This is a genomic window from Streptomyces sp. NPDC020875, assembly GCF_040641415.1.
GTDB lineage: Bacteria > Actinomycetota > Actinomycetes > Streptomycetales > Streptomycetaceae > Streptomyces.
The window spans coordinates 54,127-104,974 of the sequence record NZ_JBFADP010000026.1 but is presented as its reverse complement, the minus strand read 5'-3'; the positions used below and the strand labels follow the sequence as shown (position 1 = coordinate 104,974).

50 protein-coding genes, 1 pseudogene and 1 riboswitch (1 of these 52 cut by a window edge) are annotated in these 50,848 nt (G+C 72.5%); of the genes and pseudogenes, 22 read left to right on the top strand and 29 right to left on the bottom strand.

The genetic code is table 11. The annotated features are described in order from the left end of the window. Positions 1-406: 406 nt before the first annotated feature. Positions 407-1,369 (bottom strand): helix-turn-helix domain-containing protein, encoded by a 963-nt coding sequence (locus AB0G74_RS17420; RefSeq protein WP_361146753.1) that lies wholly within the window; start codon positions 1,367-1,369, stop codon positions 407-409. Between the two features lie 235 nt (positions 1,370-1,604). On the opposite strand from AB0G74_RS17420, the gene AB0G74_RS17415 reads away from it, so the two are divergent. Beyond that, positions 1,605-2,153, top strand: coding sequence for a DUF1062 domain-containing protein (locus AB0G74_RS17415; RefSeq protein WP_361146750.1), 549 nt, complete (start codon positions 1,605-1,607; stop codon positions 2,151-2,153). Between the two features lie 97 nt (positions 2,154-2,250). Here the strand turns inward: AB0G74_RS17415 and AB0G74_RS17410 are convergent, their stop codons facing one another. Both AB0G74_RS17410 and AB0G74_RS17405 read right to left on the bottom strand, forming a co-directional pair. Continuing rightward, a complete protein-coding gene (locus tag AB0G74_RS17410) occupies positions 2,251-2,796 on the bottom strand; it encodes an NUDIX domain-containing protein (RefSeq protein ID WP_361146747.1) in 546 nt (181 codons plus the stop codon). 4 nt (positions 2,797-2,800) lie between these two features. Continuing rightward, positions 2,801-3,019: pseudogene (locus AB0G74_RS17405) on the bottom strand (adenosylhomocysteinase); the annotation flags it as partial. Positions 3,020-3,186: 167 nt separating this feature from the next. Between AB0G74_RS17405 and AB0G74_RS17400 the strand changes: the two are divergent. Both AB0G74_RS17400 and AB0G74_RS17395 read left to right on the top strand, forming a co-directional pair. Further along, positions 3,187-3,696 carry a hypothetical protein gene (locus AB0G74_RS17400; RefSeq protein WP_361146745.1) on the top strand — a complete coding sequence of 170 codons (510 nt, stop codon included), beginning with the start codon at positions 3,187-3,189 and terminating at the stop codon, positions 3,694-3,696. A 227-nt stretch (positions 3,697-3,923) separates the two neighbouring features. After that, positions 3,924-5,195: a lipase family protein gene (locus tag AB0G74_RS17395; protein ID WP_361146742.1), complete on the top strand. Its 1,272-nt coding sequence runs from the start codon at positions 3,924-3,926 to the stop codon at positions 5,193-5,195. Positions 5,196-5,249: 54 nt separating this feature from the next. On the opposite strand, the gene AB0G74_RS17390 is transcribed toward AB0G74_RS17395, so the two are convergent. Then, a complete protein-coding gene (locus AB0G74_RS17390; RefSeq protein ID WP_361146739.1) occupies positions 5,250-5,645 on the bottom strand; it encodes a RidA family protein in 396 nt (131 codons plus the stop codon). Positions 5,646-5,649: 4 nt separating this feature from the next. Beyond that, complete coding sequence (locus AB0G74_RS17385) at positions 5,650-7,221, bottom strand: hypothetical protein (RefSeq protein WP_361146736.1); 1,572 nt, start codon at positions 7,219-7,221, stop codon at positions 5,650-5,652. Between the two features lie 409 nt (positions 7,222-7,630). Here AB0G74_RS17385 and AB0G74_RS17380 point away from each other — a divergent pair, with 409 nt between their 5' ends. Continuing rightward, the gene (locus AB0G74_RS17380) at positions 7,631-8,305 is read left to right on the top strand and encodes a hypothetical protein (RefSeq protein ID WP_361146733.1); all 675 of its coding nucleotides are present in this window, start codon (positions 7,631-7,633) and stop codon (positions 8,303-8,305) included. Positions 8,306-8,386: 81 nt separating this feature from the next. On the opposite strand, the gene AB0G74_RS17375 is transcribed toward AB0G74_RS17380, so the two are convergent. Both AB0G74_RS17375 and AB0G74_RS17370 read right to left on the bottom strand, forming a co-directional pair. Further along, the gene (locus AB0G74_RS17375) at positions 8,387-9,022 is read right to left on the bottom strand and encodes a response regulator transcription factor (protein ID WP_361146730.1); all 636 of its coding nucleotides are present in this window, start codon (positions 9,020-9,022) and stop codon (positions 8,387-8,389) included. Further along, the gene (locus AB0G74_RS17370) at positions 9,019-10,170 is read right to left on the bottom strand and encodes a sensor histidine kinase (RefSeq protein ID WP_361146771.1); all 1,152 of its coding nucleotides are present in this window, start codon (positions 10,168-10,170) and stop codon (positions 9,019-9,021) included. The genes AB0G74_RS17375 and AB0G74_RS17370 overlap by 4 nt, the downstream gene beginning before the upstream one ends. Before the next feature lie 432 nt (positions 10,171-10,602). On the opposite strand from AB0G74_RS17370, the gene AB0G74_RS17365 reads away from it, so the two are divergent. From AB0G74_RS17365 to AB0G74_RS17350, 4 genes are all read left to right on the top strand, one after another. Then, a complete protein-coding gene (locus AB0G74_RS17365) occupies positions 10,603-11,160 on the top strand; it encodes a heme-binding protein (RefSeq protein WP_361146727.1) in 558 nt (185 codons plus the stop codon). 125 nt (positions 11,161-11,285) lie between these two features. Further along, positions 11,286-11,507 carry a type II toxin-antitoxin system VapB family antitoxin gene (locus AB0G74_RS17360; RefSeq protein ID WP_361146724.1) on the top strand — a complete coding sequence of 74 codons (222 nt, stop codon included), beginning with the start codon at positions 11,286-11,288 and terminating at the stop codon, positions 11,505-11,507. Further along, the gene (locus AB0G74_RS17355) at positions 11,504-11,914 is read left to right on the top strand and encodes a PIN domain-containing protein (RefSeq protein WP_361146721.1); all 411 of its coding nucleotides are present in this window, start codon (positions 11,504-11,506) and stop codon (positions 11,912-11,914) included. Before AB0G74_RS17360 ends, AB0G74_RS17355 begins: the two co-directional genes overlap by 4 nt. 72 nt (positions 11,915-11,986) lie before the next feature. Next, complete coding sequence (locus AB0G74_RS17350; protein WP_361146769.1) at positions 11,987-13,387, top strand: M1 family metallopeptidase; 1,401 nt, start codon at positions 11,987-11,989, stop codon at positions 13,385-13,387. 287 nt (positions 13,388-13,674) lie between these two features. Here AB0G74_RS17350 and AB0G74_RS17345 read toward each other — a convergent pair whose 3' ends face one another. Further along, positions 13,675-14,250 carry a TerD family protein gene (locus AB0G74_RS17345; RefSeq protein WP_361146718.1) on the bottom strand — a complete coding sequence of 192 codons (576 nt, stop codon included), beginning with the start codon at positions 14,248-14,250 and terminating at the stop codon, positions 13,675-13,677. 264 nt (positions 14,251-14,514) lie between these two features. Here AB0G74_RS17345 and arfB point away from each other — a divergent pair, with 264 nt between their 5' ends. Together arfB and AB0G74_RS17335 are read left to right on the top strand one after the other, a co-directional pair. Further along, positions 14,515-14,946: an alternative ribosome rescue aminoacyl-tRNA hydrolase ArfB gene (gene arfB, locus AB0G74_RS17340; protein WP_358823090.1), complete on the top strand. Its 432-nt coding sequence runs from the start codon at positions 14,515-14,517 to the stop codon at positions 14,944-14,946. A 319-nt stretch (positions 14,947-15,265) separates the two neighbouring features. Then, positions 15,266-15,877: an ankyrin repeat domain-containing protein gene (locus AB0G74_RS17335; RefSeq protein ID WP_361146714.1), complete on the top strand. Its 612-nt coding sequence runs from the start codon at positions 15,266-15,268 to the stop codon at positions 15,875-15,877. Here the strand turns inward: AB0G74_RS17335 and AB0G74_RS17330 are convergent. After that, a complete protein-coding gene (locus AB0G74_RS17330; RefSeq protein ID WP_361146711.1) occupies positions 15,834-16,412 on the bottom strand; it encodes a hypothetical protein in 579 nt (192 codons plus the stop codon). The two genes, AB0G74_RS17335 and AB0G74_RS17330, sit on opposite strands and share 44 nt — an antisense overlap. Before the next feature lie 935 nt (positions 16,413-17,347). Then, positions 17,348-17,920: a flavin reductase family protein gene (locus AB0G74_RS17325; protein ID WP_361146708.1), complete on the bottom strand. Its 573-nt coding sequence runs from the start codon at positions 17,918-17,920 to the stop codon at positions 17,348-17,350. Positions 17,921-18,433: 513 nt separating this feature from the next. Here AB0G74_RS17325 and cdgB point away from each other — a divergent pair. Together cdgB and AB0G74_RS17315 are read left to right on the top strand one after the other, a co-directional pair. After that, positions 18,434-20,110: a diguanylate cyclase CdgB gene (gene cdgB / locus AB0G74_RS17320; protein WP_361146705.1), complete on the top strand. Its 1,677-nt coding sequence runs from the start codon at positions 18,434-18,436 to the stop codon at positions 20,108-20,110. A gap of 289 nt (positions 20,111-20,399) precedes the next feature. After that, positions 20,400-21,452, top strand: a complete 1,053-nt coding sequence (locus AB0G74_RS17315) for a CBM35 domain-containing protein (protein WP_361146702.1) — start codon at positions 20,400-20,402, stop codon at positions 21,450-21,452. Positions 21,453-21,488: 36 nt separating this feature from the next. Here the strand turns inward: AB0G74_RS17315 and AB0G74_RS17310 are convergent, their stop codons facing one another. Together AB0G74_RS17310 and AB0G74_RS17305 are read right to left on the bottom strand one after the other, a co-directional pair. Then, a complete protein-coding gene (locus AB0G74_RS17310) occupies positions 21,489-22,340 on the bottom strand; it encodes a class II fructose-bisphosphate aldolase (RefSeq protein WP_361146699.1) in 852 nt (283 codons plus the stop codon). A gap of 30 nt (positions 22,341-22,370) precedes the next feature. After that, complete coding sequence (locus AB0G74_RS17305) at positions 22,371-23,306, bottom strand: 1-phosphofructokinase family hexose kinase (RefSeq protein ID WP_361146696.1); 936 nt, start codon at positions 23,304-23,306, stop codon at positions 22,371-22,373. A gap of 608 nt (positions 23,307-23,914) precedes the next feature. Here AB0G74_RS17305 and AB0G74_RS17300 point away from each other — a divergent pair. The 3 genes from AB0G74_RS17300 (at position 23,915) to AB0G74_RS17290 (ending at position 25,972) form a co-directional block, all read left to right on the top strand. Beyond that, on the top strand, positions 23,915-24,376 hold the full coding sequence (locus AB0G74_RS17300) for a helix-turn-helix transcriptional regulator (RefSeq protein WP_361146693.1): 462 nt from the start codon (positions 23,915-23,917) through the stop codon (positions 24,374-24,376). A gap of 137 nt (positions 24,377-24,513) precedes the next feature. Further along, positions 24,514-24,987, top strand: coding sequence for a hypothetical protein (locus tag AB0G74_RS17295; protein WP_361146690.1), 474 nt, complete (start codon positions 24,514-24,516; stop codon positions 24,985-24,987). Between the two features lie 82 nt (positions 24,988-25,069). Next, a complete protein-coding gene (locus AB0G74_RS17290; protein ID WP_361146687.1) occupies positions 25,070-25,972 on the top strand; it encodes a hypothetical protein in 903 nt (300 codons plus the stop codon). A 22-nt stretch (positions 25,973-25,994) separates the two neighbouring features. Here the strand turns inward: AB0G74_RS17290 and AB0G74_RS17285 are convergent, their stop codons facing one another. The 4 genes from AB0G74_RS17285 to AB0G74_RS17270 form a co-directional block, all read right to left on the bottom strand. Beyond that, complete coding sequence (locus tag AB0G74_RS17285; protein WP_361146684.1) at positions 25,995-26,744, bottom strand: hypothetical protein; 750 nt, start codon at positions 26,742-26,744, stop codon at positions 25,995-25,997. A 278-nt stretch (positions 26,745-27,022) separates the two neighbouring features. Continuing rightward, positions 27,023-28,219 carry an N-acetylglucosamine-6-phosphate deacetylase gene (nagA, locus tag AB0G74_RS17280; RefSeq protein ID WP_361146681.1) on the bottom strand — a complete coding sequence of 399 codons (1,197 nt, stop codon included), beginning with the start codon at positions 28,217-28,219 and terminating at the stop codon, positions 27,023-27,025. Continuing rightward, the gene (locus AB0G74_RS17275; protein ID WP_361146677.1) at positions 28,219-29,157 is read right to left on the bottom strand and encodes an ROK family protein; all 939 of its coding nucleotides are present in this window, start codon (positions 29,155-29,157) and stop codon (positions 28,219-28,221) included. The genes nagA and AB0G74_RS17275 overlap by 1 nt, the downstream gene beginning before the upstream one ends. A gap of 472 nt (positions 29,158-29,629) precedes the next feature. Further along, on the bottom strand, positions 29,630-30,235 hold the full coding sequence (locus AB0G74_RS17270; RefSeq protein ID WP_361146674.1) for a helix-turn-helix domain-containing protein: 606 nt from the start codon (positions 30,233-30,235) through the stop codon (positions 29,630-29,632). A 123-nt stretch (positions 30,236-30,358) separates the two neighbouring features. On the opposite strand from AB0G74_RS17270, the gene AB0G74_RS17265 reads away from it, so the two are divergent. Next, positions 30,359-31,249, top strand: coding sequence for an SDR family NAD(P)-dependent oxidoreductase (locus AB0G74_RS17265; protein ID WP_361146671.1), 891 nt, complete (start codon positions 30,359-30,361; stop codon positions 31,247-31,249). A 19-nt stretch (positions 31,250-31,268) separates the two neighbouring features. Here AB0G74_RS17265 and AB0G74_RS17260 read toward each other — a convergent pair whose 3' ends face one another. Further along, on the bottom strand, positions 31,269-31,517 hold the full coding sequence (locus tag AB0G74_RS17260; protein WP_361146668.1) for a hypothetical protein: 249 nt from the start codon (positions 31,515-31,517) through the stop codon (positions 31,269-31,271). An 11-nt stretch (positions 31,518-31,528) separates the two neighbouring features. Continuing rightward, positions 31,529-31,867, bottom strand: coding sequence for a hypothetical protein (locus tag AB0G74_RS17255; protein ID WP_361146664.1), 339 nt, complete (start codon positions 31,865-31,867; stop codon positions 31,529-31,531). A 367-nt stretch (positions 31,868-32,234) separates the two neighbouring features. On the opposite strand from AB0G74_RS17255, the gene AB0G74_RS17250 reads away from it, so the two are divergent. After that, positions 32,235-32,924: an N-acetylmuramoyl-L-alanine amidase gene (locus tag AB0G74_RS17250; RefSeq protein ID WP_361146661.1), complete on the top strand. Its 690-nt coding sequence runs from the start codon at positions 32,235-32,237 to the stop codon at positions 32,922-32,924. A gap of 49 nt (positions 32,925-32,973) precedes the next feature. Here the strand turns inward: AB0G74_RS17250 and AB0G74_RS17245 are convergent, their stop codons facing one another. Further along, positions 32,974-33,516 (bottom strand): GNAT family N-acetyltransferase, encoded by a 543-nt coding sequence (locus AB0G74_RS17245; protein WP_361146659.1) that lies wholly within the window; start codon positions 33,514-33,516, stop codon positions 32,974-32,976. A 412-nt stretch (positions 33,517-33,928) separates the two neighbouring features. Here AB0G74_RS17245 and AB0G74_RS17240 point away from each other — a divergent pair, with 412 nt between their 5' ends. Continuing rightward, on the top strand, positions 33,929-35,338 hold the full coding sequence (locus AB0G74_RS17240; protein WP_361146656.1) for a PTS transporter subunit EIIC: 1,410 nt from the start codon (positions 33,929-33,931) through the stop codon (positions 35,336-35,338). A gap of 633 nt (positions 35,339-35,971) precedes the next feature. Here the strand turns inward: AB0G74_RS17240 and aroQ are convergent. From aroQ to AB0G74_RS17210, 6 genes are all read right to left on the bottom strand, one after another. Next, on the bottom strand, positions 35,972-36,640 hold the full coding sequence (gene aroQ / locus AB0G74_RS17235) for a gamma subclass chorismate mutase AroQ (RefSeq protein ID WP_361146653.1): 669 nt from the start codon (positions 36,638-36,640) through the stop codon (positions 35,972-35,974). A gap of 56 nt (positions 36,641-36,696) precedes the next feature. After that, on the bottom strand, positions 36,697-37,764 hold the full coding sequence (locus AB0G74_RS17230; RefSeq protein ID WP_361146649.1) for a Clp protease N-terminal domain-containing protein: 1,068 nt from the start codon (positions 37,762-37,764) through the stop codon (positions 36,697-36,699). A 246-nt stretch (positions 37,765-38,010) separates the two neighbouring features. After that, positions 38,011-38,421, bottom strand: a complete 411-nt coding sequence (locus AB0G74_RS17225; protein WP_361146646.1) for a RidA family protein — start codon at positions 38,419-38,421, stop codon at positions 38,011-38,013. Between the two features lie 145 nt (positions 38,422-38,566). Then, positions 38,567-40,129, bottom strand: a complete 1,563-nt coding sequence (locus AB0G74_RS17220) for an alpha/beta hydrolase (protein WP_361146643.1) — start codon at positions 40,127-40,129, stop codon at positions 38,567-38,569. Positions 40,130-40,204: 75 nt separating this feature from the next. Then, positions 40,205-41,761, bottom strand: a complete 1,557-nt coding sequence (locus AB0G74_RS17215) for an alpha/beta hydrolase (RefSeq protein WP_361146640.1) — start codon at positions 41,759-41,761, stop codon at positions 40,205-40,207. A gap of 350 nt (positions 41,762-42,111) precedes the next feature. Beyond that, on the bottom strand, positions 42,112-43,671 hold the full coding sequence (locus AB0G74_RS17210) for an alpha/beta hydrolase (RefSeq protein ID WP_361146637.1): 1,560 nt from the start codon (positions 43,669-43,671) through the stop codon (positions 42,112-42,114). A gap of 115 nt (positions 43,672-43,786) precedes the next feature. Here AB0G74_RS17210 and AB0G74_RS17205 point away from each other — a divergent pair, with 115 nt between their 5' ends. After that, positions 43,787-43,981, top strand: a complete 195-nt coding sequence (locus tag AB0G74_RS17205; RefSeq protein WP_361146634.1) for a hypothetical protein — start codon at positions 43,787-43,789, stop codon at positions 43,979-43,981. Positions 43,982-44,303: 322 nt separating this feature from the next. Here AB0G74_RS17205 and groL read toward each other — a convergent pair whose 3' ends face one another. The 4 genes from groL to thrC all read right to left on the bottom strand — a co-directional run bounded on the left by groL (position 44,304) and on the right by thrC (position 48,702). Then, positions 44,304-45,926, bottom strand: a complete 1,623-nt coding sequence (gene groL, locus AB0G74_RS17200) for a chaperonin GroEL (RefSeq protein ID WP_006348513.1) — start codon at positions 45,924-45,926, stop codon at positions 44,304-44,306. Between the two features lie 343 nt (positions 45,927-46,269). After that, positions 46,270-46,473, bottom strand: coding sequence for a cold-shock protein (locus AB0G74_RS17195; RefSeq protein ID WP_005315736.1), 204 nt, complete (start codon positions 46,471-46,473; stop codon positions 46,270-46,272). 479 nt (positions 46,474-46,952) lie between these two features. Then, entirely contained in the window at positions 46,953-47,231 is a 279-nt protein-coding gene (locus tag AB0G74_RS17190) for a MoaD/ThiS family protein (RefSeq protein ID WP_361146630.1), read from the bottom strand. Positions 47,232-47,394: 163 nt separating this feature from the next. Next, complete coding sequence (gene thrC, locus AB0G74_RS17185) at positions 47,395-48,702, bottom strand: threonine synthase (RefSeq protein WP_361146627.1); 1,308 nt, start codon at positions 48,700-48,702, stop codon at positions 47,395-47,397. Between the two features lie 17 nt (positions 48,703-48,719). Then, a riboswitch (SAM riboswitch) is annotated at positions 48,720-48,884 on the bottom strand. 212 nt (positions 48,885-49,096) lie between these two features. Between thrC and AB0G74_RS17180 the strand changes: the two genes are divergently transcribed. The 3 genes in view from AB0G74_RS17180 to AB0G74_RS17170 are tightly spaced (at most 39 nt apart) and all read left to right on the top strand, a layout consistent with a single transcriptional unit that may run on beyond the window. Continuing rightward, positions 49,097-50,047, top strand: a complete 951-nt coding sequence (locus AB0G74_RS17180) for a glucosyl-3-phosphoglycerate synthase (RefSeq protein ID WP_361146624.1) — start codon at positions 49,097-49,099, stop codon at positions 50,045-50,047. 39 nt (positions 50,048-50,086) lie between these two features. Beyond that, on the top strand, positions 50,087-50,674 hold the full coding sequence (locus AB0G74_RS17175; RefSeq protein ID WP_361146622.1) for a hypothetical protein: 588 nt from the start codon (positions 50,087-50,089) through the stop codon (positions 50,672-50,674). A gap of 29 nt (positions 50,675-50,703) precedes the next feature. Beyond that, on the top strand, positions 50,704-50,848 hold the beginning of the coding sequence (locus tag AB0G74_RS17170) for a trehalose-6-phosphate synthase (protein ID WP_361146619.1). It continues 1,298 nt past the right edge of the window; only the first 145 of its 1,443 coding nucleotides appear in the window; the start codon lies at positions 50,704-50,706; the stop codon falls past the right edge of the window.

The window sequence follows — 50,848 nt, the reverse complement described above, 5'->3', positions numbered from 1 at the left end:
CACCAGCGCCGCGATCCCGGGCCCGTACTCCTCCGCCCGCTCCCCGTGCGGCCACGCCCGCCCCAACGCCCGCGCGTCCGCCACACACCACCCCAAGGCGGCCCGCGTATACCCGGGAACGGACTCCGCCACCACGGACCCCACAAACGCCTCCCGCACCATCGGCCCCACCCGCCCCGCCAACCGCACCACCCCCGACCACTCCCGCACCCGCCAACACCCCAACACGTCCAACGCCTCACGAACCCCGTCCAACCCCTGTTGGCGAAGTTCATGGTTCAGCGTCAGTTGACTCGTCATCGGACACCCCTTTCGCCGGGCGGCGTCTCCGCCCGGACCGTCGTGGGGTGATCGTCGCGGGAAGGCCCACGGCTCGACAGGGACGTAACGTCCTAGTTTGAGAGCCCTAGTTGGACACTCCCAGGAAGTCGGCGATACGGCGCAGGCCGGGAGGTGTCCTGCCCCCGGCCTGGAGGTCCTTGACGATCGTGACCGCCAGGGTGTGATGACGTATCCAGGCGGGGGCGATTCTGTGGAGCCGTTCCAGTGCCGCGACCGCTCCTTCGGGGCTGCCCAGGTCGGCATGGGCCCGGGCCACGTCGAGGAGGAGCCAGGTGCGCCAGGAACGCGGGGTGTCGGTGCCGAGGCGGATGCCCTTCGCGAGGGTCAGCGCCTCGGCGGGGCGGGCGTGCTGGACGGCTAGGCGGACGCGTTCGATGCGTACCGACGAGCGGCTGAACACGGAGACCATCCGGGCGTCGCCCGGGGCGGGCAGGGCGGCGAGCCGCCGGGTGGCGTGTTCGGCTTCGAGCATCATCAGGTTCGCGGTGTCGTAGTCCCCGCGTCTGGCCGCACTGGTGGCGGCGGACATCACCAGGCCGCCCCACACCCGGACCTGTTCGACGGAGCTTTCCGTGACCTTTTCGACGGCGTCGGCCGCGCGGACCGCCAGGTGTTCGGCGTCGTCCAGCCGGTTCTGCCGCTGGTAGTTCCAGGCGACGGAGTTGCTGATCATCGGTGCCAGCAAGGGGTCGTCCGAGTCCCCGGCGGCGCCTATGGCCCGTTCGAGCGCCGAGAGCGCGAGATCCGTTTTTCCCAGCCGGATCGCCAAGTGCCCGACCAGTTGCGGAGGGTCCGCCTCCCCGGTCGACGGCACCCCCGGCGGATCCCCGAGCAGGCTCGTCAGCTCCATGCCCAAGCCGTGGGAGAGCGCGTGCAAGGTGGGCAGCCGCGCGCTGTGCTTGCGCTGCTGTTCGAGTTTTCTCACGACGTCGACGGAGACGCCCGCTCGCTCGGCGAGGGCTTCCTGAGTGAGACCGGCGATCCGGCGGAGGCGGGCGAGCCGCTCCCCGAGGTGCTCAACAGCCATGTGCCCAAAGGTACGCCCGCGTCGCGCGCACGGGCCGCGCCCTCCGGTGAAGGCCCGAAAACCGGTGGAGCCGGGGGCGCCGGGACCCGTACCGTGCCGACGTTCCGTGATGTCGAGGCAAGGGCGTTCCGTTGTATCTCGTGTGAGACCTCCCAAGCGCTGATCTGTCGCGCGTCGCCGCTGTGCGCCGTGCTGCTTCTTGCTGCGGATTTCTCACGAGAAACGGTGTATCCCCGTGCTCGAAACCTGGGTGGTCACCCCCACCCGTCTGCCACTCGTCCGCCTTCGCTGCCATGACTGCGCGGCCCGACACTTCCGGGCGAACGGCAAGTTCCGTGTCAACGCCCACCACAAACTCCTCGACGCCTGGCTCCTGGTGCTCTGCACCGGCTGCGGGACCACGGCCAAGCTCACGGTCCTGGAGCGGATGAACGTCCGCGCCGTACGCCCCGGGCTGCTGGACCGGCTGCACGCCAACGATCCCGGCCTCGCCGCCGAACTGCTCCAGGATCCGGGCGTACGGCGACGTAACCGGATCGCCCTCGACTGGGACGACGCCTGGCGGCTCGACACCGGAGGGCCGGTCGACCCCGGCCGGACGGTGATCGACGTGGAGGTCCGGTTCGGGGCCCGGATCCCGGTCCGGCCGGTGCGGCTGATCGCCGAGGGGTGCGGACTGCCCCGGGCCGAAGTCGAACGGCTCCTCAAGGAGGGGAACCTCGTCTCCGCCGACCGGCTGGACGGCAGGCTGACCGGGGACTTCGCCTTCACGCTCAAACGCTGAACCGCCCGACCACGACCGGGCCCGTCCGGCACGACTCCACCGGACGGGCCCGCCGCGGTCCGCTGTACCGCGTGGGCGGCACCGTCGGCCCAAGCGGTCAGATCAAGGCGGCGAGCACTCGGGATCGCAGCTTGCGGTCGGCGATCGTCTCGACGTTCCGCCAGGCGTAGTCCGTGACCTCTTCCTGCTGTAGTGATACCGCGTGCCGGTCGTCGAGGGTGCGGAAGACGTACCGGAAGTCCGCGTGCCAGTGCGCGGGTTCGTTCTTCGCCGCGTTGGCCGGGATGTCATGGATGTCGACATGAATCGGTACGGAGCCGACCGGCGCGACTCCGACGCCGATACCCGTCTCCTCGAACAGCTCGCGCAGGGCCGCGTTCATCAGATCCGTGTCATCGGATTCCAGATGGCCGCCCGGGGTCAACCACCGGTCGAGGGCGACATGGTGGATGAGGAGCGCTTCGCGCCACTCGTTGACGAGTACGGCCCCGGCGGTGACGTGCCCGCGTACCTCGGACCGCGCCGTGACGTCCGCGCCTCCGTCGAGGAGTGCGTGCAGAGGGGCGAGTGCGGGCGCGTCCTCGGGGTGGGCGGTGGTGTACCGGGTGAGGGTGGCGCGGATGTGGTCGGCCGTGATGGGCATGGGATCACCTGTTGTAGTAGCGGAGCCAGGTAGCCGCGATGGCGGCCCGGTCCTCTGCGGGAACTTCGTGCATGGCCGCTTTCAGACCTCCTCGGGCCAGCAGGCACACAGCCGCGAGGATCTCGGACTGAACCAGGAAGATGAAAGGACCGACACTGGCGCCGTGCAGGAAGTTGACGGCGTTGCCGCCGTTCAGCAGGTAGAAGTGGTGACCGGTGGTGGTGCGTGAGGTGTACGAGGCGATGCGACGGCCCGCGATAGAGCCGAAGTGATGCTCCGGAGCACGGTCGGGTAGGCGCCCCGCACGCCGGACGGGCCCGGAACTCGATAGCCCTCGGGTCCGTGGACATGCGAGCCTGCCGGTGTCGGTGGACAAGGCAAGGGGGGCCGATGGAGCGGGACGAGGTGCTGCGGCGGCTGAACGAGCTGGCCTGGGAGGGCGTGTTCGGTACCCCCGGGGCCGACCGGCTCATCCGGGCCGGTGTCGACGCGCTGCTCGTGGGGATCGACTCCCCCTCGCTCCCCGCCCTGGCCGGGCTCCTCCGGCACGAGGAGCCCGAGGCGCGGGGCCTCTTCGAGGAGATGCTGGACGAGTTGGGGCTGCGCTGGGAGCCGCCCGCCGACCCCGTCGAGGCGAAGTGGGCGATGGCCGAGCGCGTTGCCGCGCAGATCGCCGACGGGACGCTCGATCCGGTCTTCGGTGCCCGTCTCCTCTACTGGGAGATCGCCGAGGCCCTGCGCTTTCCCGACTCGCTGGGGGAACTGATGGCCTGCGGCATGGAGGTCGTCGGTCTGGACACGGCTCGGGCCGAATCGGACGAGGAACTTTGCCGGGAGACGGTGGCCGCGGCCCGGAGGTTCGTGGAGGCGCGGCGCCGGGTCCGGGTCCCGAGGCCGTAGGCGGCCCGCGCGCGGAGGGGAATTCGCGGCCTTCGGTTGTGCGCCACGAGGACGAGGCATCAAGGGGGCGTCGTCATCGGGGACGACCCCGCGATCGGTCTCCCGGGGCCTTCAGGACCGTGCCGTACGGCGGTTACCGTTCGGTACGTCGCGTGACGATCATGAGCCGGGGGCGCTGTGCACGGCCGCCCCCGGGGTACTCGACCGCATTTCGCGAAGGGACCTCTGTGACCTCTGTACGACCGAAACGGCCCCGCCGGGCCGTCGCCGTCGGCTCCCGGCTGTTGGCCGTCGGCGCGCTCGCCGCCACCGTCGCCGCCTGTACGGGGGAGGGCTCCAAGTCCGCCGACGCGTCCCGGGGCGCGTCCCCGAAGACATCCGCGACGGCTTCCGCGACGGCGGCGCCGAAGCCGCCCGCCGCGGCGGACGGGACGGCGGTACGGGCCGCGCCCGGCAGCGGGCGGCTGCTCAAGGCGGTCGAACTGCCCGCGTCGGCCCGGCCGCACGGCGGGCCCGGTCACGTGGTCACCTACACCTCCACCGGCGCGGACGGCGGGCGCGTCACCGTTTCGGGAATGGTCTTCGCCCCGGCCGGGAAGCCCCCGAAGGGCGGCTGGCCGGTGATATCCCTCGCCCACGGGACCGTCGGGAACGCCGATATCTGCGCCCCCAGCCGGGTCGACGCCCGGGAGTTCGCCGGAAATCCCGAGATCCGGGGCTGGCTCCACCGCGGCGTCGCCGTCGTCGCCACCGACTACGAAGGGCTCGGCACCCCCGGGCCGCACCCCTATCTGCACGCCCGCAGCGCCGCGTACGGCACGATCGACATCGTGCGCGCCGCCCGGCAGGCCGGGATCGGGACCTCGGGGACCTGGGTCGTGACGGGCCAGTCGCAGGGCGGCCACGCGGCGATCAGTACGGCCGTGTACGCGACCCGCTACGCCCCCGAACTCGACTACCGGGGCGCCGTCGCCACCGCGCCGCCGACGACCATGTCCCGTCTCGTCAGCGACCGTTCGCACTCCGCGTCCGAGGAACGGGTCATACGGACGGCGCTGTATCCGCTGGTCACGGACGGACTGCGGGCACTCGGTCCGCGATACGACTACAGCGGCCTGTTCTCGGCCAAGGCCCGCGCACTCGCCCCGGCGGCCCGGGAGAAGTGCCTCTCCGGCCTCTTCGAGGAGGTCGCGCGGGCCGGTCTGAACGACGACAACGTCTGGAAGCAGCGGCCCGAGACGGCCCCCGGGCTGCTGAACGCCCTCCGCCGCCATACCGACGTGCCCGTCGTCCGGTTGGACCGGCCGCTCTTCATCGGGCAGGGCGCGAAGGACGAGATCGTGCAGGCGCCGGTGGTGGCCGCGTACGCCGACGCCCTGCGGAAGGCCGGTTCCCCGGTGACGTACCGGGAGTACCCGGCGGCGACCCATCTGACCGTCATGGAGGCGGCGGAGGCCGAGACCACGGCATGGCTCGCGGCCCGGCTCGGGGTGCGCTGATCCGCGTCGCGCGACGGGTGCCCGGCCGCGCGGCCGGGCACCCGGAGCCGTCCGCTACGCGTCGAGTACCGCGTCGACCTCGATCTCCACCAGCCACTCCGGCTCGATGAACCGGGACACCTCGACAAAGGTGCACGCGGGCCGGATCTCCCCGAACCGCTCGCCGTGCGCGCGGGCCGCGTCCCGCCAGGCCGTGATGTCCGTGAGCATGATCCGGGTCCGTACGACATCCGCCGCCGACGAGCCCGCCGCCTCCAGGGCCGCCTCCGCGATGTCCAGGCACCGCACGGTCTGCGCGTATACGTCGCCGGGCGCGACCGTCGTGCCGTCCTCGCCGATCGGGGCCGTACCGGCGACCACGACATGGGATCCCTTGCGCACGGCGCGGGAGAAGCCGATGGCCGCCTCGAAAGGGGAGCCGGAGGGGACGTTGTGGCGTATCTGTTCCATCCCTTCAAGATCCCCGTACGGCCGGATCAGGCAAACCCGCGATCTCCGCGCGCAGCAGCCCCGCCAACTTCTCCCGGAGGTCGTCCACCCCTTCCTCGGCGTGCGCGGCCCGCAGCACGTCGACCACGGCCGGGGGCCACCGCTCCACCGGCCACGCCTGTAGCGCGCGTACGGCCATCCGGCGGTTGCGGGACGTGTGGTTCCGCAGGGCCGTGACGAGCAGGGCACGGCCCAGGCCGGGATGGCGGTCGAGCCGGCTGACGACCATGTCCAGACACTGGTCCGCTTCGTGGCCCGCCCCGAATCCGAGGCAGTCCGCCGGTGGCGACCGCAGGTCGGCCAGTGGCAGCAGCCGCTCCGCCGTCTCGAAGACCGTCTGCGCCTCGTCGTCGGGGCAGTCGTCGACCAGGAGGTACCAGAGGCCGGATTCGAGCGGTGCCGACGGCATCGCCTTCAGCAGGCCCGCCCGGTAGGGCAGCCCCAGCAGCCGCGCCAGCCAGGCCGCGCGCCGGATCTCCGCCGGATCGGTTCCGTGCCACGCCGCCTCGATCAGGGCGGGTGTCCCGGGGGCGTACAGCGTCTTCGCGTACGCGGCCCGGAGCATCCGGATCCGGCCGCCCCACCGCTCCACCGCGCCCGACGGCCGGGTCAGGAACCGGTTGATCCCGGCCAGGCCCAGCAACCATTCCGTCGACGGCGGTCGGGCGGTGGCGTGGTGCAGATAGCGGATCAGTGCCCGGGGCCCGTCCTCGTACGAGCCGATCGAGGTGCCGGGGCCGTCCACATCGGTCAGCGCCGCCAGCAACCGGCCCGCTCCCCGCAGGAGTTCGTCGTCGATCTCGTCCCGGTCGAGGGCCCCGGCGAGATCACCGGTCTCGGCGGCGATCAGACAGAAGTAGCTGTCGAGTACGCCGCCGGTACACGATTCGCGGATCAGCCACTCCTCGACCCGGGGGTCGGCCGAACCCCGGAGGGCGCGGACGAGCCCCACCCGTGCCCAGCCCTCCGCCTCGGCCGCCATGTGGAGCAGCAGGGATTCCGGGTCCCGGGGCAGCGCGCGGACGGCCACGATCGCCGCGTCGGTGAAGTCGCCGATCACACCGAGCCGACGGAGGACATAGGGGCCGCAGCCACCGTGCCGGGCGGCGAGCAGCAGCCCGAACCGGACCGCGTTGAGGTGCTCCCCGCGCGTGGCGGACCAGCGGGCCAGCGCCGCCAGCCGGTCGCGGGGCAGGGCGCGCCGCCCGATCGCCGTGAGTACCGGATGGTCGGCGCCGATCCGTCCCAGGCGCCTTACCCGCCGGTCGAGATGGGCGAGGACCGTCGGGTCCGGTGGTCCTCCGGTCGCAGTCAGCCGGGCGACGACGGCGGCGATCCGTTCGGGTTCGTCCGGGGCCAGGGCCGCCCGGCGGCTGTGCGCCGGGGCCTCGGGCGGGGGTGTGCGTCGTGGCGGGTACGGGGCCGGGTCCGGGTCCGTACGGCCCAGGAGCCTTACCGCTTCCGCGCGGATGTCGTCGAAGAGGGACGGGCCGCCGCCGAGCGTGCCGACCAGGTCCCAGCCGGGGTCGTGGGTCACCGGACGAGTGCCCGGGAGTCCTTTCCTTCAGTCATACGCCGATTATCCGCGACGGGCCGCAGGTGGGCGGGTTCTTTTTCCGGGCGCCGTCGGCGGGCGGGATCGAAGGCCGGAAAACGCCGGTCGGATCGGTGGGGGCGTGGCGATAATCTGCCCCATGGACTCATCCGACTTATGGTCTTGGATCATGACATTGCTGGCCCCGGGGGTGGGTGGGGCAGCGGGTGCCAGGGGGGCCGGAGGTGACGGGGCGGGAAAGCGCGCGGGGCCCGACCCGGGCGATCCGGAGCATCCGGAGACCGGGGCATCCTCCAGGCCGGAGCAGCCGGACGCGGCGGCACACGGGCAGCCGCCGACAGTGGTCCCGCCCCGGCCGCCGTCCCCGCTCGGGAACGCGGCGCCGGTCACCGTGACGGCGCTGATCCTGGCGGTGGTCCTCGTCTTCGGGTTCGCCGTCTACGGGCTGGTACGGGTCGTCGGCGACGACGGCCGTTCCGGCTCGGCCGGCGCGGCACCCGGGGGGCCGAGCGCCACGGGTACGGCCGTGGACGGCGCCAGGACCGGCCTCGGACTCCGGTCGGCCGAAGCCGTGCTGCCCGGCCCGGAGAGCATGCCGCCCGGCTGGACGCCGGTGGGGGAGGCCGAGACCACGGCCGTGGCCCCGGAGAGGTGCCACAGCGGGTGCTGGGGGCTGCTCAGCGAAGGCCAGGTCGTCTACGCCGAGCCCGGTACCGGCCATCGGGCGTTCGTCCAGGTCGAGGCGTACGAGTCGGCCGTCACCGCCGTCGCGGGCTACCAGAAGCGCGCCGACCAGGCCCGTTCGGCCGACGGCGTCGGACTGACCTATCTGGAGCCGTTCGGCGACGAGAGTCTCGCGTTCGCCCGGGACGACCACGAGGGCGCGGAGCCGGCCTACTCCATGGCGACCCTGATCCGGGCCGGGACCGTGGTCCTCCGGGTCACCTACGGCGGCGGCGACGACCGTGTCGAGACGCCGGTCGTCGCGGGCCTCGCCCACGCCGTGACCGAACGCGCCCGGCAGGCCCAGCACGGGGAGGAACCGTCCGCCGCGTTCACCGGCTGACCCCACGGCGCCCATACCCTCGCGGCCCGTACCTCCGGCTCCGTCCCGCTTCCGGTCCCGCTCCCGACCGCTCCGGAGGGGCTACGGCAGCAGCCGCCGTTCCTTCGCCACCGCCACCGCGCCCGCGCGCGTGTCGACGCCCAGCTTCGCGTAGATCCGGCCCAGATGCGTCTTCACCGTGGCCTCGCTGATGAAGAGCGCGCGGGCGATCTCCCGGTTGCCGAGGCCGCGGGAGAGCTGGCCCAGGATGTCCGTCTCGCGGTCGGTGAGCGTCGGGGTGCCCGTGCCGCGCATCCGGTCCATCACCCGGGACGCGACCGGGGCCGACAGCGCCGTACGGCCCTGGGCCGCCGAGTGGATCGCGGTGAACAGCTCCTCCGGGCGCTCCGCCTTCAGCAGATAGCCCGTGGCGCCCGCCTCGATGGCGCGGGTGATGTCGGCGTCCGTGTCGTACGTCGTCAGGACCAGGACGTGGACGTCGGGGGAGGCGATCCGGCGGGTGGCCTCGACCCCGTCGATCCCGGCGCCGAGCTGGAGGTCCATCAGCACCACGTCGGGGCGGAGCTTCGCGGCCATCGCGACGGCCTCCTCACCGCTGCCCGCCTCGCCGACGACCTCGATGTCGGGGGTGCTGCCGAGGAGGGCCAGCAGCCCGGCCCGTACCACCGCGTGGTCGTCGCAGAGCAGGATCCGTACGGCGGTGTCTCGGGGGGTCACTGGGGCTCCAGGGGGATCGCGGCGGAGACGACCGTGCCTTCTCCGGGCACGGACTCGATGGTGAGGACGCCGCCGAGCTGCCCGGCGCGGGCCCGCATCGCGGCGATGCCGTGGCCGCGGATCCCGGGCGGGGCGTCCGCGGCGGCGGGCGGGAAGCCCCGGCCGTCGTCGGCGACGTCGAGGACGACCTGGTCGTCGAGGTGGGTGAGGGTGATCGTGGCGAGCGACGCGTCCGCGTGCTCCCGGACATTGGCCAGCGCGCCCTGCGCGATCCGCAGCAGCGCCGACTGCGTCCGGTCCGGCAGCGGGACCGCCGGGGCGCCGTCGACCAGCAGCCGGACCCGGAGCGCGCCGGACGACTCCCGGTCGGCGAGTACCCGCAGGGCCTGCGCCAGGCCGCCGCCCGCCGCCAGGTCGGCGGGGGCCAGATCGTGGACGAAGCGGCGCGCCTCGGTGAGGCTGCGTTCCGCGATGGACTCGGCGGTACGGACATGGCCCCGGGCCGCCCCGGGGTCGCTGTCCCAGGTCCGTTCCGCGGCCTGGAGCAGCATCTGCTGGCTGGACAGGCTCTGGGCGAGCGTGTCGTGGATCTCCATCGAGAGCCGCTGCCGCTCGGCGAGGGTGCCCTCGCGGCGTTCGGTGGCGGCCAGTTCACGCCGGGTCCTGATCAGATCGTCGACCAGGGCCTGGAGCCGGTCGGCCTGGCGGCGCATATGGAGGAAGACGCCGGTCGCCAGGGCCGCCACGGTCGGCGGCAGCAGGAACAGGTTGGGGTCGAGACCGTGCCGCAGCTGCCATTCGGCGTAGACGACGAGGGCCGTCAGTACGCCGACGAGCGCGATCGCGGCGGGCGCGGGCAGGGTCCGCAGCCCGGTGTAGATCAGCGGTACGGCACACCACGCGAAGCTCGGAGCCAGCAGCACGATCACCACCCAGCAGCCGACGGTCAGCCCGAATCCGGCCAGCTCCGCCCGGCGCGCCCCGGCCGGGCCGAGGGGCGCGGCGAGCCGGAGCCGGGGTGCCGCGAGCTGGAGTACGGCGAGGGCGGCGGCGAGGCCGGTCACCCAGGGGAGCCGGGGGCTGTCGGGGTGGTTGAGGACGAACCGGAGCAGGGCGCCGCCGAGGAGGGTGAGGAACGCGACGTTCATCAGGGTGTCGAGCCGTCGGTCGTCCCGGCGCGCGCCCCGGTCGGAAACCGCGGGCCGGGGATCGTCGGTCCCGGGGTCGGTCCAGGGTCCGGGCTCGGCCCCGGCCCCGGTTCCGGTTCCGGTTCCGAGTCCGGTTTTGGGTCCGGGGCCGGGTCCGGTCTCACGCCGCATGCTGGTCTTCCTGGTGTGCTCGTAGCGCCGGTTCGGTACGGGGGCGGGGCGCGGGTGCGCGCGACGGCCCCCACTCGCATGGTGACCCGGCCGGGGTCCGGCCGCATCAGCCGATCGGTCGACCCGGCCGTCCTCCATCATGCACGCGGCGACGATCCGGTACGCCGACGGCCGGGGCCCGGTTCCGCCCGGAGGATCGATGGCAGACGGGTCGACCGGCCCGCGAACCGCAGGTACCCACCGCAGCCAGGAGTCAGGTCCATGAAGAAGATGTCGATCCGCGCCCGTGTCGTCGCCGGTACCGTCGCCGCCGCCGCGATCAGCGCCGGAACGTTCGGCGCGGTGTCCGCGAACGCGTCCGCCCCGGCCGCCGAGTCCCGCGCCGCGGTCAAGGCCGACACCCACAACCGCAACCTCCAGCAGACCACCCACCTCACGATCGACGCCGCGACCAAGGCCGCGCAGGCCGCCCTCGACGCCGCCGAGCGCTCCGGCCAGCGGGTCACGGTCGCCGTGGTCGACCGCAACGGCAACACCATCGTCACCCTGCGCGGCGACGGCGCGGGCCCGCAGTCCTACGAGTCCGCCGAGAAGAAGGCGTTCACCGCCGTGTCGTGGAACGCCCCGACGTCCGAGCTGGTCAAGCGGCTGGAGTCGACCCCGAACCTGAAGGACATCCCCGGCACCCTCTTCCTCGGCGGCGGCACCCCCGTCCAGTCGAAGGGCGCCCCGATCGCGGGCATCGGCGTCGCGGGCGCCCCGAGCGGCGCGCAGGACGAGGAGTTCGCCAAGGCGGGCGCGGCGGCCCTGGGCCGCTGACCCGTACGGGCCCGCACCGCAAGCACCGCACGTGCGCGGCGGCCCGGAATCCCACCGGGTCGCCGCGTCATCGTTGGTCATGTGTGTTTCTTTGTATGTGACCAACATCGCTGGGAGTGTGTGGCATGTCAGTGACCCAGATCGATATCGACGACGAAGCCCTGGCGCGCGTGATGGTCCTGGCGAAGGTCAGGACCAAGAAGGAAGCCGTCAATCTGGCTCTCGCCTTCTACGCCGACCAGCACGAGCGAGCGGCCCGGGTGGCGGGCCATTTCGAGCGGGCTCGTGAATGGGGCGCGGTCGAGGACGCCGAGCGTCGGCACGAAGCGGAGAAGCACGACTGGTGATCTTTCTGCTCGACACCTCGGCCCTCGTCCGGCTGCTCCGCTCGGCGGAGTTGCAGCACGCGTGGCGGGCCGCGCTCACCGCGGGCGTCATCGGATCCTGCTACCCGCAGCGCGCCGAATTCCTCCACAGTGCCAGGAACGGCCGCGAGTACGACGAGATCGTGGAGATGTTCGCCGATGTGTACCCCGATGTCACCGTGCCGAAGAGCGCGGGGCGTTGGATCGGTGGAGTGCAGCACCGCCTGGCCCGTGCCGGTGAGCACCGTGGCGCGTCCGCGGTCGATCTGATGATCGCGGCCACCGCGGCGCATCACGGTCTCACCGTCCTCCACGACGACGCCGACTACCGGGCCGTCGCCCGGCACGCGCCCGATCTCGCCGAGCACAACATCCACGACACCACCTGACCGACGGCCGTACCGCCCCTTACGGCGGGTTTCACCAGGCCACGAGGAGCCTAGGATCCCCGCATGCTGCGGATGCCTCGGTCGGTGCGGGTGGTGGGGGCCGTGCTGGGCGCGGTCGTCCTGGGGGTGGGCGGCGGCGGGTGTACGCCCGGTGAGCTGGGCGGGGTGCGGGGCGAGCCCGGGGCCGCCGGGGTGCGCGATCCCCTCTTCCCGAAGCTCGGCAACGGCGGCTACGACGTACGGCACTACCGCCTCGCCCTCGACTACGACCCCGCCTCCGGCCGGCTCGTCGGGACCGCCGAGATCGTGGCCCGCGCGGACCGGGAGCTGAGCGCCTTCAATCTCGATCTGCACCGGCTGACCGTCGACGAGGTCACCGTCGACGGCGAGCCGGCCACCGCCCGCCGGGCCGGGGACGAGCTGACGATCCGGCCCCGGGACGACATCCGGCGCGGCGCCGACTTCCGTACCGTCGTCCGCTACTCCGGGCTGCCGAGGGTCGTCACCGACCCCGACGGCTCCGAGGAGGGCTGGCTGCGGACCGGTACCGGGGCCGTGGCGCTCGGGGAGCCCGCCGGGTCGGCCGCCTGGTTCCCGGGGAACCACCATCCGAGCGACAAGGCCGCCTACGAGCTGGCGGTCACCGTGCCGAAGGGCGTCACCGCCGTCTCCAACGGCGAACTCGTCCGCGAATCCGCCACCGGCCCCGACGACACCACCTACGTCTGGCGGACCGCCGAACCCATGGCCTCCTATCTGGCGACCCTCGTGATCGGGCCGTACGCGATCACCCGGGCCGAGGCCGCCGACGGGCTGCCCGTCGTCAGCGCCGCCGACACCTCCGTCGCCCGCGCCACCGCGGGCGTTGCGAAACGGGTGCCGGAGTTCCTGGAGTGGGCCGTCGGCCGGTTCGGGCCGTATCCGTTCTCGTCCGCCGGGGTGATCGCCGTCCCGGACGGTATCGCCGGATACGCCCTGGAGACCCAGAACCGGCCCGTCGTCCCCGCCGGGATGTTCGACGTACCGACCGTCGTCCACGAACTGGCCCACCAGTGGTACGGCAACTCCGTCTCCCCCGAGACCTGGCAGGACATCTGGCTCAACGAGGGCTTCGCCACCTACGCCGAATGGCTCTGGGCCGAGGACCGCGAAGGCGTCCCGGCCGGGGACTCCTTCGCGGCGGCGTACGACGACGACGCCAACTGGGCCTTCCCGCCCGCGAAGCCGCCGTCCCCGGCACAACTCACGGAGGCACCGGTCTACGGGCGGGGCGCGATGGTGCTCCACCAGGTGCGGCGGGCGATCGGCGACCGGGACTTCTTCGAAATGCTGCGCGGCTGGCCCGCCGCCCACCGGCACGGCAACGCCTCGACCGCCGACTTCACCGCCTACGCGGAGCGGGTGTCGGGGAAGGACCTGGGGAAGGTGTGGGACGTCTGGCTGTACGGCGACGGCCGCCCGGCTCTGTCTTGACCCTCTTGAGGGGCGTCCCGCTGCCGGGTCGCGCCCGGCGCGGCCTGGCCCTCCAGGGCAACGCCCCAGCAACCCGGGCCGCGCCCGGCAGCCTGATGTTGTCGGCGGTCCGCACCACCGTCGTGGCTGGTCGCGCAGTTCCCCGCGCCCCTAAATGCTCTCCCGGGCACCGCCCCTGAAAACTAGGGGGCCGTCTGCGCACAGTCGTAGTGCGAAGGCCCCGCTCCGGCCGATACGGGGGAGCGGGGCCGACTCGGCGCCGAAGGGTCGGCGTCAGAAGGGGCGTGTCAGAGCGCGACGCCGAAGTCGCGTGCGATGCCCTCCAGGCCCGAGGCGTAGCCCTGGCCGACCGCGCGGAACTTCCACTCCGCGCCGTTGCGGTACAGCTCGCCGAAGACCATCGCGGTCTCCACCGCGGCGTCCTCGCTCAGGTCGTAGCGGGCGATCTCGGCGCCACCGGCCTGGTTGACGATCCGGATGTACGCGTTCCGCACCTGGCCGAAGTTCTGGCTGCGGGTCACCGCGTCGTAGATCGAGACCGGGAAGACGATCTTGTCGACATCGGCGGGCAGGCCCGCGAGGTTGACATTGATCTGCTCGTCGTCGCCGCCGCCCTCACCGGTGCGGTTGTCGCCGGTGTGGACGATGGTCTGGTCCGGGGTCGCCCGGTTGTTGAAGAAGACGAAGTGGCTGCCGGAGACGACCGTGCCCGCCGGGTTCACCGCGATCGCGGAGGCGTCGAGGTCGAAGTCCGTGCCCGTGGTCGTACGGACGTCCCAGCCGAGGCCGACGGTGACGGCGGTCAGACCCGGCGCCTCCTTGGTCAGCGATACGTTGCCGCCCTTGGTCAGGCTTACTGCCATGTGGGACATCCCCTTTTGTGAGCTGTGTGCGCGTCGTCGGATCCGGTTCCGGTACTCCGCCCCGAAACGATTCGTCCCGGATCGGGTGGGCCGGTCCAGGTCCGAAGCTACCTCTGACCCCCATCACGCCGACAGGCCGGTACCGGGTTCCACATCCGTCCCTTCCATTCCCGGGCCCCGCTCCGGGTGCCGGGTGCCGGGTGCCGTGCGGGGCGGCGGAAAAGCGGGATGACGGATCCGGGGTCGGCGCGGGATCATGGGGGCATGTCCGGGCCCTATGTCATCCGCGGCTCGGTCTCCCTTCCGGAGGCCGAGCTGATGTGGCGTTTCTCCAGATCGTCGGGGCCGGGCGGACAGCATGTGAACACCAGCGACTCACAGGTCGAGCTGCGGTTCGACCTCGCGGCCACGGACGCGCTGCCCCCGGTCTGGAAGGAACGGGCGCTGGACCGGCTCGCCGGGCGGCTGGTCGGCGGGGTGATCTCCGTCCGGGCCTCCGAGCACCGCTCCCAGTGGCGCAACCGGGAGACGGCGGCGGTCCGGCTGGCCGCGCTCCTCGCCGAGGCGACGGCCCCGCCGCCCAAGCCGCGCCGCCCCACGCGGATTCCGCGCGGGCTGAACGAGCGGCGGCTGCGGGAGAAGAAGCAGCGCTCCGAGACGAAGCGCGGCCGGTCGTCCCGTAACGACTGGTCCTGACCGGGCCGTCCCGGCTGCCGGGAGCCCGTCCGCCGGTCGGCCCCGTCCGCCGAGCCCGTCCGTCCCGCGAGCCCGTCCGTCCCGCCGGGGCGCCCCCGGCCCGTCGCGCATCCGACGATCGGACGACACCGGGGTCCGCCGGGTGGGCCGCGTCCGGTGGCCGGTGCGGCGACCGGGTCCGGGTCCGCCGGGGCGCACAGTGGGGGTACGGGCGGGGACACGGCGCGCGGATCGACCGTACGTACGCCGCCGCCGCACACCCACCCGCACACCCACCCGCCCGTACAACCCCGTACGCCCGGACGACAGGAGTCCGCAGATGACCGCCGACACCGCAGCCGCCGCCGCGCTCCTCGACGCCGCCCGGCGCGGGGACGCCACCGCCGTACGGGCCGCGCTCGCCCGGGGCGCCGATCCGGACGTCAGGGACGCCGAGTTGCGTACCCCGCTGCTGCTCGCGGCCGTCGGCGACCATGTCGAGGCCGCCCGGGTCCTGGTCGCGGCCGGTGCCGATGCCGATGCGCAGGACGCCAGGCACGACAGCCCTTGGCTGGTGACGGGGGTGACCGGCAGTGTGGCGATGATGCGGGCCCTGCTGCCCGCGAATCCGGACGTCGGGCTGCGGAACCGCTTCGGCGGGGTGTCCCTGATCCCGGCGGCCGAGCGGGGCCACGCGGCGTACGTCCGGGCGGTGCTGACGGAGACCGATATCGAGGTCGACCATGTCAACGACCTGGGGTGGACTGCCCTGCTGGAGGCGGTGCTCCTCGGTGACGGCGGGCCCGCGCACCAGCGGGTCGTACGGATCCTGCTCGCGGCGGGCGCCACCCCCGGACTGCCGGACGCGGACGGTGTCACGCCGCTGCGGCATGCCCGCAGGCGCGGGTTCACGGAGATCGCGGCCCTGTTGGCGGAGGCTGCGGCGGAGTAGGTCCCGCGTCCCCGGGGCCGTGGGAGCTGTCCACGTCGGCCCACAGGTCCCGCAAGTCCCGTGAGTCCCGCAGGTCCCGCGAGCCATGGGCCTCCCGGGTGCCTCCGGTGCGGCGGGACGCGAACGCCAGGACGACGGAGGCCGCGGCGAAGGAGAGCGCCACCGGCGTCACGTACCCGGGTACGTCGTCGGTGACGTACGTCGTACCGTCCTCCGTCTCGCAGACGTAGCGCAGCGGCAGATACTCCACACCGTGGTCGGCGAGGGATCCCGCCGTCACGGTCGGGCAGACCCGCAGGGGCGCCGGGCCGCCACCGGTGTCGACGGTGTCCAGGGCGGCCGCGGCGGCGCCGAGCAGGCCCCAGGCGTAGCATCCGGCCGCCGCCGCGCCCGTGAACGCGGCGGCGGAGCGGAGGAGCCACCCGCCCGCGTCGGGTCCCCGTGACCGGCGGGCGTCGAGGGCCGCCTCGACGCCCCGGGCGAAGAGGTACACGGTCGAGGCCAGAGCGGCGAGCAGAACCAGGGTCACCAGCATCCGGTCAGTTCACCAGCCCGGCCCCGGTCCGGTCCCGTGGTTTACCGGACTTCCCGGCCGCTGCCGTGGCCGGGCGCGGTCACCGGCTTCAGCAGGTGCGGACGCCGTCGATCCAGCTGGTGCCGTTGTCGATGTGGCCGATGTAGTAGCTCGCCGTCCGCGCGGAGGTGAAGTCGGAGGCGGCGACCCGGACCCAGTACGGGTTGCCGCCGATGGTCCGGCCCGCCCGGACGGGAGCTGCCGCTGAGCCCGCACGTACTGGGCGGGGCCACGGGCGGTGGCCCCGGCGGCGGTTGGGCCGGTCGTTCCGGCAACGCTTCGGGCGGTGATTCCGGAGGCGGTTCCGGTAAAGACTCCGCTACGGACTCCGCTACGGGTCCTGCCGATGGCCGCCCGGACGGGAGAGGCCCGGACGGCAACGGCGGTACGGGGACGGGGCGCGGCGCCGGACGGTCGGCCGCCCTCCGGACCGGGATCAGTGCCGACATCCGGGCCGATCTGCCGACCGCGCGGCGGTCCTGGGCACGGTTCGGGCTGGGCGGCGCGCTGCGGATGCCGCTCGATCCGGCCCCGCCGCAGGGGTATTCGCCGGACTTCCTGACCCCGGCGCCGCATCCGGCGACGACGGGACCCTCCCGGGCCGCGACGGCCGCGAGACCCTCGGCGCCCGGCCTTTCGTCCGGCCCGGGACCGGGTTCCGCATCGGGTTCCGTTTCAGGTTCCTTTGCGGGTTCCGGTTCGGGTTCCGGTTCGGCCGCCGCCGGGGACGTACGGCCCTACGAAGGCGTCATGGCCCGGCGGTACGAAGGCGTTACGGCCCGGCGTTGTGGACGGCATCGCGGCCCGACGGCCCGGCGGCAGCACGCTTCCGGCCCGACCCGACCCGACCCGACCCGACCCGACCCGACCCGACCCGGCCCCGCCCCGGCCGCCCGTCAGCTCAGATGCCGGTACCGGCCGCGGAAGTACATCAGCGGGCCGCCCTCCGCGCTCGGCAGCCCCACCGACAGCACCCGCCCGATGACCAGGGTGTGATCGCCCGCGACCACCCGCTGCTCGGTCCGGCACTCCAGGGTCGCCAGCGCGCCGCCCACCAGCGGTGAACCGCTGATCTCGCCCCGCCGGTACGGGATGTCCTCGAAGAGGAGCCGGTCGCTCAGCCGCCCCTTCATCGCGAACCGGCCCGCGATGTGCCGCTGGCTCTCGGAGAGCACCGACACCGCCCAGAGGGGCTGTTCGTCCAGCAGGTCGTCCATCCGGGAGCCGTTGCGCAGACTGACCATCACCAGCGGCGGATCCAGGGAGACCGAGACGAAGGCGGTCGCCGTCATCCCGGCGTCCTCGCCGTGCGGTCCGGCGTCCTCGTCGAACGCGGTCACCAGCACCACGCCCGCCGCCAGTCGTGACATGGCGGCCCGGAAGTCGTCGTTGCTCACCCCCTCAGCATGGGGGACACCGGGGGCCGGAACATGTCCGGCGGCGGGGCCGGAGGGAGTCGTATGCAACACACACGGAACGCTAACCGGACCAAACGGGGCGCCGCATCGGGCCCCGGGGGATGCGTTGGACCTAGGACCAAGGTCCCGGCGCGGTGCGGGCGCGGCTCAGGGCGCGGTTCAGGCACGGTGCAGGGGCGATTCGCCGCCTCCCGGGCCCCACGGGGACCATCCGACGTACCCCGTACCTCCTCCGGCCCGCTCCGCGCGCCCCCGGGAGCGCCCCGGAGCACGCTCCCGTACGCCCCCGTCACCCTCCGTACACAGAACCGATTTGCACTCCGAAAACGCTGGTAAAGGCCAAAAGTGCATCCCCGTACATCCCGGGTCCTCTCATCATTCCATGTGACTTGAGTCACAGAGGGCGGTATTTGTTGACCCTGTGTACCGAGTGGACAGCTCGCTGTGATTCAGTGGCCGGGAAACCACATCGGCGAACCGGCGTGGAACGACCGTATGAAGACCGCAACACGAAGGCCGAAGAGATACCTGGAGTCTGCTGTCGAGGTCTCGGGGAGAGCGAGCATGGAGACCGAGTCGGAGCCCTACGTCCGCCTTGCGACCTTGCGGCAGCTGCACAAGGTGGTGGCTGAACTCACCGGAGCCGGCAGCCTCGCCGACACGCTCCAGAACGTGGCCGACGGCGTCGTGTCCGGCCTCGGTTACGAACTCGCCTGCGTCAACCTCGTCCGCTCCGACGGCGATCTCGTCGTCGCCGCCTTCGCGGGCAGCTCCGCCGCCGAGGCCCTGATGACGGGCCGGGTCGGCCCCCGGGCCTCCTGGGAGCGGCGGCTCTCCATGGGCGAGGCGTGGGGCGATCTGCGGTTCATCCCGCACACCGAGGGCTGGGTGCTGATCGAGGACGACGTCCCCCAGTGGCACACCGAGGGCCCCGAGCCCCGGTTCGACGACGAATGGCACCCCCGCGACCGGCTCTACGCGCCCATGCACGGCTCCGGCGGCAACCGCGAGCTGCTCGGCGTGATCTCGGTCGACCGGCCCCGCAACGGCCGCCGCCCCGGCCCCTGGGGCCAGGAAGCCCTCCAGATGTACGCCTCCCAGGCGGGCATTGCGATCAGCAACGCCCGGCTGCGAGCAAACATGCAAAGGGCACTTGTCCGGCTGGAGCGGGAACAGCAGGCGCTCCGGGCGAGTGAGGAGTCGTTCCGGCAGGCGTTCGAGTACGCCCCCAGCGGGATGGCGATCGCCGAGATGGGCGGCGACCAGCACGGACGGCTGCTGCGGACCAATGACGCGCTCTGCCGGCTGCTCGGCCGCCCCGCGTCCGTACTGCGCCGCTACTCCTTCGCCGACCTGGTCCACCCCGAGGACGTCGGCACCCTGCTGCGCACCTCCGCCGAGGGCGGCCGGGCCGAGATACGGCTCGGGCGGCGGGACAGCAGCTATGTCTGGGTCTCCCTCCGCAACTCCGTCGTCGCCGACACCGCCGACGGCCCCCGCTTCCTGCTCACCCACGTCGAGGACATAGAGGACCGCAAGCGCCATGAGCTGGCGCTGGCGCACCGCGCCTCCCACGACGCCCTGACCGGCCTGCCCAACAGCGCCGAACTCCGCTCCCGGCTCAGCGCCAAGCTCTGCGACCGGCCGCAGGCGCCGCAGGGCCGCCCGGCCGGGGAGGGCGCGTACGACTACGAGTACGAGGGCGCCTACGACTTCGACTACGACCACGACGCCGACACCGAGGCGATCTTCAACACCGAGGGCTACGCCTTCGGCCAGGCCGGCCACCCCTACGACCACCATGTGCACATCACCGTGCCCGAGGGCGGCGCCGAGGACGGCACGAAGGGGCTCGCGGTCCTCTTCTGCGACCTCGACGGCTTCAAGTCGATCAACGACCGGTTCGGTCACCAGGCGGGCGACGAGGTACTGATCGAGGTGGCCCGGCGGCTGACCACCGGCGTCCGCGAGGGCGACACGGTCGCCCGGCTCGGCGGTGACGAGTTCGTGGTGCTCGCCGACGGCCTGGGCATCGCGGACGCCGAGGATCTGGCGGTACGGCTGCGGAACGCGATCGTGCTGCCGATCAGGGCGGGCGGCCGGGCGGTCCGGGTCGGCGCCAGCTTCGGGATCGGCTGGGCGAGCTGTGGAATGACCGTGGACGAGGTGCTGACCTCGGCCGACGAGCGGATGTACAAGGAGAAGCGGTCGCGCTCCAAGGTCCACCGGCGCGCGGGCTGACCGTGGTGAGTCGTACCACCGCGCGCGCCGGAGACCGGACGGCCGCGCTCCGCGCCCGCCGGGATTCCGTCCGCCGCCCGTGCCCGCGTTGTACCCGTCCTGTGTCCATCCGCTCATTGACCCGGCGTCCAACGTCCGTACGCTCTGTGGGAGAAGCGGGTGCGGGGGCGCCCGGCCGGGACCGTCCCGTCCGTACCGATCACGGTCAACACCGAACGATTGGTTCATTCGAACCGGGTAGGCTCGCCGAGTCGGCGTACCGCCGGCGACATGGTGAGGAGTGACAGGGATGACGGCCGCGAACAACGGCGGAGGCAGGCCCAACGGCAGCACGCCCGAGGACGACGACCCGTTCGGCTACCTGTACGAGGACGGGCAGGCCGCGGGCGCGACCAGGCCCGGCCAGGCGCGCGGGGGCTACGGCTACCCCGGGCCCGCCTCGCAGCCCGGCGTCCCCAGGACGTCGTACAACCAGGTCAGGGCGGTCGGTGAGCGGCAGTACGGCCACCACCAGCAGCAGGCCCCGCAGCAGCCCGGGTACGGCTATCCGCCGCCCCAGCAGCAGGCGTACGGGCAGCAGCCCTACCACCAGCCCGCCGCGCAGTACGCGGCGCCCGAGACCTACCCCGGCGGCACCGGACCCGGCAGGCACGGCTCGGGGCCGCCCACCGTCCCGGGCGGCGCCCACGGCTCCGGCGGCCGGGGCCGCGGCCCCAACACCAGGGGTCTGCTGATCGGTGCCGTGGCGGTCGTCGCGGTGGTCGTGGTGGGTATCACCGTCGCGATCGTCACCAAGGACGCCCCCAAGGACACCTCGGAGGACAAGCAGACCGTCGGCGGCCCCGCCAGCCCCGCGCCCTCCGCGCCGGACGACAAGGCCGAGGAGCGGGACAAGGACAAGGACAAGGAGAAGGAGGAGACCGGCCCGCTGCCCAAGCAGGACGCGGTCACCCTCCAGCTCGGCGGCAACGCCACCACGGACACCTCCATCGAGGGCGCCGAGGGCACCGGCGGGGCGTATGTCACCCAGTTCAACCAGGTCGGCTCGTCGGTGACGTGGAAGGCGAAGATCCGGCAGAAGGGCGAGTACCGGCTCTACGTCCGGTACACGATCCCCGCGAAGGACGCGCTGGCCACGCTGACCATCAACGGCAAGGCCAACACCAACCCCATCGGGCTGAAGAACTTCATCGGCGCCAGCGACCCGGCGCTCGACAAGAACTGGCAGACGACCTGGGCGCCGGTCTCGCTGAAGGAAGGCGAGAACGAGATCAAGATCTCCTGCGAGACCGGGGACCAGTGCGATGTGAACCTGGACTGGCTGGAGGTCCGCAAGCCCTGACGGGCGCCCCGCCGCGCCCGCGGGGGCGTCCCGGGGTCACCCCGGCAGCAGCCCCAGAAAGCCCGCCACCGTCCCGGCCATCGCCTCGCGAGCCGGGACGAGGTGTTTCCGGGGGTCGACGGCGCGGGGGTGGGCGGCCAGATACTCCCGTACCGCCCCCGTGAAGGCGGTGTTCAGCGCCGTCCCCACATTGATCTTCACCATCCCGGCGGCGATCGCCGCCCGGATCTCGTGGTCCGGTACGCCCGACGAGCCGTGCAGCACCAGCGGTACGGGGACCGCCGCCCGCAGCCGGGCGATCAGCCCGTGGTCGAGGGCCGCGGTCCGCTCGGTCATGGCGTGCGACGAGCCGACGGCGACGGCCAGCGCGTCGATCCCGGTCTTCGCGACATACGCGGCGGCCTCGTCCGGATCGGTCCGCACCCCCGGGGTATGGGCGCCCGGCGGCGGCTCGCCGTCCTTGCCGCCGACCCGCCCCAGCTCGGCCTCCACCCAGACCCCGTGCCGGTGCCCGTAGGCCGTCATCCGGGCGGTGACGGCCAGATTCTCCTCGTACGGCAGGGCGGAGGCGTCGAACATCACCGAGCCGAAGCCTTCGCCGGGCGCCGCCTCCAGCAGCTCGGGCGTGACCACATGGTCCAGATGGAGCGCGAGGGGCGCGGTCGAGGCGCGGGCCACGGCGAGCGTCGCGGCGGCGATCGGGGCGAGCCTGCCGCCGTGGAAGCGGACCGCGTTCTCGGAGATCTGGAGCACGGCGGGCCGCCCGGCGCGTTCGGCGCCCTCGGCCACGGCCTCGGCGTGCTCCAGCGTGATCACATTGAACGCGGCCACCCCGGTCCCGGCGGCGACCGCCGTCCCGACCAGCTCACGTGTACTGACGACGGGCATGTCTCCCCTTGCGTACGGGATGCGTACCGGCTAGTTCGGCTCCGTGTGTCTCACCACGGTGACATCGGTCAGCAGCCGCTCATAGGCGGCGGCGTCGAACTCGCCCGCCACGGGGGCGAGAACGGTGGCCGTGGCGAGGGCCACGGCCCGTACCAGCCGCTCGGGCCACGGCACGCCGTCGACCAGGCCCGTCAGCAGGGCGGCGACCGCCGAGTCACCGGCCCCGGTGGGATTGCCCCGGACCGGCGCGGGCGGCGCGGCCCGCCAGACGCCGTCGGCGGTCGCGGCGAGCAGCCCGTCGGGCCCGAAGGACGCGACGACGGCGTGCGCGCCCCGGCGGCGGGCCCCGAGCACGGCCCGGACCGGCTCCCGGGCGCCGGTGAGCCGGGCGAGTTCGTCGGCGTTGGGTTTGACCAGGTCGGGGCGGGCGGCGATCCCTCGGCGCAACGGTTCGCCGTCGGTGTCGAGGACCACGGGCACATCGTGGGCGTGCGCCCGGCGGACGAGTTCGGCATAGGCGCCGACATGGATCCCGGGCGGCAGACTGCCGCAGAGGGCGACCGCTTCGGCGTCCTTCAGCAGAGCCTCGTAGACGCCGACGAACCGGGCCCACTCCTCGGGCGAGACCAGCGGCCCCGGCTCGTTGAACCGGGTGGTGTCACGGCCGTCGTCGGCGGAGTCGACGACGGTGACGGTACGACGGCTGGCCCCGGCGACGGGCACCAGCGCGTCGTACGGGGCGAGGGGCGCGAGCAACTTCCGCAGCACGGTCCCGGTGGGCCCCCCGGCGAACCCGGTGACGACGGTGTCCCGGCCGAGCGCGGCCAGTACCCGGGCGACGTTGATGCCCTTGCCCCCGGGGCGCTCCACGACGTCGGAGACGCGGTGCGTGGCGCGGGGGGTGAGGACGGGGACCCGATAGGTGATGTCGAGGGCGGCGTTCAGGGTGACGGTCAGGATCGCCATCGTGGTCACCACCCCTGTCGGCGTCGGGTCGGCTCGGGCCGACCCCGGATACGGTCCTGATCATGCCAAACGCCGGTCCGTTGGCCCAGACCCCCGGCCGTGGTCCGGCCGGAACCGTCCGAAACTTCCTTTCGGGCGGATCCGTACCGGATTGGTCCAGGGCGCCGCCGGGCCCGGGTCCGGACCCCGGCCCGGCGGCTCGGGGTTCGGCACCCGCTTACTCCCGCCTGGCATCACGGGGTAATGACGGCCGGCGCGGAGCCGGTGATAACCGCACTACCGGACCCGTCGGCCGGGTTCGTGATTTCCCTCCGTGGTTTCAAAGGGCACTTCGGTGCGGAACGCTTCCCGGGATTCGGTGGCCCGACGGCCCCCGTCGAATCGATCATCTGGGAGTGTGAATGGAGAAGTCCCGACGGCGTTGCGGAAATCTCAGGCTTTCCCGCGATCCGGTCCGGCACGGCGCGTCCCGGCTCTGTGCCAAAGCCGCGACCTGCGGGGAACGGGGGCGGGGTAAAAACAATCCCGCCGGTCAAGGCTCCGAAGCCATTCTGAATGAATTCCTCGGCGCGCTGAGATCACACGCTCCGGGCTGTACCCGGCCGGAGTTGAAATCCTTGCAGCAGTCCCTGCTCGATGTGATGTCCGCGTTTCTCGCCCAGGGCCCGGAACCATCGGAAGTGCCACGGGCCGATTCCGGCGGCGGGGGAGCTGGCGGCGGCGCGGGCCGGGCCACCCTCCGGGAAATCCGCTCGTTCATCGAAACCCGACTGGCTGACCACGATCTGACCCCGCAGTCCGTCGCGGACCACCATCACATCTCGCTCAGCACTCTCTACTCCCTTTTCCGCGACCAGGAGGAGGAAGGCGTCGCCGCCTGGATCCGCCGACGCCGCCTCGAACGCAGCCGGGCCGACCTCGCCGTCGTCAACCGGCGGCAGCAGCCCATCCACGCCATCGCCGTCCGATGGGGCTTCACCGACGGCGCCGCCTTCAGTCGGGCGTTCCGCCAGGCGTACGGCATGAGCCCCCGGGCGTTCCGGCAGCGGGCCGGGGCGCGTGATACGTGATACACGCACGGCCAAGTTCTCCACACGGACGGCCAACTCGGCTCCCCGCCGCCTCCCTAATGTGTGAATCGCCCCGAAGAACCACCTAGCTCGTTTCGGGATCAGTGCCCGCAGGGGCCCGAACTCATAAGGAGATCATGGTGAATCGCATAGCGGCCAGGAAGGCCACGACGGCTGCCGCACTTCTGGCGGTCATGGGAATGGGAGTCGCCACGGCGGGTTCGGCCGTCGCGGCCGACAAGTCCGGCGGGGCCGACGGCGTCTCCGCTCCGGCGGCGGCGGTCAGCGCGCCGGTATCGGCGCAGGCGGGCCCGTTCCACCTCTGGGGCAGTGAGAGCTATAGCGGTCATACGGTCCATTTCACCGCCGATAACCACTGGCTGGGCGACAACTACTGGAATGGCACCAACATCCCGGTCGACAACGGCGCCAACTCCGCCGCGAACTACGGGACTCGTACTGTGGTCGCGTACACCATCGGTAGCAGGACCGGATCCTGCGGCGGCGACCCCTTCCCCGTTCTCGGTGGTGAGGCGTATTGGACCCTGGATTTGCGGCCCTGGGGTGGGAAGAACTTCAACAACACGTTCAGCTGCATCAAGTTCCAGTAGGCCCGACCCTCAACAGGTGCCCCGGCGCGTTCGGGCCGGGGCACCCCGCCGTGCCGTGACCGCTCACCCCGAAAGGGCTCCGGTGAACCGCGCCCGCCGTATCACTCTCCTCGCCTCGTCCGCGGTCGCCGTCGCGGTGGCCATCGCCCTTCTCGTCGCGCTCGCCCCCGGTGACCGGCCGTCCGCCGCGCCGCGCCCCACGCCAGACCCCGCCGTACCCGCGAGCCGGGTGGACATCTCGACCCTGGTACTTCCGTTCGACACCTATGAGACGACTCCGTACGAGAACCAAGTCATCGAGCAGGCCAAGGACCGGCTGCTCGGCGACTGCATGCGCGAGTCGGGTCTGTCCTGGACGCCGTTGCCCGTGCTCACCCGGTCGGATACCGAAGGCCCGCACGATCGTCGCTACGGGCTCGCCGATCCGGGTGTCGCCGCCCGCTACGGCTATCATCTGCCGCCGCTCTCCCCGGCCCGCAAGCGATTGGAGGCCGTATACGCCGACCGCGCCGACCTTCCGCTCCGGGAGCGAAATGCCGCGTTCGGGCCCAACAGTTCGACCGGGGGCTGTTGGAAGAAGGCCGATGAGCGGATGTTCCGTGGCGTCGAACGCGACCAGATGTCCCTGCTGGCCGGGCATTCGGCACAGACCTTCGACGTGGCCCGCCGAGATCCGCGCGTCTCCGCAGCCGACAAGCGGTGGAGCGCCTGTATGAAGAAGGCGGGCCACACCTATACCGACTCCTACCAGGCGCTCGGCGACCCGGCCTGGGGCAAGTCGAAACGGCCCATTGCCCGGGAGCGGGCCGTCGCCGTCGCCGATGTGCGGTGCAAGCGGGAGACCGGCTTCCTCACCACCTGGATCCGGGTCGACCAGGAGGTGCAGAACGCCGCCGTCCGGAAGAACCCGGCCCTCTTCCGGGACCTGGCCGAGGACCGGACCGCTCAGCTCGCGCTCGCGCGAAAGATCCTCGGCCGGTCGTGACCGGTCACGACCGGCCGCCGGGTCAGCCGATCGGTGCGCTCATTCCGCCGTCGGAGGGGCCGCCGACGTGCTTCGCGGCGGTCGAGGGGATCGAGCCGTTGGCGATGAGCTGTCGTACACCCGCCAGGTCGAAGCCGACCAGCTTGCCCTGGTTGGTGGTCGTGGTGTAGCCGCCGTTGGGCGCGCACATGACGGGCTTGTTGCCGTACGAGGTCGCCACGCACTCGTGCGCCGCCACGGTGCCGTCGCCGTTGAGGTCCTTGTTGGGGTGGTACAGCCCGAGGACATGGAGCAGTTCGTGCGGGAAGACGTTGTGCAGCATGTACTCGGGCAGGTACCAGCCTGTCCAGTACTCCGAGTTCATCTGGACGTGGCCGCCCCGGGCCGCGTTGTCGCCGGTCCAGCAGGCCAGGGCGCGGGACGCGCCGGGCTCGCCCAGCGGGCGGTAGATCTCGGCGAACTGGATCGTGCCCTGGGGCGGGCACAGCTCGGGGGCGACGTTGGTGACACCGCCGATGGATATGTTCACGCCTTCGGCCTGGAGCTGGGCGAGCGAGCGGGTGAGGAACGGGGTGTACTTGGTCTTGAGCGCCGTCGAGGTGAAGGTGATGGTGAAGACGGAGCCGGGCGCGATGCTGGTGACGCGGTGATGGGCCATCAGCTTCCAGCCGTTGCCCTCCAGCGGGCGTCCGGCGGCCACCGCCGGGTTGGCGGTCAGCAAGATCAGGAACGCCGCGACGACGGCGCCGACGACGGAGATTCTCGACTTCATCTCTTCGATTCCTCTGGCTTCTCGGATCGGGATGGGACGAACGCGGGAACGCTCCCGCCGATTCCGTCCGCCCGAGTGGCCGTGTCACCGGGGGAGTCGAAGATCCCGCGCCGGCTCATGCTAGGCAGCGCGCGGCCCCCGTAGGGGCCCGTCCGGCTATCGCGCGCACATTGGCACGGAATGCGTGCTGGTTCGGCGCCGGATCACAAGTGGCGCACCGGACGCGCACGGGCCCGGGACGACGTCCCGGGCCCGTGCGGCGTGCGTTTGCAGGCGCGTTACTTCGGCTCGACGACCCATTCGCCGCGCCGCATGACGCCCTTGAGGGTGAAGTCGGCGTCGAGGATCACCAGGTCGGCGTCCTTGCCCGGCTCCAGCGATCCGATCCGGTCGTAGAGGCCGAGGAGTCTCGCCGGGTTGACCGAGATGGCCCGGACGATGTCCTCGACCGGCAGCAGGTCGACGGTCGCGGCCCGGCGGAACGCGGTGTCCAGGGTCAGGGTCGAGCCCGCGATGGAGCCGCCCTCGACCAGCCGGGCGACGCCGTTGGTGACATCGACGGCCAGCGGGCCGAGCTGGTAGAGGCCGTCCTTGAAGCCCGCCGCGTCCATGGCGTCGGTGATGAAGGCGACCCGCCCGGCGCCCGCGCGGTGGAAGGCGAGTTCGAGGGCGGCCGGGTGGAGGTGCGTACCGTCGTTGATGAGTTCGACGGTGACCCGCTCGTCCTCCAGCAGCGCCGCGATCGGGCCGGGCGCGCGGTGGCCGAGCGGCGGCATGGCGTTGAAGAGGTGGGTGGCGACGGTGGCGCCCGCGTCGACGGCTTCGACGGTCTGCTCGTACGTGGCGTCGGTGTGGCCGATCGCGGCGATCACGCCGTGTTCGGCGAGCAGCCGTACGGAGTCGATGCCGCCGGGCAGCTCGGTGGCGAGGGTGACCATCTTCGCCGTGCCCCGGGCGGCGTCGATCAGCTTGCGGACCTCGGCCGGGTCGGGGTCGCGCAGCAGCTCTTCGCTGTGGGCGCCCTTGCGGCAGGGGGAGATGAACGGGCCTTCGAAGTGGAGGCCCGCGAGGTCGCCCTGCTGGACGAGTTCGGACAGCTCGGTCGCGCGCCGGGCGAGGAAGCCCGCGTCGGCGGTGACCAGGGACGCGACGACGGTGGTCGAGCCGTGCTCGCGGTGGGTGCGGACGCCGGTGAGTACCTCGTCGGCGGTGCCGGAGGTGAAGGAGGCGCCGCCGCCGCCGTGGTTGTGGAGGTCGACGAAGCCGGGGACGATCCAGTGCCCGGTGAGGTCGATGGTGGGCGCGCCGTCGGGCGCGGGGGCCGCCCCGGCCGCGGAGATCTTCGTACCGTCGACGGTCACGGTCCCGTTCTCGACCGTCCCGCCCGGCAGGACGACCCTGGCTCCGGTGAGGATCGTGCTGTCGGCGCGGGCGGCGCCCGCTGCGCTGTGGGCGAGTGCGGCGCTTGCGGCCATTAGGCGGTTACCTCCGAGTCGGTGGCGATCAGATCCCAGGCGAGCAGTCCGGCGCCCAGACAGGCGGCGGTGTCACCGAGGGCGGCCGGGACGATGGCGGGCAGCTTCTGGAACGTGACGCGCTCCTCGACGGCGGCCCTGAGTGGTGTGAACAACGTTTCCCCGGCCTCGGCGAGTCCGCCACCGATGATCAGGGTCCGTGGGTCCAGCAGGGTGAGCGCCGTGACCAGTCCGGCGGCCAGCGCGTCCACGGCGTCCCGCCAGACGGCGATCGCCCGGGGGTCGCCGGACTCGACGGCCTTGGCGCAGTCGGCGGCGTCCGCGTACGGGTCTCCGCTGGCCTCGGCCCAGGCACGTGTCACCGCGGCGGCGGAGGCCAGGGTCTCCAGACAGCCGCGCTGACCGCAGCCGCAGTCGGGTCCGTCGGGCCGGACGACGACATGGCCGATCTCGCCCGCGTAGCCGTGGGCCCCGGCCTCGATGGAGCCCTCGATGCCGATGGCGCCCGCGATGCCCGTACCGAGTGGTACGAACAGGAACCGGTCGTCGCCCTTCCCGGCCCCGATCCGCCCTTCGGCGAAGCCGCCGGTCCTGACGTCGTGCCCGAGGGCCACCGGGATCCCGCGCAGCCTGCGGCTGATCAGGTCCCGCATGGGTACGTCGCGCCAGCCGAGGTTGGTCGCGTAGACCGCGATCCCCCGCTCGGAGTCGACGATCCCGGGCACGGCGACCCCGGCGGCCAGGGCGCCGCGTCCGAAGTGGGTGACTCCGTAGTCGAAGAGCTCCTCGGCGAAGTCGAGGATCGACTGCACGACGGCGTCGGCTCCGCGCTCGCGCCCCGTCGCCCGCCGGTCCTCGTACAGGAGCGTGCCGTCCACCCCGACGAGGGCGGCTTTCATACCGGTGCCGCCCACATCGAGGGCGATGACATGTCTCACGCCCATAGTTTGGCTGGCGACCGGGGATAGGTCTAGTCCACTACATCTAATTGTTGCGGAGTCATACAAATGATGGGCCGGAGATTCGACGGGATATATCGCATCAAGTCTGGCCAATCCGCTTGTGGACGGCCCCGGAGGGGAGTGTTCCGATGGGGGAGGGAGTGGGGGTGAAGGGTGCTGGTTCAGTAAGCGCTTTCGGCTGAGGGGGGCGCTTCGGGGCCCGTGGGGGCGCGAGGAATCGCGCGGGAGCGCTCCGCCGGGCGAGGGCGGGGCGCGCGGGTCCCGGTCCCGGTTCCGTACCGCCACGGCTTCCGGGGCCGTACGGGTACGCGTACGGGTACGGCTCCACGCCGATGCGCCGCGCCGTACGGCTCCGTGCCCCCTGCGACTCCGGAGCCGTACGGCCCTGCGCCCGTGCGGGACCCCCGCACCCCGCCCGGCCCGGTGCTCGGCGCCGAGTGCTCGGTGTTTATTGGTCCGGCGCCCTCAGCCCGTCCAGCAGGATCGCCAGCCAGCGCCGCCAGGTCTCCGGCGGCGGGTTCTCCGACGGCGGGGCGTCGGGCGGCGGCATCACCGCGTCCAGCATCGCCGCGATCGACGGGATGTCCGCCGCCGTGACGTCCTTCCGCAGGGTGCCCTGGGCGTGGGCGCGGGCGACGAGGGCCGTGCAGTGGGCCGCGATCTCCGTCCGGGCGCGGGCGACACCGGCCGCGCCCGTACCGCCGCCGCGCATCAGTTCCCGCAGGCCGCGATTGGTCGCCGCGCGGGCGAAGGAGCGGGCGAGGAAGTCGCCGAACGCGGCGAAGGCGTCGTCCTCGGCGGCGGCCCGGGCGGCGAGGGCCGCGATCTCGTCGAGTTCACCGGCGAACACGGCGTCCGCGAGGGACTGCTTGTCGGGGAACTTCCGGTAGACCGTGCCGACGCCGACCCCCGCGTGATGGGCCACGTCGTTCAGGGTGGCCGCGAGTCCGCGGGCCGCGAAGACCTCCCGGCCCGCGTCGACGATCAGCCGCCGGTTCCGTTCGGCGTCCCGCCGCAGCGGCCGGGCCTCCGCTGTGGGCCGTGCTCCGTCCATTCCCGCGCCTTTCCCTCGGTCGAGCGGTCGAATCGGTCGGGTGAACCGATCGCGTGCACCGATGGCGTGCACCGATCACGTGAAGTGGATAAACCTTATCCGCTTCGATGTTACGGTGGCTCCATGAAAGCGGATAACTTCTATCCGGATCGGTGGGGAGTCGGCATGCGGACCGTGGTCGTCACAGGGGGTACGGACGGACTGGGCAAGGGACTCGCCCTGCACTACTTACGGCGCGGCGCCCGGGTCGTCGCCGTCGGCAGCACCCCCGCGAAGGGCGAGGCCCTGCTGGCGGAGGCGGGCCCGGCGGCGGACCGGGCCGTCTTCCTCCGCGCCGATCTGACCTCCGTCGCCGCCGCCCGCCGACTCGCCACCCGGATCGCCGCCGACCACGGACCCGTCGACGCGCTGATCCTCTGCGCCCAGCGCTACCGGCTCACCGGCCCCCGCGCCCTCACCCCCGAGGGCTTCGAGCACAGCTTCGCGCTCTCCTATCTGAGCCGTTACGTCCTCGGCCACGGGCTGCGTACGTCCCTGGAGGCATCGCCCCGGCCGGTCGTACTGAACGTCGCCACCCCCGGCGTACCCCTGGGCCGGATCCACTGGGACGACCTCCAGCTCACCCGCCGCTACTCCGGCACCCGGGCCGTGCTCCAGTCCTTCCGCGCCAACGATCTGCTCGGTGTCTCCTTCGCCGAGCTCTACGGACGGAGCGGCCCGGTCCGCTACGTCACCTACAACCCGGGGGTCGTCGCCACCGGCATGCCCGACCATCTGCCGGGCGTACTGCGGACCCTGACGAAGGCGCCGTTCAAGGTCCTGGCGACCCCGGTGGACCGGGCGCTGCCGCCGATGACCGGGCTGGTCGACGACCCGCCCGTCGAGCCGTTCACGGCGTACCGCGGCGACCGCCGGATCAGGACCGACCGGCCCGCCTTCGACCGCGACGCGGCCCTCCGCCTGCACTGCCTCACCCGCGATCTGCTGGAGACGGTGCCCGGGGCACGGGGCTGAACGGGCCCGGCGCGCGGTACTACTTTCTGACCAGCCGGGCGGCCCCGGCATCGTCGCCCGCGCCCGTGTCGATCCGGTACTCCTCGACGACCAGCGCTATCCGCTCGTACGCCGCCGCCGGGTCGCCTTCCACCGCCAGCTCCGGAACGTCGACCTCGGTGGCGCTCTGCCCCGGCCCGAGCGGCGGATTGGCGGGCGGCGTGCCCGGCGGATGGGCGACGGCGCCCACGATGGCGCCCTCCTGGTCGTGTACGACGGTCAGCAGCATCGGACACCCCTTCACACCTTGGTCAGGGAGACCCAGAGGGTCACGTACCGGACCGTGGGCTCACCGACATTGGTGAGCGTCACCCACAGCACGTACTCGAAAAAGATCAGGTCGCCCTGGACGTGCGGAATCTTCTGGAGGTACGTCTCCTGAGCCCAGACGGCCGTCCGGTTGTGGCCGTATCCCTCGGGCGCCTCCGTCCCGGGGTGGGCGGTTGCCGTGATGGTCCCGTCGAACGGCTCGAACGGTCCGACGGTGATGGTCTTCGCACCCCCGGTCGGCAGGCACTGAGGTCCGATCAGGGACTTCATATCCAGGAGATACGGCCCGAGGAAGGAGATCGTTGCCACGGTGACGCGCCTCCAGACGGTGGGCGATGAGCTGCGTCCCGCCGTTCCCAATGTTCCCGGTGTTCCCGGTGTTCCTGACGGTTCCGGCGGGTCCGGGCACTCCCCTTTTCACCGTAGGCGCGCCGGGAGCGGGCCGCACGCGGGCGGGGGAAGGGGCGCGGGACGTGGCGCGGGGGCGGGACGACGGCGGCGCGGGGGCGGGACGACGGCGGTGGCGCGGGGCGCCCGTGGCGCGCCCGGGCGGCCCGGTGTTGCCTTCCCATCACATCCCCGTACAGAGCCGATCACGTTGCCGGGTCACCCTCGTCGCCATGCCGAACTCCTGGAAACCCGGTGGGACCACGCCCGACGCCCGTCCGGGCCGCCCGTGAGCCCGGCGCACCGGCGCCCGACGCGGCGCGGACTGCTCGCCCTCGGCGGCGGACTCGTCCTGGCGCCCGTCTCGGCGGCCGTCCTCCTCACGACGGGCCGGACGACACCGCGCCCGTCCGCCGAGTCCCCGCCGTCCCGGGACGCCCCCCGCCCCCTGCTGGCCTCGGCCGCGCCACCGCCCCGGCCTCCCGGCTGGATGGACGGCGCCGCCCGGAAGCCGATCGCCGGGAACTTCACCCCGGAGGGCCGGACCGCCCAGCGGGGACTGATCCTGCACGTCCAGGAGGGCGAGGGATCCCTCTTCGAACGGTTCTCCACCCCCGCGTACCGCAGTTCGGCCCACTTCTGGGTCTCCCAGGCGGGCGAGATAGAGCAGTACGTCTCGATCCACGACCGGGCCTGGACCCAGCGCGCGGGCAACGCGGCCTGGGCGTCGATCGAGACCTCCGGCTTCGCCCGGAACCCCCTCACCGGCCCCCAGGTCGAGGCGGTCGCCCGGGTCTACACCTGGGGAGTCCGGGTCCACGGCTGGCCCGTCGAGGTCACGGACTCCCCGGAAGGCGCCGGCCTGGGCACCCACTCCATGGGCGGCGCGGCCTGGGGCGGCCACGCCTGCCCCGGCACCGCGCGTTCGGCCCAGCGCGCGGCCGTGATGGACCGGGTCCGCCGGGCCCTGCGGGTATGACGAGGCGACCGCCGATGCCCCGCCCCGCCCCGCCCCGGCCCGGACCCGGTCAGCGGATGGCCCTGATCATCACGGCGAGTTCCGGCGCGTCGGCCGACGCCCGGCTCCGGCCGATGTCCTCGTACCCCCACGACCGGTAGAGCGCGTGGACCCGGCCGTCCCCGGCGGCCGGATTGACCATGAGCGTCACATACGTCTCGTCCCGGGCGGTGTCGAGCAGCGCGTCGTGCAGCCGGCGCGCCGTACCGGTCTTCCGCCAGGCGGCCCGGACCCCGAACTCCCGCAGTGCCAGGGCCGGACGGCCGGTGTACCGCTCGGACGGTTCCGGGGTGGTGCGCTGCCAGTGCCGGTGGCCGGGGCCGATGGTGTTGCCGTAGGCGTAGCCGACCGGGTGGCCGTCGGCGTAGCCGAGTACGGCCGTGAACCCGGGATCGGCGCCGTGCCGGTCCAGTCGCTCGCCGAACGCGGCGAGCGAGTAGTTGGGCAGATGGAGGAGCGGGGCGCGGACATCGGCGTAGACCTCGAAGAGATCGTCGCGGACGGCTTCGAGGGCGGTGAAGGTACGGAGTTCGGCGGCGCGGGCCATGGTCATGCGGCGGACCTCCGGGATGCCGGTCGGGACACGTACGCGGGCGGCACGGCAGAAGGCCCCGGTCTCCTGGCGGAGAACGGGGCCTTCTCGTTGAGCGCTGGGCAGGCCTTGCACCTGCATCCCCCCACGGGAAGTGGGGTGTCTTTCCTTGGACCACCAACGCGCGATCCGCTTCTCCGGGTTTCCCCGGCGCGTCTTCTGTGAAGATCATACCGCATGCCGCCGGTGGTTGGGTAACGCGGCGCGGGGGCCGACGGATCGTCACCCGGACGGCCGGGCAGGGCTCGTACGGCTCGGGAACGGCCGGCGGACGCACCACGGCGGACATGCCCCGGGGCGGACATGCCGTCACTTCGGTGAACCCGGCGGCCGGAGCGGGCGGTCCGGCCGCGACCGGGGTACATATCCACCCATGACCGGACAGGGGCCTGACGCCCGGGAGACCGCCCGCGCCCTGCTGGAGTACGTCGGCGGCGCCGGGAACGTACACGAGGTCGCGCACTGCATGACCCGGCTGCGGCTGCGGCTCGCCGACCCGGGCGCCGTACGGCGGGACGAACTGTACGGGCACCCCGCCGTCCTGGGGGTCGTGGCGGACGGGGACGCGTACCAGATCGTCCTCGGGCCCGGGGTCGTCGACCGGGTGACCGCCGCGTTCGAGGAGTTGATCGCGGCGGACCCGCCGGGCGCCCGACCCGGCGGGGTCAAGGCCGTCCTGCGGCGGGTGGCGAATGTCTTCGTACCGCTGATCCCCGCCCTCATCGGCTGCGGAATCGTCGCCGGGATCACGGGCGTCCTCGCCAACCTCGGAGTCGCCCCCGGGCTCACCCCCGCCCTCGCCGCGATCTCCGGCGGCTTCATGGCCCTGATCGCCGTCTTCGTCGGCTACAACACCGCCCGCGAGTTCGGCGGCACGCCCGTACTCGGGGGCGCCGTCGCCGCCGTCGTCGTCTTCCCCGGCGTCGAGCGGATCGAGGTCTTCGGCGAACGGCTCCACCCCGGGCAGGGCGGTGTCTTGGGCGCGCTCGGCGCCGCGCTGGTCGCCGTCGCCGTCGAGCGGTTCTGCCGGGGCCGGGTGCCCGCCGCGCTCGACGTCCTCGTCACCCCGGCCGTCACCGTCGTCGCCGCCGGGCTCGCCACCCTCTACGGACTCATGTACGCCGCCGGAGAGGTCGCCGCGGCCGTCGGCGCCGCCACCGACCGGCTGCTGGCGGCGGGCGGAGCCGTCGCCGGATTCGTCCTCGGCGGACTCTTCCTGCCCCTGGTCATGCTCGGACTCCACCAGGCCCTCATCCCCGTCCACGCCACCCTCATCGAGCAGCAGGGCGCGACCGTCCTGCTGCCGATGCTCGCGATGGCGGGCGCGGGCCAGGTCGGCGCGGCGGTGGCGGTGTACGCGCGGCTGCCCCGCAACCCGGTGGTACGCGGCACCGTCCGCTCCGCCCTCCCCGCCGGACTCCTCGGCGTCGGCGAACCCCTGATCTACGGGGTCTCCCTCCCGCTGGGCCGCCCGTTCGTGACGGCCTGCGTCGGCGGCGCGTTCGGCGGCGGCTTCGTCGGCGCCTGCGCGATGCTCGGCGACCGGGTCGGCGCGACCGCCATCGGCCCCTCGGGATGGGCCCTCTTCCCCCTGCTCAGCGGCGACGGCGGCATGTGGGCGACGGCGGCGGTGTACGGGGGCGGACTGCTGACGGGCTACGCGGTCGGCTTCGCCGCGACGTACTGGTTCGGCTTCACCCACGACATGCTCACGGAACACGACCGGGCCCCGGCGGGACGGGACGCGCCGCCCCCCGTCACCCCCCGCACCACCACGCGCTGACGCGCCCCCAAGCGCCTTGGCCCTCCCGGGCCGCGCCCGGCGGCCTGGTGTTGTTCGCGGCCTGCGGGCCGCAGGTGGCTTGTCGCGCAGTTCCCCGCGCCCCTAAAAGCTCTCCCCGGCACGGCCCCTGAAAAGGGGCACCCGCCCCTGGAAGAGGGGCCCGTCACTTTTCCGAGGGCGGTCAGGAGGGCAACCAGGGGCGCGGGGAACTGCGCGAACAGCCACGACGGTGGTGCGGACCGCGAACAACACCAGGCCGCCGGGTGGGACCCGGGTTGTGGGCCTCAGCCGGAGGGCCAAGGCGCTGGGGGTCCCCCCATTGCCGAAGGCATAGGGGGCGGAACTGCGCGAACAGCCACCCACGGTCCGCAGGCCGCGAACTACGCCAGGCCGCTGGGCGAGACCCGAGTATTGGGCGAGACCCGGGTAGCGGCGAATACGGAGGAACGCGGGTTCGGGCCGGCGGGCCGTCGGTCCACGCGCCCCCCGCGCGGGTGGACCGACGGCACGCCGGACGGGTTCCGGCGGGCGTGAGCGGTGAACCGTACCGGCGGTGTGTCGTCGCGTCGCGCCCGCCGTCCGTTCGCGGTCGGACGGTGGGTGACGCGGGTCATCCGCCGGTACGGAGCTTCGTCACCGGCTCGCGCACACCGACGGGACCGCCCGTACGAGGGCCAGGGTGTGCAGCCGGTCGAGCTGCTTCTCGTGGCGTACGTGTACGGCGGTCACGGCCAGGGCGCCGAGGCAGGAGCGGGCGGACCGGGCCCGGTCCGATGCCGCTACGGCGCGTACCAGTTCGGTGTTGACGCGGTTGATCTCCTTGCGGATCTCGGTCAGGTCGGGGCGTTCGGTGGGCGCCTTCGACGGGTCCTCCGTCCACTGCCGGTGCAGCTCCCGCTGGACCAGCTTGTTGGCCTCGATCTGGTCGCGGAAGATCGCGACCGTGGCTTCCGGGTCGGCTCCGGCGGCCTCCGCCTGCTGCCGTACGGAGTCGAGGACGATCTGCTCACGGGCCGGGTCGTCGATGGGGCTGTCGGTGCCCCATTTGGCCGCCGCGACCCGGTCGGCGGTGGCCAGTCGTTCGGCGGAGAGCCTGGTCAGCGTCAGCAACTGCCCATAGGCCGAGGCCGGGACGGAGGCGGAGGCCGTGGTCGGGACGGGCGCCGCCGCCGGGCGGGCGCTCGCAGGGGCGGTGCCCGCTGCCAGCGCCCCGGCCGCCACGACGGCGGAGAGAGCGAGCCGGACGGAGCCCCGGCGGGCGGCGGCGGTACGGGTACGGGTACGGGTGGCGCGGTCGGACATGGCGGTGTCGGTTCCCTCGGTTCGACGGTGCCCGGCGGTGGTCGGTCGCCGGTCGGTCACTGCGGGCCCGTGTCCCTCAGGAGCCGGACGAGCCGTCCGGCACGGGTCCCGTCCTCCAGGAGGGACTCCACCAGGGGACCGGTTCCGTCGTCCGAACGTGTCTTCTCCAGATACGACTTGACGGGTGCGGCGTCCGTACCCAGCTCGGGACCGGCCGCCAAAGCGGCCCGTACGGTCGCGTAGTCGAGGCCCGTGGCCGCCAGCCGCGCACCGCCGAGCTGCCGTACGTCGGCGCCGGTCACACCTTCCCGGGCGAGCAGTGGATGGGCGGCGGCGACCTCGTGGGTGGCGAGCGCGGCCAGCAGGGCGTGCTCGGTGCCCACCCGCCGGTGGCTCAGCGACCTGGCCTGCTCGTAGGTCTCGTGGTGGACCCACTGCGCGGGCGCGCTGGCCCAGTTGACGCCCCTCAGGAGCCAGCGCCGCAGCCGGTTCATGGGGTACTGGCGGCGGCCGATCAGGAATTCCCGGGTGCTGTTGAGCGCCGGGTCGAGGCGGCGCGCCGGGACCCCCGTACCCGGCGCGCCTTCTTCCCCCGTCCCGCCCGTACCGTCGTCCGGTACGTCGCCGTCGAGCCGGGCCCGTACCGCGCCCGGGGTCGTACCGCAGAGCGCCAGCACTTCGGCGTACCGGCCGTCCGGCTCGTTCAGCAGCCCCCGCAGCAGATGCTCGGGCAGTACCTTGCCGATACCGGAGTCCGCCGTCCGGCCGTCCGCCGCCGCCAGCTCGATGGCGTGGTCGAAGGCGCGGCTCGCGGTACCGGTCAGCAGCCGGTCCTCGTCCCCGTCCTCGCCGACGACGGCGAGCGACGACACGCTGTGTTCGGCGTCGTCGTCCCCGGCCCACTCCCCGGCGCCCGCCTCGCCGCCGCGCTCGCGCAGCACCGCCGCGACCATGGTCGTGGTCACTCCCTCGGCGGCGAGTGCCTCTTTGGCCGGGCTCTTGGTGTCGGTGATGCCCGCCAGCAGGTGTTCGGTACCGATGGTGTCGGAGTCCGTCGCGCCCCACGCGGCGCCGAGGATGCCGATCACCCGCCAGCCGATGTCGAGCTGCTGATCGCGTTCCATGCCGTCCTCCTCGCCGCCGTTCGCCGCCGTACGCCGCTTGTCGTGCCGGGTAAAGATTCGCCGGTACGGGGGAGGGGGCGCGTCCGCCATTGGTCGTGCTCGCCGACGACGAAGGTCGTTCCGGTGGGCCGCGGGCGGGCGCATGCATGACGAAGCGGCCCGGATCCGTCGCGTACCTACGGGTCGGGGCCGCTCGGCGGTCGAGTGGTCGGGGTCCGGTCCGGTCGGGTCCGGTCGCGGGACGGGTCAGTCCGGCAGGGACGCCGTCAGGTCCACCTCGACGAGCTGGCCGGGGTAGCCCAGCTGCGCCACGCCCAGCAGGGTGCTCGCGGTGGAGAACGCGGCGGCGAGACCGGTCTCGTTCAGCCGGTCCCACGCCTCGGCGAGTACCACCTCGTCCGGGGTGACGATGTAGATCACCGAGCGCACGACGTGCTCGGGGCCCGCGCCCACGGCGGCGAGCGCGGTCAGCGCGTTGGCCGCGACCTGGTCGATCTGGGCGTTCAGATCGCCCTTGCCGACGACGTCGCCGGACAGGTCGAGCGGGCACTGCCCGGAAAGATAGGCGGTACGGCCCGCCTCGACGACGGTGATGTGGTGGTAGCCGGGGGTGGAGTGGAGTCCTTCGGGATTGACGCGTTCGATCTTGTCGCTCATGGCTCCATCCTCCGGAACGGAACGGATGTACGCACTCCGTTTTCTTCGGGAGGGGCCGCGCGGGGAGCGGAGACGCCTTCCCACCGAATCGGCGGGAAGGCGTCGGGAGCCGTCAGAAGGCGTCAGAATCGGTCTGAAGCGGTGGTCAGAAGCGGTCCGCCGGGGTCCTCGGGATCCCCGGGAGCGACGGCCACCGCTGCTGCCCCTGCTTCTTGGCGGCGGGACCGGCCGACGGGTTCGCCGCACAGGTCACGTCCTTGCCCGGCAGCTCGCCCGTGACCAGGTACTTCGTGGTGACGTTGTCCGCGCACTCACTGATGCCGTACCGGTAGACGCCGTGCGTCTCGCCCTCGTCGACGGTGACCATCCGGGAGCCCTTGAGCGCCCGGTGCATGCCCTGCGCCGTGAACAGCGGCGTCTGGGAGTCCCATTCGGCCTGCACGATCAGCGACTTCACCGAGTTGTTCACCTTCGTCGTGGGCTCGGCGGGCCGGTCCCAGAACGCGCACGGGGTGATGTTGGAGGTGTGGTCGCCGAAGACCGGGTACCGCTTCGCGTCCCGGACCGAGTCCCGCGCGTAGGTCGCCGGGTTCCTCGGGGCCGCCGCGTCACCGCAGGCCACCGCGTGGAAGGCGGAGATGTCGGCGTCCGGCATCGTCAGATCGGGGGCCGGGGGTACGGGCTTGCCGTCCGCCGCGTCCTTGAACAGTTGCAGGATCTGGGCGCCTTCCTCCTTGTAGAAGAAGAGCGGTCGCATGAACTGCCGTACCTGCGCGCCGTCGAAGGTGGTCTCCCCGATCCGCAGCGGCTCCCGGTCGGCCCGGGCGACGAGGTCCCAGAAGGTCTTCGCCACGGCCTGCGGCGTGGAGCCGAAGCCGAGCCGGGCGTTCTCCTTCGACGCCCAGGTCAGCCAGCGGTCGTACGCGGGCTCCGCGCCGCTCGCCCAGGCCCTGAGCATGTCGCGCCAGGCCAGCTTCGGATCGACGGCGCTGTCGAGCACCATCCGGTCGGAGCGGTGCGGGAACATCTGGGTGTAGACGGCGCCGAGGTAGGTGCCGTACGAGACCCCGATGTAGTTGATCTTCTTCTCGCCGAGGGCGGCCCGGATGGCGTCCATGTCACGGGCGGTGTTCCGGGTGGTGAAGTGCTGGAGGTCGGTGCCGTACTTGGTCCGGCACTTGTCCGCGAAGCCCTTCGCCCAGGCGACGCTCGCCGGGAACGCCGCCTTGCTGTACGGGTCGAACAGCTTCCGCTCGGCCGGGGCCGTACCGCAGGTCACGGGGTTGCTGGCGCCCACCCCGCGCGGGTCGAAGCCGATCAGGTCGTAGCGGTCGAGTACGTCCTTCGGCAGTCGCTGGCCCCAGTCCAGCGGGTCGTTGAGGCCGGAGCCGCCGGGTCCGCCGGGGTTGAAGAGCATGACGCCCCGGCGGGTCGCCGGGTCGGCCGCGGCGATCCGGGAGACCGCGACGTCGATCTTCTTGCCGCCGGGGTTCTTGTAGTCCAGCGGCACCTTCAGGGTGGCGCACTGGAAGTTCGCGGGCTGGTCGGCGGAGCACCGCTTCCAGTCGAGCTGCTGAGCCGCCGACGCCGACGTCGTCGCGGTACCGGCCGAAGACGCGGCGGACGCCGGGGCGGTGGCGGTGATCAGCGGGGTGAGGGTGGCCACGGCGGTCGCCGCGGCCACGGGTATGAATCGTCGTGCGCGCACGTACGTTCCTCTCCAGGGGATCGGGTTTCTACGGGACCGGACGGTCAGGGGCGCGGGGCCCGAGGGCGCCGCGGGTCAGCCGCGTGCCGTCCGGGGCGCGAGGAGCGGCGGTCCGATCCGCCGCTCGGGGTTCTCGGCGACACCCGGGTCGGGCCTGCACAGGGTGTCCTGCGCGGGCAGCCGGCCGGTGACGAGATAGGTGTCGGCGTGCCGCACGGCGCAACTGCTGGCGCCGGAGTCGTAGACGCCATGGCCCTCGCCCTCGTCGACGAGGACCAGCCGGGCGCCCTTCATGGCCTCGCGGAGCCCGGTCGCGTCGGGCAGCGGGGTCTGGGAGTCCCACTCGTTGTGCAGGATCAGCGCGCCGACCCGGTTGTCGACCTTCGTGGTGGGTTCGGCGACCCGGTCCCAGAAGGCGCACGGGGTGATGTTGGAGGCGAAGTCCCCGAAGACCGGATAACGGACCTTGTCCCGGGCCGCTCGGCGGGCGTACGACTTCGGATCCGTCGGCCAGTCGGCGTCGCCGCAGGTCACGGTCCACAGGGCGGAGGCGAAGTCCTCGGGGACCGGATGTACGGGCGGGGCGCCGGTGACGGGCTTCCCGGCCGCCGCCTCCTTGAGGGCCACCAGGTACTCGCTCGCCTTCGCCCTGATGAAGAAGGCCGGGCGCATCGAGCTGCGGATGGTGTCGCCGTCGTAGCGCCGCCCCTCGGCCTCGATCGGCTTCCGCTCGGCCCGGCGGACCAGGTCCCAGAACGTGTCGGCGACGGCCTTCGGGGTCCGGCCCAGCCCGTAGCGGGCGTGGCGTTCGGCGGCCCAGCGCGTCCACCGGTGGAACGCCTTCTCGGTCTCCGGCGCCCACAGCCGGAAGTCCTCCTGCCAGACCCGCGCGGGGTCGACGGCGCTGTCGAGCAGGATGCGGTCGGAGCGGTCCGGGAAGAGCTGGGTGTAGACGGCGCCGAGGTACGTCCCGTACGAGATCCCGAAGTAGTTGAGCTTCTTCTCGCCGAGGGCGGCCCGGATGGAGTCCATGTCACGGGCCGTGTTCCGGGTGTTGAAGTGCTTCAGCCCGGCGCCGAACCTGGTCCGGCACTTCTCCGCGAAGGACCGGGCGAGTGCGGTGTCGCGGGCGAACGTCTCCTTCTTGTAGGGGCGTTCGATCCCGGCCTCGTCGGGCGTCAGCCCGCAGCTCACGGGCGTGGATTGGCCGATGCCGCGCGGGTCGAAGCCGATCAGGTCGTACCGGTCGAGTACGGCCTTCGGCAGCAGCTCGCGCGCCGCGCCGGGGAGGTCGAGCCCGGGGCCGCCGGGCCCGCCGGGGTTGAAGAGCAGCACACCCCGGCGGAGCGCCGGATCGGTCGCCGGGATCCGGGAGATCTCGACATCGATCTTCTTCCCGCGGGGGTTCTTGTAGTCCAGCGGCACCTTCAGCGTCGCGCACCGCAGGTCGGGCGCGGCGGCGGTGGGACAGTCCCGCCAGTGGAGCCCCCGGGGCTCCTGCTCGGCGGCGGGGGTCGCCGGGGCGGCGGGGGCGGCGGGGGCGGCACTGGCCGGGGCGCCGCCGAGCAGCGGCGTCAGCATGGCGAGCACGCCGACGGCGATGAGTGGTAGCGGACGTCGTCTTAGCTGCACGAGGTGTTTCCTTCCATGGGGTCTACGGCGCGAGGTCTCGCCTGGCTACCCGGGTCTCGCCCGGAGACCGGGCGTTGTCGGCGGTCTGCGGCCCGTCCGTGGCTTGTCTCGCAGTTCCCCGAGCCCCTGGTTGCCCTCCTGAACGCCCTCGAAAAGAGACCGGCCTCCTGCCAGAGGCAGGGCGCCTTTTCAGGACCGGCGCTCGGGAGAGCATTTAGGGGCTCGGGGAACTGCGAGACAAGCCACGCACGGTCGGCGGACCGTCGACGACATCAGGCTCCCGGGCGCTGGCTACGTGAGAAGGCGTCGCCGCGCGGGGTACGTGAGAAGGCGTCGCCGCGCGGGGTGCGTCAGAAGGCGTCGCCGCGCGGGGCGAACGGCGCGACCCGGGGCCCCGGGGTGGCCGCGCAGGTGGTGTCGCGTGCCGGGAGGCGGCCCGTCGTCAGATACTCCGTCGCCACCGCGTCCGCGCACGCGTTGCCGTAGAGGTAGACGCCGTGCCCCTCGCCTTCGTCGACGGTCACCATTCGCGCGCCCTTGAGCGCCCGGCGCATGCCGAGGGCGGTGGAGAGGGGGGTCTGGGAGTCCCATTCGTTCTGGAGGATCAGCGCGCCGACCCGGTTGTCGACCTTCGTCGGGGGTTCGACGGGCCGGTCCCAGAAGGCGCAGGGGGTGATGTTGGAGGCGAAGTCCCCGTACAGCGGGTGCCGTTCGGCGCCCCGGGCGGAGTCCCGCGCGTACGTCCCGGGGCTCCGGGGCCAGGCCGCGTCCCCGCACAACACCGCGAACTGGCTCGACGCCTCGTTGTCGGACGGCGGCGGTTCCTCCGGCAGCGGCGGTACGGGTTTCCCGGCGGCGGCGTCCCGCAGCAGGCCCAGGGCGTCGGCGGCGTCGGTGGCCTGGAAGAACAGGCCGCGCATCTCGTCCCGGACGCCGTCGCCGTTCAGGGTGCGTCCGGCGCCGAGGTCGATCGGGGTCCGGTCGGCGTGGGCGACCAGGTCCCAGAAGGTGTCGGTGACGGCCGCCGGGGTGGCGCCGAATCCGTACCGGGCGTCCCGCTCCGCCGCCCACGCCGTCCAACGGCGGAACGCGGACTCGGCCTCCGGGGCCCACTTCCGGAACGTCTCCCGCCAGGCCAGCTTCGGATCGACGGCGCTGTCGAGCACCATCCGGTCCGCGCGGCGCGGGAACATCTGGGTGTAGACGGCGCCCAGGTACGTTCCGTAGGAGTAGCCCAGATAGGAGATCGCGCGCTCCCCGAGGGCGGCCCGGATCCGGTCCATGTCGCGGGCGGTGTTGCGGGTGGTGAAGTGCTTCAGGGCGGCGCCGTGCGCGGTCCGGCACTTGGCGGCCGTCTCGCGTGAGCGGGCCACGTCGGCGGGGAAGGTCCGCGCGGTGTACGGGGTGGGCCACATGCTCTCGGTCTCGGTGAGGCCGCAGCCCAGGGGGGTGGATCGGCCGATGCCGCGTGGGTCGAAGCCGATCAGGTCGTACCGGTCGAGTACGGCCTTCGGCAGCTCCGGGCGGAACGCGACCGGCAGCCCGAGCCCCTCGCCGCCGGGCCCGCCGGGGTTCAGCAGCAGTACGCCCCGGCGTTTCGCGGGGTCGGCGGTCCGGATCCGGGAGACGGCGATATCGATCTTCCCGCCGTCCGGTTTCCGGTAGTCCAGCGGCACTTTCAGGGTGGCGCAGCGGAAGTCGGCGGGTGTGTCGGCGCCGCACGGCCGCCAGGCCGAGAGTCCGGCCGCGGCCCCGGTCGCCGCCTGGGCGGTACGCGTCTGGAGCGCCCCCGCCCCCGCCCCGGGTCCCGCATCCGCTCCGGCGGAATTCGGCGCGGCGACGGCCACCGCCGGGGTCAGGGTCGTCAGCACACTTATCGCCAGGGCGGGTGCCAGGCGTCTCACCTTCACGGAACAATTCCCTCCGCCGGGTTTCCGGAACACCCACGACCCTGCCCGACGGCGGGACGGCCGCGAGTCATCCCGGGAGTCGGCGTCGTATATGCCTGGGGTCCCATGGCATCCGGTGGCGGTCATTCCTCAGGCGCAGCGGAATTCGGCCAAACTCGGGGATCGATTACCGGTCGACGGCGAGCGGGAGGATGATTTCCAGCCGATCGATTCCGGTCATCGCGCGATCGCCGAACGGGTTCCCGTTCGGATCACCGGACGGATCGCCGGACGGGCGTCGGCCCTTTCGCGGCAGGCATTCGGGCCCTGATTCGCGACGGCTTTCCGGACCGGCCGGACCGGGTGCCGACCGGTCCGCCGGGCCGGTCCGCCGACCGGAAAACGGGCCGGCCCCGGAGCGGATTCCGGCCGGATTCCGGGCGGAATCCGGCAGTACTCCCGTAAGGGGCGCGGGTGAGGTTCCTCCGGGGTCCGCGGCGGGACTTCCCCCCGGCGGTCCGGCTCCCGCCGGGCGGCCCGGGGGACGGGGTGTCCCCGAATGGCCGTGAACACGCCGAAGGGCGGCACCCCTGGGAGAGGGGTGCCGCCCTTCGGGACGACCGGTCGACCGATCCTGGGAGGGAATCCCGGGATCAGAAGTCCATGTCACCGCCCGGCATGCCGCCCGGAGCGGCCGCGGCGGCCTTCTCCGGCTTGTCGGCGATGACGGCCTCGGTGGTGAGGAACAGCGCGGCGATCGACGCGGCGTTCTGCAGCGCGGAGCGGGTCACCTTCGCCGGGTCGAGGATGCCCTCGGCGATCATGTCCACGTACTCGCCGGACGCGGCGTTCAGACCGTGGCCGGGGGTCAGGTTGCGCACCTTCTCCACCACGACACCGCCTTCGAGGCCGGCGTTGACCGCGATCTGCTTCAGCGGGGCCTCGAGGGCGAGCTTCACGGCGTTGGCGCCGGTCGCCTCGTCACCCTCCAGCTCCAGCTTGTCGAAGACCGAGGAAGCCTGGAGCAGAGCCACGCCACCACCGGCGACGATGCCCTCCTCGACGGCCGCCTTCGCGTTGCGCACGGCGTCCTCGATGCGGTGCTTGCGCTCCTTCAGCTCCACCTCGGTGGCGGCACCGGCCTTGATCACGGCCACGCCGCCGGCCAGCTTCGCCAGACGCTCCTGGAGCTTCTCGCGGTCGTAGTCCGAGTCGGAGTTCTCGATCTCGGCGCGGATCTGGTTGACCCGGCCCGCGACCTGGTCGCTGTCACCGGCGCCGTCGACGATGGTGGTCTCGTCCTTGGTGATGACCACCTTGCGGGCGCGGCCCAGCAGGTCGAGACCGGCGTTCTCCAGCTTGAGGCCGACCTCCTCGGAGATGACCGTGCCGCCGGTGAGGATGGCGATGTCGTTCAGCATCGCCTTGCGGCGGTCGCCGAAGCCCGGAGCCTTGACGGCGACGGACTTGAAGGTGCCGCGGATCTTGTTGACGATCAGCGTCGACAGGGCCTCGGCCTCGACGTCCTCGGCGATGATCAGCAGCGCCTTGCCGGACTGCATGACCTTCTCCAGCAGCGGGAGCAGGTCCTTGACCGAGGAGATCTTGGAGTTGACGACGAGGATGTACGGGTCGTCGAGGACGGCCTCCATACGCTCCATGTCGGTGGCGAAGTACGCCGAGATGTAGCCCTTGTCGAAGCGCATACCCTCGGTGAGCTCCAGCTCCAGACCGAAGGTCTGGGACTCCTCGACGGTGATGACGCCTTCCTTGCCGACCTTGTCCATGGCCTCGGCGATCAGCTCGCCGATCTGGGTGTCACCGGCGGAGATGGAGGCGGTGGAGGCGATCTGCTCCTTGGTCTCCACGTCCTTGGCCTGCTCGAGGAGGGCACCGGAGACGGCCTCGACGGCCTTCTCGATGCCGCGCTTCAGGCTCATCGGGTTGGCACCGGCGGCGACGTTGCGCAGGCCCTCGCGGACCAGCGCCTGGGCGAGCACGGTGGCCGTGGTCGTACCGTCACCGGCGACGTCGTCCGTCTTCTTGGCGACTTCCTTGACCAGCTCGGCGCCGATCTTCTCGTACGGGTCCTCGAGCTCGATCTCCTTGGCGATGGAAACACCATCGTTGGTGATCGTGGGGGCGCCCCACTTCTTCTCGAGGACGACGTTACGGCCCTTGGGGCCAAGGGTGACCTTGACGGCGTCGGCGAGCTGGTTCATCCCGCGCTCGAGACCGCGCCGTGCCTCCTCGTCGAACGCGATGATCTTTGCCATGTGAAGTGTCCTCCACGGACTGGGTGGGAAGCTCATTCGGACCGCGCCTGCGCCCGCGACGGACGGCCTGCCGGGCCGTGCGGCTCCATGCGCCACACGGTCGGCGAGCCTCACCGACTCGGTCCTTCAGTAGCACTCTCACCCGGAGAGTGCTAACGCCAATGATTAGCACTCGACCCCCCAGAGTGCAAGCGCCTGTGGATAGGGCAAGGGGGTACGAGCCAGGGGCTACCGGGGGCGCGCGGGCGGGAAAACGCGAGGGTCCGCACCCCGGCGAGCCGGGGTGCGGACCCTGTTCAGTGCGTGCGTGCGCCGGTGACGCGTGCGCGCGGCGGACGGTCGGTCAGACCGCGAGCTTGACCATGTCGGCCTGCGGACCCTTCTGACCCTGCGAGATCTCGAACTCGACCCGCTGCCCCTCCTCCAGGGTGCGGTAGCCGTCCATCTGAATCGCGCTGTAGTGGACGAAAACATCCGCACCACCGTCGACCGCGATGAAGCCGTAGCCCTTCTCCGCGTTGAACCACTTGACGGTGCCCTGAGCCATGCCTAACTCCCCTATTACTGGCCCTTGCACAGGACCGCACCTCGCGGACCCTGGGTCAGACCTCACCGGACCTCACAGAGTGCGCCGGAACGCGTCGACCGCGGCTGAATGTATCTGCACAACTGCCCTCTGCAACAGGTCAATCGGACGAGAAATCCTGAAGGCTACTATCGGGTAATTGGCCTGAATTTATGGAATTCCGGGGCAAATCCGGCCGGACAAAAGGAACCTATGAGACAGAGCGTTGCCAGACATTGGCTGCTTCTTATCGAGCCCGGGCGCATTCTCATACCTGGCCACTGATGCCGGATTGCGGGGCGTTCCCCAACTCTAGCGTGCTCAACCATGCAGAATGGCCCCCTCCGGATCTCTTACGGAGGGGGCCATTCCCATTACTCAGGGTCAGATGCCGGGGCGTTCACGACACGGACCGTATTCGGGGCGCACGGCAGCACGCGGGGCGCGTACCCCCGGCGCGTTCAGCAGCCGCCGGCCACCGCGGGGATGATCGAGATCCCGGCGCCGTCGGGCGTGGCGGTCTCCAGGCCCTGCTCGAACCGGACGTCGTCGTCGTTGACGTAGACATTGACGAAGCGGCGCAGCTTGCCCTGGTGGTCGAGGACCCGGGCGGCGATCCCGGTGTGGTTCTTCTCCAGGTCGGCGATGACCTCGGCGAGGGTGGCGCCCTCGGCGGCCACCTCGGCCTTTCCGCCGGTGTAGGTGCGCAGGATGGTCGGGATGCGGACGCTGACGCTCATGGTGGGTGGAGCCTTCCTCGGACGGGAGCGGTACGGGAGCGGTACGGGGGAGTGGGACGGGTCGCCCGGCGGGGGCGGTCGGCCCGGTGCCGGGGCGACGCGGATCGGCCCGGCACCGGGCGCGGACCGGCCCTCGACAGGGGTCGGGGCCGGCCGGGGACCGTCAGCCTGCCAGGCCCGCCTCGCGGAACGCGTCCAGGCTCGGCCGGATGACGGCGGTGGGGCCGGTCGTCGGGGAGACCGCGTCCAGCGTCTTCAGCCCGTCGCCGGTGTTGATGACGACGGTGGTCAGCGCCGGGTCCAGCACCCCGGCGTCGAGCAGCTTCTTCGCCACGCCCACGGTCACCCCGCCCGCGGTCTCGGCGAAGACGCCCTCGGTCCTGGCGAGCAGCTTGATCCCCTCGACCACCTGCTCGTCGGTGACGTCCTCCACCGCGCCGCCGGTGCGCCGGGCGATGTCGAGGACGTACGGCCCGTCGGCCGGGTTGCCGATGGCCAGCGACTTGACGATGGTGTCCGGCTTCACGGGGCGTACCACGTCGTGTCCGGCCTTGAAGGCGGCGGAGACCGGGGAGCAGCCCTCGGCCTGCGCGGCGAAGATCCGGTACGGCTTGTCCTCGACCAGTCCGAGGTCGATCAGCTCCCGGAGCCCCTTGTCGATCTTGGTGAGCTGGGAGCCGGAGGCGACCGGGATGACGATCTGGTCCGGGATCCGCCAGCCGAGCTGCTCGCAGATCTCGTACGCCAGGGTCTTGGAGCCCTCGGCGTAGTACGGCCGCAGATTGACGTTGGTGAAGCCCCAGCCCTCGCCGATCGGGTCGCCGATCAGCTCGGAGCAGAAACGGTTCACATCGTCGTAGGTGCCCTCGATGCCGACCAGGTCGCCGCCGTAGACGGCGGCCATGACGACCTTGCCCTGCTCCAGGTCGTGCGGGATGAAGACGCAGGAGCGGAATCCGGCCCGGGCGGCGGCGGCGCCGACGGCGCCCGCGAGGTTGCCGGTGGAGGAGCAGGAGAGGGTGGTGAAGCCGAAGGCGCGGGCCGCCTCGACGGCGATGGCGACGACCCGGTCCTTGAAAGAGTGGGTCGGGTTGCCGGAGTCGTCCTTCACGTACAGCTCGCCGGTGACGCCCAGTTCGGCGGCGAGCCGGTCGGCCTTGATCAGCTGGGTGAAGCCGGGGTTCAGATTCGGCTTGGTCGCCACGTCGGCGGGGACGGGCAGCAGCGGCGCGTACCGCCAGATGTTCTCGGGTCCGGCCTCGATCGCCTTCCGCAGCGCCTCCGGGTCACCGGCGGGCAGCTCGTACGCCACTTCCAGCGGGCCGAAGCAGGCGGCACAGGCGAAGACGGGGCCGAGGGGGGTGCGCTCGCCGCACTCACGACAGGAGAGGGCGACGGCGGTACCGAGGTCCACCGGGGCGGTGTCGGCGGTGGTGGTGTTTGCGGTGCTTGCGACAGTCTGCGCAGCCATGGAGGCGAGGCCCTTTCTCCTCATCTTCCTCATGGCGCATCTCGCCATGAGACGGATTTGGCACCTTCCCGAGCCGGGAGCCTCGCGGCGCCGACGCGATGTGCGCGCCGTGGCGACGGAGACCGGCTGGAGGGTTGCCGGGGCTTCAACGGGCCGTATCCCTCTGCCCCTCTGGATGAGCGGTATTCGATTGTGGGACGCGGTACCCCGGCATGCGACCGGCGTACGCGTTGTTCAAGACTGTAACTGAAGGTCCGGAGGGTTGAGATAGTCGTCCGTACCGCGAGATGGATCACATACCCGGCCAGAGCCCCCTCGCGCGGGCCCGGCGGGGCGGCTGACCGGCGGTGGCCGGTGACGACGAGTGACGACGAGTGACTGAGGAGTAGGGCACGTGCTCGAAGAGGTAGAGCGCTGGCTGGCGACGCGTTCCTGGTCGGCGGCGGACCGTCCGCCGTCCCGGCTGCTCGCCGCCAAGCGGTCGGCCAACCCGTCACCGACGGTGAGCGTCGTACTGCCCGCGCTCGACGAGGAGGCCACGGTCGGGGACATCGTCACCGTCATCCGCCGTGAGCTGATGGAGCGGATCCCGCTCGTCGACGAGCTGGTGGTGATCGACTCCGGCTCGACCGACCGGACGGCGGAGGTCGCGGCGGCGGCGGGCGCGCGGGTGGTGCACCGGGACGCGATCCTGCCCCGGATACCGGCCCTGCCCGGCAAGGGCGAGGTGCTGTGGCGGTCCCTGATGGTGACCCGGGGCGACATCGTCTGCTTCGTCGACGCGGATCTGCGGGACTTCTCGGCGGACTTCGTCTCCGGGATCGTCGGACCGCTGCTGACCGACCCCGATGTGCAGTTCGTCAAGGCGATGTACGACCGCCCGCTGGGGGAGACCCCGGGGCAGGGCGGCCGGGTGACCGAGCTGGTGGCCCGGCCGCTGCTCAATCTGCACTGGCCGGCGCTGGCCGGGTTCGTCCAGCCGCTGGGCGGGGAGTACGCGGCCCGCCGCTCCCTGCTGGAGCGGCTGCCGTTCCCCGTGGGCTACGGGGTGGAGCTGGCGCTGCTGGTCGACGCGCTGCACGCGGTGGGCCTGGACGCGCTGGCCCAGGTGGACGTGGGCTCCCGCAAACACCGCCACCAGGACGGCCGGGCGCTCGGCCGGATGGCGGCGGCGATCTACCGTACGGCGCAACTGCGACTCTCCCGGGGACATTTGGTCCGGCCGTCGCTGACCCAGTTCGACCGGGGGGAGCGGGGGTTCGTGCCGGTGACCCACGAGGTGGACACCGTGGAGCGTCCGCCGATGCGCGAGATCGGTGAGTATGCGGCGCGTCGCGCCGCATAAGCCACACTTTTCGGGTAAGCGGGGCTGAATATCCTATGTATGGTTTATGCCCGCATTGCCCAGCCCCGGTATCCGTCGTCGGGCGTACCCGCGCCCGCCCCCGCCCCCGCCGCCGTGCCCGGTTCGGCCCGGCCGCCCCGTACGCCGCGCGTAGCCCGCATCCCGCGCGGCCGGACGCCGTACCGGAGGCCACCCGTACGCCGGGGGAGCCGGGGCGCCCCGCCCCGGCGCCGCCGCCGGGCCCTGCGCCTCGCCGGACTGCTCGCCCTCCTGGTCCTGGTCGTCGCGGCCGTCGCGGGCGCGGCGGCACCCCAGGCCGGGGCGCCCCCGGGTGCGCCCGGCGGGCCGGAGCGGGCCGCCGTGAGCGGTTCCGGCGGGACGGTGACCGGCGCGGCGCCCGCGTACGCGACCGCCGGAGCCGCGCCCGCGCCCGGAGCCGTCGCCGCCGGGCTGCCCGAAGCGCCCGGACACGCCCCCACCCTCGCTCCCACCGGCCGGGACGAAGGACCCGAACGCCTCTGGCTGCTCGGCGGCCTCGGAGTCGCCCTCGCCGCCGCCGGAGTGGTCGCCGTCGCCGCCGTACGCGGACGGCGTGAACCGCGCCACGACGGCCGAACGGACGTTTGACCCGGCGCGCGGACGGCTAAGGCCACACCATGGTCCCCCAGCCCCCGGCCGGCCCGGCCGACGCCCACGCCCCCGCTCCCGAGCCCGCCCGCGCCCGGGTTCTCGTCGCCTCCAACCGGGGGCCCGTCTCGTACACCCTCCGCGACGACGGCGAACTGGACGCCAAACGGGGCG

What these genes read in the sequence shown, in the direction of transcription:
- AB0G74_RS17420 (WP_361146753.1), bottom strand. Translation starts at nt 1,369, where the DNA reads ATGGCTGTTGAGCACCTCGGGGAGCGGCTCGCCCGCCTCCGCCGGATC.
- AB0G74_RS17410 (WP_361146747.1), bottom strand. Translation starts at nt 2,796, where the DNA reads ATGCCCATCACGGCCGACCACATCCGCGCCACCCTCACCCGGTACACC.
- AB0G74_RS17400 (WP_361146745.1), top strand. Translation starts at nt 3,187, where the DNA reads ATGGAGCGGGACGAGGTGCTGCGGCGGCTGAACGAGCTGGCCTGGGAG.
- AB0G74_RS17390 (WP_361146739.1), bottom strand. Translation starts at nt 5,645, where the DNA reads ATGGAACAGATACGCCACAACGTCCCCTCCGGCTCCCCTTTCGAGGCG.
- AB0G74_RS17370 (WP_361146771.1), bottom strand. Translation starts at nt 10,170, where the DNA reads ATGAACGTCGCGTTCCTCACCCTCCTCGGCGGCGCCCTGCTCCGGTTC.
- AB0G74_RS17365 (WP_361146727.1), top strand. Translation starts at nt 10,603, where the DNA reads ATGAAGAAGATGTCGATCCGCGCCCGTGTCGTCGCCGGTACCGTCGCC.
- AB0G74_RS17360 (WP_361146724.1), top strand. Translation starts at nt 11,286, where the DNA reads ATGTCAGTGACCCAGATCGATATCGACGACGAAGCCCTGGCGCGCGTG.
- AB0G74_RS17350 (WP_361146769.1), top strand. Translation starts at nt 11,987, where the DNA reads ATGCCTCGGTCGGTGCGGGTGGTGGGGGCCGTGCTGGGCGCGGTCGTC.
- AB0G74_RS17345 (WP_361146718.1), bottom strand. Translation starts at nt 14,250, where the DNA reads ATGGCAGTAAGCCTGACCAAGGGCGGCAACGTATCGCTGACCAAGGAG.
- arfB (WP_358823090.1), top strand. Translation starts at nt 14,515, where the DNA reads ATGTCCGGGCCCTATGTCATCCGCGGCTCGGTCTCCCTTCCGGAGGCC.
- AB0G74_RS17335 (WP_361146714.1), top strand. Translation starts at nt 15,266, where the DNA reads ATGACCGCCGACACCGCAGCCGCCGCCGCGCTCCTCGACGCCGCCCGG.
- AB0G74_RS17330 (WP_361146711.1), bottom strand. Translation starts at nt 16,412, where the DNA reads ATGCTGGTGACCCTGGTTCTGCTCGCCGCTCTGGCCTCGACCGTGTAC.
- cdgB (WP_361146705.1), top strand. Translation starts at nt 18,434, where the DNA reads ATGGAGACCGAGTCGGAGCCCTACGTCCGCCTTGCGACCTTGCGGCAG.
- AB0G74_RS17315 (WP_361146702.1), top strand. Translation starts at nt 20,400, where the DNA reads ATGACGGCCGCGAACAACGGCGGAGGCAGGCCCAACGGCAGCACGCCC.
- AB0G74_RS17310 (WP_361146699.1), bottom strand. Translation starts at nt 22,340, where the DNA reads ATGCCCGTCGTCAGTACACGTGAGCTGGTCGGGACGGCGGTCGCCGCC.
- AB0G74_RS17305 (WP_361146696.1), bottom strand. Translation starts at nt 23,306, where the DNA reads ATGGCGATCCTGACCGTCACCCTGAACGCCGCCCTCGACATCACCTAT.
- AB0G74_RS17295 (WP_361146690.1), top strand. Translation starts at nt 24,514, where the DNA reads ATGGTGAATCGCATAGCGGCCAGGAAGGCCACGACGGCTGCCGCACTT.
- AB0G74_RS17285 (WP_361146684.1), bottom strand. Translation starts at nt 26,744, where the DNA reads ATGAAGTCGAGAATCTCCGTCGTCGGCGCCGTCGTCGCGGCGTTCCTG.
- nagA (WP_361146681.1), bottom strand. Translation starts at nt 28,219, where the DNA reads ATGGCCGCAAGCGCCGCACTCGCCCACAGCGCAGCGGGCGCCGCCCGC.
- AB0G74_RS17270 (WP_361146674.1), bottom strand. Translation starts at nt 30,235, where the DNA reads ATGGACGGAGCACGGCCCACAGCGGAGGCCCGGCCGCTGCGGCGGGAC.
- AB0G74_RS17265 (WP_361146671.1), top strand. Translation starts at nt 30,359, where the DNA reads ATGAAAGCGGATAACTTCTATCCGGATCGGTGGGGAGTCGGCATGCGG.
- AB0G74_RS17260 (WP_361146668.1), bottom strand. Translation starts at nt 31,517, where the DNA reads ATGCTGCTGACCGTCGTACACGACCAGGAGGGCGCCATCGTGGGCGCC.
- AB0G74_RS17245 (WP_361146659.1), bottom strand. Translation starts at nt 33,516, where the DNA reads ATGACCATGGCCCGCGCCGCCGAACTCCGTACCTTCACCGCCCTCGAA.
- AB0G74_RS17240 (WP_361146656.1), top strand. Translation starts at nt 33,929, where the DNA reads ATGACCGGACAGGGGCCTGACGCCCGGGAGACCGCCCGCGCCCTGCTG.
- aroQ (WP_361146653.1), bottom strand. Translation starts at nt 36,640, where the DNA reads ATGTCCGACCGCGCCACCCGTACCCGTACCCGTACCGCCGCCGCCCGC.
- AB0G74_RS17230 (WP_361146649.1), bottom strand. Translation starts at nt 37,764, where the DNA reads ATGGAACGCGATCAGCAGCTCGACATCGGCTGGCGGGTGATCGGCATC.
- AB0G74_RS17225 (WP_361146646.1), bottom strand. Translation starts at nt 38,421, where the DNA reads ATGAGCGACAAGATCGAACGCGTCAATCCCGAAGGACTCCACTCCACC.
- groL (WP_006348513.1), bottom strand. Translation starts at nt 45,926, where the DNA reads ATGGCAAAGATCATCGCGTTCGACGAGGAGGCACGGCGCGGTCTCGAG.
- AB0G74_RS17195 (WP_005315736.1), bottom strand. Translation starts at nt 46,473, where the DNA reads ATGGCTCAGGGCACCGTCAAGTGGTTCAACGCGGAGAAGGGCTACGGC.
- AB0G74_RS17190 (WP_361146630.1), bottom strand. Translation starts at nt 47,231, where the DNA reads ATGAGCGTCAGCGTCCGCATCCCGACCATCCTGCGCACCTACACCGGC.
- thrC (WP_361146627.1), bottom strand. Translation starts at nt 48,702, where the DNA reads ATGGCTGCGCAGACTGTCGCAAGCACCGCAAACACCACCACCGCCGAC.
- AB0G74_RS17175 (WP_361146622.1), top strand. Translation starts at nt 50,087, where the DNA reads ATGGTTTATGCCCGCATTGCCCAGCCCCGGTATCCGTCGTCGGGCGTA.